This window comes from Caballeronia udeis (genome assembly GCF_001544555.2).
Lineage (GTDB): Bacteria > Pseudomonadota > Gammaproteobacteria > Burkholderiales > Burkholderiaceae > Caballeronia > Caballeronia udeis.
Genome location: NZ_FCOK02000002.1, coordinates 57,672 through 114,973, shown reverse-complemented (window position 1 = coordinate 114,973; position 57,302 = coordinate 57,672). Strand labels below are relative to the sequence as shown.

The following is a 57,302-nucleotide window of genomic DNA, read 5'->3' as shown; positions in this document are numbered from 1 at the left end:
CGTAGGCGAGCGTACCGGGGCCGAACGAACCGTTGTCGCAATCGGGCAGGGAGTCGTCCAGACTGCCGGCGGTCGCGTTGACGATGACATCATAAGGACCCGCTTCCACGCTATCCGCAGCGCCACCCGAAAAACGCACATGCGCGGCATGGGCGGCATCGGAGAAATGATCGACGAGTTGCTGCGCCTTCGACGCCGTCCGGTTCACTATCGTCAGCGCCGCCACGCCGCCATCCAGCATGGGCAGCACGACACCGCGCGCCGCACCACCCGCGCCCAGCAGCAACACGCGCGCGCCTTTCAGACCAACGCCCAGATTACCTTCGATATCACGGACCAGGCCCACCCCGTCGGTGTTGTCACCGAGCACGCCGTCAGCGTTGAACGCCAGCGTGTTCACCGCGCCCGCTGCGGCGGCGCGCGGTGTGAGCGTATTGGCGAAGGCGTGGGCGTCTAGCTTGAACGGCACGGTCACGTTCATGCCGCGACCGCCGGCTTCGGCGAACGCGCGGACATCGTTCGCGAACGCGCCGATGGTTCCCAAAACACGCCCGTATTCGATCGCCTCGCCGGTCTGCTCCGCGAAACGCGCATGAATCCACGGCGATTTGCTGTGAGCGACCGGATTGCCGATCACGGCATAGTGGTCCCGAGACCCAGTGCCCGATGTCATCGCGTGGGCTCCGTCGTGTCGGGCGTGCTTTCGCCCGCGGGTTCGTCCACGGCGGATTCGCCGTCCGGCGCAGCAGCTTCCGGCAAAGCTTCCGCCTGAGCCTCGGCTTCGCTCTCCGCGCTCAAATCTTCCGCTTCGATCAGCTCTTCTTCCATCTCGTCCTGCTGCGCCTCGGCCTCTTGCACCGACGCCGGTGCGGGGGCATCGATCACATGCAGCAAACGGCACGACGCCTCGACCGTGAGTTCGTCGATGCCCACGACGTCGAGCATCACCTTCGTCCCGCGCGCGTGCACGCCAAGGCCGGGCACATGCAACATCAACGGGATTTCATCCAGGCGCACGAGATCGTCCTTCACCACCGACGCCACCACATGCTTCTTGTTCTCCTGCTTCAACCAGCGCAAGCACCAGAAATATTCCATGCGCCGCTGATGATCGGCGTACGCGGAATACTGGTCATCGAAGCCCTGCACGACCGCGAACAAATCGGCGTCTTTCGACTTGAACGGCGCGACCAGCGCAGCCGTCACGCCATGCCGCACGCACGCGAGCAATTGCCACTGGTTGACCAGGTCCACATACCGGCGCAGCGGCGACGTGCTCCACGCGTATTGCGCAACGCCCAGCCCTTCGTGCGGCGCGGGCGTGGTCTGCATGCGCGTGCGCTTCGGGCCCGGCGCACCGAATCCGCGCTGCGACCGGTAGATCCCCGGCACGCTGTGATCGTTGAGAAACGCGCCCCACGATGAATTCGCCAAAATCGCCAGCTCGGCGACGATCAGATCGAGCGGCGATCCGCGTCGACGCGGCGCAATCGTGATGTGCTCGCCTTCCACGTAGAAATTGAAGTCGTTATTGCGCTGCACTTCGCGCCGCAAACCGTACCCCGCGCGCGCTTCCTGACGCTTTTCGAACAGCGCCTGCGCGAGCGGCCACAGCACCGCGATGTCGTCCTTGTGCGGGTATTCGCCGCTACCCGCCGCGAGCGATTCCTCGGTGACGTGCTCGTCCAGATGGTTGTGTCGAAGATTGCTCTTCACGAAAACACGCTCGGCGCGCGTTTCGGTCGCGACGATTTCCTGCGTTTCCCGATTCACGATGATGTACAGCGACAACGCCGGCCGCAATCCGCCTTCAGCCAGCGTGAACGCGTCCACGACGCTGTCCGGCAGCATGGTGATCTTGTCGCCGGGCATGTACACGGTGGACAACCGCGTGCGCGCGATTGCATCGATCATGTCGCCGCGCGCGATCCCGAGCGCCGGCGCCGCGATGTGAATACCAACGCGCACGCGGCCATCGGCGAGATGCTCGACGGAGAACGCGTCGTCGATTTCAGTGGTGGTGACGTCATCGATAGAGAACGCCTGCACGTCCGCTTCCGGCAGGTCGTCGGGGAGCGGCGGCACGGTAACCGGCGCGAAGCCCGTTCCGTGCGGGAAAAATTCCGACAGGAAACGCGCTTCGTGCAGCGCGCGCGCAGACGGAATGCCGCCCACTTCCAGCATCAGCCGCGCTTGCGAAATCCCGCGAGCGGCGGCGGCCGCTTCAAGCGCCTTATATTCGATAGAGTTCTTGTCCGGCTTCGTCAGCAAACCGATCGCCTTTCCGGCCAGCGCCTCGGGCAGCTTTCCAGCGACCAGTTCCGCTTCGTAACCCGCTTGCACCAGGGCAAGCTGCCGTTTCTTTTCCAGCCCGGCCAGCGCCATCTGCAACTGTTCCTGCGGCGCGCGCTGATATTGCCCGCGCCCCTTGCGGCGAAAATACACCGGCGATCCATGCATGCGCAGCACGAGCGCGGCGCGTTCGGTGGCGCCGAATTTATCGCCGAAATAATCCGCGCCCAGTTCCGCAAACGGAAATTCTTCCTCCGGCGCGCACTCCCACAGGAAGTCGAGATCGATCTCCTGCGCGATGGCGTCCGCCTGCTGCATCAGGTCGGCGGCGTTCGGTTTCTCGAATTCGATCAATACGTCTTTGGCACGCACCTTCGCGCGCCGCCCGCCCGGCAACTCGACCTGAAACGCGTCGTTCTGCTTGGACAGAACAGCGCCGGCCTTGAAACTACCCGATTCCTCGAAAAAAACGTTCACTCAATACTCTCGAAAGACTGTTGGTCGACGTGGCGTCCGGTCGGGTTTGCGTCCCGCACGAAGCGTCAAGTCCACAATAAAAGGATACGCTCAGGGTCGTCAGGCCGTGACAGCAGGCGGCCGGGCCTCGCAGAACGCGAGCACCTGGTCCAGGTAACTGGGAAAGTCGCTGATCGCGTGATCGCTGCCCTGGATCAGCGTGGTCCGCACGTCCGGGTAATGCGCGAGCATGGTGCGGTAGTCGAGCACTTCGTCGCCGGTGGCCGCGATCAGATAGTAGCGGTCCGGCCGGGTGATCGATGAAACGGTAAGCGCACGCAATTCGTCGATATGACGCGGTTCAACCACAATAGTGCCGCCGCCATGCCACAGCGGCTGCTCGCCGAGATAACAACTCAGGTCCTCTTGCGGTACGACCGCCGGATTCAGCAGGACCGCGCGCCAGCCGTGTTTTTCGGCAAGCCACGTTGCATAAAACCCGCCGAGCGAACTGCCGATCACCGTGATCTCGTCGTGACGGACTTGCGCCACGAGCGTTTCGGCAAGCTCAATGGCTTCTTTGGGCGACACCGGCAACGTCGGGCATTGCCATTCGCCAATCAGTCCCTGCTCTTCCAGCCGCGCGCGCATCACGCGAGCCTTGAACGATTGTGGCGATGACCGAAAGCCGTGCAGATAAAGAATCACGCCCGCTCCTTGGTGACCGGCCGCGCCGACAGGGCATCGAGCAGCTTCTGGTGCACGCCGCCGAAACCGCCGTTGCTCATCACGAGCACGTGGTCCCCCGGGCGGGCTGCGGCGGCGACCGACTTGACGAGCGCCGAGAGGTCGCTGAACGCCTGGGCCTTGTTGCCGAGCGGCGCCAGCGCCGCGTGCAGGTCCCAGCCGAGCTTGTCGCGGCCTTCGTGCGCGCCGTAGCCGAAAACCAGGTCGGCGCCGGCGAGACTGGCCGGCAATTGCGCCTTCATGGTGCCGAGTTTCATTGTGTTCGAACGCGGTTCGAGGACGGCCAGGATGCGGCTATTTGCGCCAATGCGCGTCCGCAAGCCCGCTACCGTTGTTTCGATCGCGGTGGGGTGATGCGCGAAGTCGTCGTAGACGGTCACGCCGTCCACGCTGCCCTTTACTTCCATCCGGCGTTTCACGTTCCGGAACGTGCTCAGCGATTGCGTCGCCTGCGCGGGCGGAACGCCCACTGAACGCGCCGCCGCGATCGCCGCCAGCGCATTCATTCGATTGTGCTCGCCCTGGACTTGCCAGTCGACCACACCCAGGCGCTCACCTTCCCAGTACACGGCGAACTGCTCGTCGACGGCAACACCCTCGCTCGCCGGCAGCGCTTCCCAGCCGCCTTGCACGCCGAAGCGTTCGACGCCCGACCAGCAGCCGCGTGTCAACACGCGTTCGAGCGCCGGCTCACGGCCGTTCGTCACGATCCGCCCGACGCCGGGCACAGTACGCACCAGATGATGAAATTGGGTCTCGATAGCGCCGAGATCCGGGAAGATATCCGCGTGATCGAATTCAAGGTTGTTCAGCACGGCCGTGCGCGGGCGATAGTGAACGAACTTGGAGCGTTTATCGAAGAAAGCGGTGTCGTACTCGTCGGCTTCGATCACGAAGAAACTTGAATCGGTCAGCCGTGCCGAGATGCCGAAATTCAGGGGCACGCCGCCGATCAGGAACCCTGGATTCATGCCGGCATCTTCCAGCAGCCAGGCCAGCATGGAGCTGGTGGTGGTCTTGCCGTGCGTGCCGGCAACCGCAAGCACCCATTTTCCATTCAGCACGTGTTCGCCCAGCCATTGCGGGCCGGACGTGTAGGGCAAGCCGCGATCGAGAATGGCTTCCATCAGGGGATTGCCGCGCGTCACTACATTGCCCACTACATACAAATCTGGTTCGAGCGCGATTTGCTCGACGCCGTAGCCCTCGATCAGCTCAATGCCCTGCGCTTCGAGCTGGGCGCTCATTGGCGGATAGACGCCGGCGTCGCAGCCGGTGACGCGGTGACCCGCTTCGCGGGCGAGGACCGCGAGGCCACCCATGAATGTGCCGCAGATACCGAGGATGTGAATGTGCATAAAGCGTGTGTTCGTGGCGGGAGGGCCGTTGGCACGGGGGGAATGAGTGAGGTATTCCGGCGCCCGGAGCGGTACATTGTAACCGACGGATGGGCGCGGATTTCTGCCCGCGGCCCGGGCTTCCATCCGCATGCCCGCGATCGAAAACCTATCTCCGGTATCATTCCTCCATGATTCGCAAATCACATTTCGATCCGCAGCGCGTGCGCGAGGAAATCGCCATCGCGGCGGCGCGGCTGATCGCCGAAGACGGCCTCGACTATTCCACCGCCAAGCGCAAAGCCGCCCGGCAGGTGGTCGGCGAAACGCGCATTGGCGGCGAATGGCTACCGGATAACGGCCAGATCGAGGAAGAAATCCGCGAATACCAGGCGATCTTCCAGAGCGAAAGCCAGCCCGCTGTCCTGCGCCGCATGCGCGAAGTCGCACTCGAATGGATGCAGCGGCTCCAGCCGTTCAATCCCTACCTGACCGGCGCCGTGCTGAACGGCACCGCAGGCGAACACTCGGATATCCACCTGCAATGCTTCTGCGATAACCCGAAGGAAGTCGCTATCTATCTCCTGAACGCGAATGTTCAATACGACGTCTCCGAGACGCGGCATTTTGCCGGCCGCGGTTACGTCGAAACCCTGAGCTTCCTGATGCGCCCCTCGCGCGACGAAGAACCCATGGGCATTCACGTCGCGCTCTACGACACCAACGACCTGCGCGGCGCCGTCCGCGCGGACGGCCGGGGCAAGCTTGCACGCGCAAGCGCCTCCGCCGTGCGCGCCTTGCTCGACGAGCCGCCCGCCCCGACACCGGCCCCCTCTCCATGAATTCCATGCGCATTGTTGCTGCCCTTGTAGTCGCCATCGCGGCGACCGGCGGCGGTTTCTACGCCAGCCGCCTGATGACGGGCGGCCAAACCAGCCAGGCAGCCGAAATCACGTCGAAAGCGAGCAGCAACGCCGTCGATGATCTCTGGAAAACTCAGCTGCAAAATGCTGCGGGAACCCAGCAAACGCTCGCCTCGTTCAAGGGCAAGCCGATAGTGCTGAACTTCTGGGCGTCGTGGTGCGGCCCCTGCGTGAAGGAAATGCCGACACTGGCTGCGCTTCACCGGGAATATGAGAAGAAAGGCATCACGTTCATTGGTCTCGGCGTCGATTCCGAGAAAAACGTAAACGCGTTCCTGCAAAAAGTACCCGTTGACTACCCCATCTACGTAGCGGGCTTCGGCGGCGCCGACCTCGCGCGCAGTTTCGGCAATAACGCCGGTGCGCTACCCTTCACGGTCGTTATCGACGCGAAAGGGGTAATTCGTTCGACAAAACTCGGCGAAGTCGATCCAAAAGAGCTGAAAGCGACGCTCGACGCCTTATAAGACGGCCGTTTGTTCCCGCGCAAAGCGATATCGTTCGCCGGGAGATACCGTCATTTCAAGAAACTTTGCACGACAATACGAGCAAAATGCGGGTATACGACCTCCCCGAATACCTGAACTTGGCCTCCGGCAGGTTGTAAAACTAGACAAATTTCTCTAAAGGGCGCTAAAGTGCGCCCAACTCCGCACAAACCAAAGCCACTATGTCACGACTGCTGGTGCTGCACGGCCCCAATCTTAATCTGCTAGGCACCCGCGAACCGGATGTCTACGGCCGGGTAACGCTTGCAGAGATCGATAAGGCGCTCGCTGACAAGGCACAGGCGGCCGGCGCGGAATTGTCTTCGTTCCAGAGCAATCATGAAGGCGCGATCGTGGACCGCATTCAGCAGGCGCGGACCGAACAGGTGGACTTCGTGCTGATCAATCCCGCCGCGTATACACACACGAGCGTCGCGATCCGCGACGCCCTTGCGGGCGTGGCGCTGCCGTTCATCGAGATTCATTTGTCGAATGTGCACAAGCGGGAAGCTTTCCGGCATCACTCCTATTTCTCCGATCTGGCCGAAGCCGTGATTTGCGGCGTGGGCTGGAAAGGCTATCTGTACGCGCTCGATTTCGCTCTCGAGCGTCTTGCTATGCATCCTGCTGAAAAGCCACGCGCTTGAGCCGCGATCCGCTCAAGGCAATTGAACTGCTCGCACAACGCGATGCGAAGCGTGTGTCCGCAATATCGGACAACGCTTCCGTCGGCGGCACCCAACTACCAAGTCAAGCACCGGAAAAAGCTTCCGGTCACCAAGCATTGAAAGGGGAATTTTCGATGGACCTTCGTAAACTTAAAACTCTTATCGACCTCGTCTCGGAATCCGGCATCTCGGAGCTGGAAGTCACCGAAGGCGAAGGCAAGGTTCGCATCGTCAAGAATGCCGCGCCGGTCTACATGCAAGCCCCGCAGTACATGCCGCAAGGCCCGATGCAGCAAGCGCCGCAATACGGCCCGCCGGGCGAAGCAGGCAACGCGGGCGCCGCCGGTGCGCCGGCTACGCCGGCTGCCGTGGTGCCGCAAGGTCACGTCGTGACATCGCCGATGGTCGGCTCGTTCTACCGCGCGCCGTCGCCGGGCGCCGATGCGTTCGTGCAGGTCGGCGATACGGTCAAGGAAGGCCAGACGCTATGCATCATCGAAGCCATGAAGCTGCTGAATGAAATCGAGTCGGACAAGTCGGGCGTCGTGAAGGAAATCCTGGTCGAGAACGGCCAGGCCGTCGAATACGGTCAACCGCTCTTCGTGATCGGTGATTGATCGGCGATTGATTTCCCGCGATGCCACCGGACGAAAGCGTATTCAGTTCCCATGCGCCCAGCCGGCGGCCGCAGCACCCGGGCGCTCGCCTGATTAGCCAGACTAACCGGCGAGACGCGCTGCCGATCTCCCAGGAACGCCACGGAAAGCTGTCCCGGCGTTCCATCGATGAGTCGAAACCTTGCTATGTTTGAAAAAATCCTCATTGCGAACCGTGGTGAAATTGCGCTTCGAATCCAGCGCGCGTGCCGCGAACTAGGCGTCAAGACGGTTATTGTCTACTCGGAAGCCGATAAGGAAGCCAAGTACGTGAAGTTGGCCGATGAAGCCGTGTGTATCGGACCGGCTCCGTCCAACCTCAGCTACCTCAACATGCCGGCGCTGATCAGCGCGGCCGAAGTCACCGACGCCGAGGCGATCCACCCCGGCTACGGTTTCTTGTCGGAGAACGCGGATTTTGCGGAGCGCGTCGAGCAATCCGGCTTCACGTTCATCGGACCGCGACCGGAAACCATCCGCCTGATGGGCGACAAAGTCTCCGCCAAGCAAACGATGATCAAGACGGGCGTGCCGTGCGTCCCAGGTTCGGAAGGCGCATTGCCCGACGATCCGAAGGAAATCGTGAAGATTGCCCGCACGATCGGTTACCCGGTAATCATCAAGGCAGCAGGCGGCGGCGGCGGTCGCGGCATGCGCGTGGTGCACACCGAAGCGGCGCTGGTGAACGCGGTGAACATGACCCGCGAAGAAGCCGGCCGCGCGTTCGGCAATCCGCAGGTCTACATGGAAAAATTCCTGGAGAACCCGCGGCACATCGAAATCCAGATTCTCGCCGATTCGTTCCGCAATGCGATCTGGCTCGGTGAACGCGATTGCTCCACGCAGCGCCGTCACCAGAAGGTGATTGAAGAAGCGCCGGCGCCGGGTATTGCGCGCCGGTTGATCGACCGGATTGGGGATCGTTGCGCCGACGCCTGCAAGAAGATGGGTTATCTCGGCGCGGGGACATTCGAATTCCTGTACGAGAACAACGAGTTCTATTTCATCGAAATGAACACGCGCGTGCAGGTCGAGCATCCTGTGACGGAGCTGATTACCGGCGTCGATATCGTGCAGGAACAGATTCGTATTGCAGCCGGCGAAAAACTCGCATTCCGCCAGAAGGACATTGTGTTTCGCGGTCACGCGATCGAATGCCGGATCAACGCGGAAGATCCGTTCAAGTTCACGCCGTCGCCGGGACGTCTCACGTCATGGCATTCGCCGGGTGGCCCGGGAATTCGTGTGGACTCGCATGCGTACAACGGCTATTTCGTGCCGCCGAACTACGACTCGATGATCGGCAAGCTGATCTCATACGGCGCGACTCGCGAGCAGGCGATCAACCGCATGCGTATTGCGTTGTCGGAAATGGTCGTGGAAGGCATCTCGACCAACATCCCGCTGCATCGCGAGATGATGATCGATGCGAAGTTCGTCGAAGGCGGCACGAGCATTCACTATCTCGAAAACAAGCTCGCTGCGCGCAAGGCGGCAGCTGCCGTCGCGGCAGAAGACGCGGCGCAATAACGCAACAAGCAAGGCTTCAAGATGAGCTACCGGGAATTGATCGCCGAGCTGGACCGGCAACACGCGGAAGCGTTGTCGGATGCGCTGCTGGAGTTGGGCGCGCTGTCGGTATCGGTGGAAGATGCCGACGCCGATACCCCCGACGAGCAGCCGCTATTCGGCGAGCCCGGCCTCACGCCGGACCAGAAGGCGTGGAACCGCTCGCGCGTGGTCGCGCTTCTGGCGAATGACGCCGATCCCGCCGTGCTGCTCGCGGCGGCGGCGAATGAAATCGGCTTGAAGGACACGCCGGCGTTCACGCTGCGCAATGTGGAAGATCAGGACTGGGTGCGCCTCACGCAATCCCAGTTCGATCCCATTCCTATCGGCAAGCGGATCTGGGTCGTGCCGTCGTGGCACGCAGCGCCCGATCCCGATGCGCTCGTGCTCGAACTCGATCCAGGTCTCGCGTTCGGCACCGGCAGCCATCCGACCACGCGGCTGTGCATGGAATGGCTCGAGCAATCGGTCGAGCAAGACCAATCCGTGCTCGATTACGGTTGCGGCTCCGGCATCCTCGCGATCCTGGCGAAGAAATGTGGTGCGAACCCAGTGATTGGTATCGATATCGACCCGCAAGCCGTGGAATCCGCGCGTCAAAATAGCGAGCGCAATCGCGCCGAAGTCACCTACGGCCTGCCCGCCGACCTCCCCGAAGGGCAGTTCGACATCGTGGTGGCGAACATTCTGTCGAACCCGCTGAAGCTGATGGCATCAATGCTTGCGGCGCGCGTAAAACCGGGCGGAAGCATTGCGTTGTCGGGCATTCTGGCTCGCCAGGCGGACGAAGTGGCGGCGGTCTATGCGCGTTGGATCGACATCAGCGTATGGCGTGAACACGAAGGCTGGGTGTGTCTTGCGGGTACCCGCCGCGAAAGCCTTTAGAATAGCGCCATCGTCCATCTACCGGCCTCTGGCCTTCGGCTACATATGGCGCTGGCAACCCGCTGTCCCCACTGCGAAACGGTGTTCCGTCTGGACCCGCATCTACTCGCGCCGCATGACGGCCGCGTGCGTTGCGGCCATTGCCAGGAAATCTTCGACGCCGCGCATTATCAATTCGACCGCGACGAAATCGTCATGACCGCGCTGGCCGCAACCGCACCGAATTACGGCGCGGACCCGGCGAGCCCCTGGGCGGAGAAGTCGAGCGCCGAGGTCGCGAGCGGCAAGCGTGACGCGCTGGGCATTCCGCTGCCCCCGTTCGCCTCCAATACCGCCCTCGCGCCTCAAACCGAAGCGGCGCAAACTCCGTCGGCCGGCGAGGAACCGCTCGCGGGACTCGCTGCTGCCGAAGCGCTGTCGCGCACGCGCGCAGAGAGTGAATTTCCGGGCGAAGGACGCGCTGGATCTCCGTGGCAAGCGGTTAATCGCCCTGAAGCCGAAGCACAGGCGAAAGCACCCGCCGATCCCCCCAAACGCGTCGATCCTTTCGTGCGGCGTACGGAAGGCGATTTGCTGAAGGAGTCCCGTACCGACCCCTTCATTGGCCGCACTGAAAACGAAGCGCTCAACGAGTCGCGCACTGAGCCGTTCGTCGGCCGGAGCGCACCGCGGCCGGAGCCGGAAACGCCCACGCCCCGCCGCCCCACTGATACAGCCCCCCGTTCCGAACCCGCCGCGCCGTGGGCAGCAGACCCCGCCGAGCCGCATTTCGGCAGTGCGGCTGCATCGTCCGAACCCGCTGCTGAGCCGTTCCCGGTTATCCGTGAAACGCGCGCGCCGGCCCGGTCGGGAGTGGTGTGGAAAATCATCGGCTCGCTGATTGCGCTCATGCTGCTGATCACGCTGATCGCGCAGGCCGCCTGGTGGGAACGGGAGACCGTGATGGTCTACTGGCCCGCCTCGCAACCGCTGTTCGCGCAAGCCTGCGAACAGCTTGGCTGCGTAGTGGCGCCGCCGCGGGATATCGACGGCTTGCAGATCGAGAACTCCGGTCTGCGCCAGGTGGACGGCTCGCACAAGCTTGAACTGAAACTCTCGCTGCGCAATCGCTTCGACGTGGCGATCGCGTATCCGGCGCTGGAGCTCACCCTCCTCGACGACAAGAATAACGTCGCGATCCGGCGTGTCCTGTGGCCGCAAGACTACGCGCGTCCAGGCACGGTGATCGGTGCAGGCCTGCCCGCGCGCAGTACGCAGCCAGTCATCGTTCGGCTCGATACCGGCGACGCGGTCGCGGCGAATTATCGCGTGCAGATCTTTTATCCCTGACACGCGCGTGCTTCTGCGCTTTTACGCTTAACCGTTTTCTACGCGTTTTTCTGCGTGTTCCTGTAATTAGCCGGTCGTCGTTTTCCGCGCGTGTCACCTGTCCGTCCCCGGCCAAGCGACGCGCGCATTCCCTGAACAGCAGACACTTTCTGGAGTAGACATGAGCCAAGTTACCCTCGGCGGCAACCCGATCGACGTGGCAGGCACGTTCCCGGCAGCCGGTGCAAAAGCAGCCGATTTCACCCTGGTCGGCAAGGATCTCGGCAACCTGACGCTGGCGAGCTTCGCCGGCAAGCGCAAGGTGCTGAACATCGTGCCGAGCCTCGACACGCCGACGTGCGCCACCTCCACGCGCAAGTTCAACGTTGCTGCAGCCGGACTCGACAACACCGTGGTCGTGGTTGTGTCGGGCGACCTGCCCTTCGCGGCAACGCGCTTCTGCACGACGGAAGGCATCGAGAACGTGGTGACGGCATCGACGTTCCGCGGCCATGACTTCGCGAAGGCCTATGGCGTCGATGTCACGACCGGACCGCTGACGGGCCTCACCGCGCGCGCAGTGGTGGTGATCGATGAAAACGACAAGGTGCTGTACTCGGAACTCGTTCCGGAAATCAAGAACGAGCCGAACTACGACGCAGCGCTGGCCGCGTTGAAGTAAGCGCATCGAAGAGCACAGGCCGGTTGCGGCCTGCTGCCTCTGACCGGCGGCGAGCCGCATCCCGATCCACTGCTCGCCGCACCGGACGCACACCTGAAGCCGGGACGGTTATTCAGTCAACCGTAGCGGCTTCGACCCGCAAGACCGTACGCGACATGCGCATCCGTGACGAGGTGGAACAGCCGCCGCGTGACGAATGCGCAGCGTTTCATGCGGGCATGCATGTGCTCAGGAATTCAAACCTGCGCGCACTTTTATCGACTGCTTTCATCGATTCACTTTCAGGGATTTCGCCAGTGTCTACGCTCATCTGCGGCTCGCTCGCCTACGACAACATCATGACGTTCCAGGGCCGCTTCGGCGACCACATCCTGCCGGACCAGGTGCACCAGCTGAACATCAGCTTCCTCGTCCCCACGATGCGGCGCAACTTCGGCGGCTGCGCGGGCAACATTGCCTACGCGCTGAACCTGCTCGGCGGCGACGCAAAGATCATGGCGACCCTCGGCCAGGCCGACGCCCAGCTTTATCTCGATCGCTTCGATGCGCTGGGTTTGTCGACAGAGTATGTGCGCGTGCTGCCCGACCAGCACTCGGCCCAATGCTTCATCACCACCGATCTCGGGAACAACCAGATCACCGCGTTCCACCCCGGCGCAATGATGGATTCGCACCTGAACCACGCCGGCGAAACCAAGGGCGTCACCCTGGGTATCGTGGCGCCGGACGGCGCCGACGGCATGCGCCAGCACGTCGAGGAACTGGCGGCGGCGGGCGTGCCGTTCGTCTTCGATCCGGGCCAGGGCCTGCCGATTCTCGAAGGTGTGCAACTTCGTCGCATGATTGAACTTGCTACATACGTGGCAGTCAACGACTACGAGGCAAAATTGTTGAGCAACAAGACCGGCTGGTCGATCGACGAAATGCTGAGCCGCGTGGAAGCACTCGTGATTACGCGCGGCGAACATGGCGCGCAGATCCTGCACGCTGACGGTATTGAAGAAATTCCGGCCGTGAAGGCGCAGAAGGTCGTCGATCCGACCGGTTGCGGCGACGCGTTCCGCGGTGGCTTGCTATATGGCATCGAGAACAAGCTGGGCTGGGCAAAAACAGGCCGTCTCGCCAGCCTGATGGGTGCGCTGAAAATCGAACATCAGGGGCCGCAGACGTATGCGCCTACGCGCGCCGAGATCGGCGAACGGTTCGAGCAGGCGTTTGGTTCGGCGCTCTAAGGATATTGAGCGATGCAGCGAGGAAGGTCGAAATGAGTCATTGAAGCGGCTTTGGGAAACGCTTAAGCAATGACGTGTAGCGGCAGGCTGTTGGCTTTTTCGAGCAACAGCCTGCCGTAATTTTGTGGAGTAAAAAATGAAGTTAACAAGTCGTATGGCGCTGGCAGCAGCGCTTTTTAGCTCAGTCATCGTAACGGGATGTGCCTATAACAGCAGTTCGCCCGATGTCTACACCGCGTCACAGGCCCAGCGCGAAGAAACGGTCCGCATGGGTACCGTCGACAGCGTGCGCGGCGTGAAGATCAGCACGAACAACGGCCAGCCTAGCGGGCTTGGCGCTATCGGCGGTGGGGCACTGGGAGCAGTTGCAGGCAGCGCGCTCGGCGGCGGGCGTGGCTCGATCGTGACGGGGATCATCGGCGGGATCGCGGGTGCGGTGGCAGGCAATGCTGTCGAGAACGGCGTCGCGACGCAGAACGGACTGGAGATCACCGTGCGCCTGGATAACGGCGACATGCGCGCCATCACGCAAACCGCAACCGGCGAGGTGTTCCAGGCCGGCGAGCGCGTTCGGTTGTTATCGAGCGGCGGTGTGACGCGAGTGACGCACTAGCGGATGAAGAACGTGCCGGCCTGATCGAATCGATCTTGCCGGGGCAGGAGAAAAGCGCATGTGCCTTCGGGTCCATGCGCTTTTTTTCGTCTGCTCACAGGCGCCCCCCTACTCCACCACAAGTGACAGCCGATAAAAAACCCGCTGCCGGCAATCACCGGGAGCGGGTTTGGACCGCGTAGCAATACACGGTCACAAGACACATCGCGTGTGTCGAAGTACTGCGTTACAACCTGCGCTTACGGACGGCTGCCCGTCGGGAACGGCCATGCAGCGGCCGGATTCAACGCCGTCTTGACCGTTGCAGCCGGGGCCGGCGCTGCAGGTGTCGTTGCCGTCGTTGCCGGTGCTACAGCAGCCGTCTTCTTCGCAGCGGCAGCCTTCTTGGCCGGAGCCTTTTTGGCAACCGGAGCAGGCGCTGCAGCGGGAGCAGGAGCCGCAGCCGGAGCAGCTACAGCAGCCTTCTTCGCAGCAGGGGCAGCCTTCTTGGCGGGCGCAGCCTTCTTGGCGGCCGCCTTTTTGGCAGGTGCCTTCTTAGCAGGCGCCTTTTTAGCAGCGGCCTTCTTGGCGGCAGCCTTTTTGGCGGGGGCCTTCTTGGCCGCAGCCTTCTTGGCAGGCGCCTTTTTAGCAGCAGCCTTCTTCGCAGGCGCCTTCTTGGCGGCAACCTTCTTAGCCGCTGCCTTCTTCGCAGGAGCCTTCTTGGCTGCAACCTTCTTCACGGCAACCTTCTTGGCAGCAACTTTCTTCGCCGGTGCCTTCTTGGCCGCAACCTTCTTCGCCGCGACCTTCTTCACTGCGACTTTCTTGGCAGCAACTTTCTTGGTTGCAACTTTCTTAGCTGCCGGCGCCTTCTTCGCTACCGTTGCCTTCTTGGCGGCCACTTTCTTGACAGCCGGTTTTGCTGCAGCTTTCTTTGCGACGGATTTCTTGGCTAATGCCATCATTTTCTCCTTCAGGTTTCAAGATGAGAGTCAGTTCAAACAACACCCTTCGTCAAAACCCGCTTCCCGCGTGGGCTTCTCAGGACGCACGCTGCGAAGCGGATTATTCATCGGCGTACGCTGATGGAGCTTGCTTACGCTAATGAATACGGCAAGGCGCGCGGTGCCACAAGGCACAGCGCGCCAAATTAAGTCAGCACCTGAAGAGGGTGCCGGCAATCGCTTGATCGGGCCGTCGGCGCTGCCGACGGCATATTTCGGGGGGAAGTTTGCCCGTCCCACTGAAGGGTCCGCAAAACGCCTGTCATCTTTTTGGGCTGTTAAGCCACAAGGCGCACTTTGCATCAGGCGACCGTTCTCCTAAACCTGTTGGCCGACGCGCGCGCAATCGTGATCGCACGCAATGGCGCCGGTTTGCCATTCATCCCGCATTCATCCCGTCTACTCGGCGCCCTCTGTGGGCGCCCGGTCTGCATCTAATTCGTGGCAGCAATGCGTCCATTGCCGCTGGCTGACGTTGATTCGCTGACTCGCTTACTCCCAGGTCAGCGCGCCGCCCGTCTGATACTCGATCACTCGCGTCTCGAAGAAGTTCCGTTCCTTCTTCAAGTCGATCATCTCGCTCATCCACGGGAACGGATTTTCTTCGTTCGGGAACAGCGGGTCGAGGCCGATCTGCTGGCAACGACGGTTGCAGATGAAACGCAAATAGCTCTTGAACATGGAGGCATTCAGACCGAGCACGCCACGCGGCATCGTGTCTTCTGCGTACCGGTATTCCAGTTCGACGGCTTCCTGGAAGATCTCGCGGATCTCCGCGCGAAATTCCGGCGTCCACAGTTGCGGCTCTTCCAGCTTGATCTGGTTGATCAGGTCGATGCCGAAGTTGCAGTGCATCGACTCGTCGCGCAGGATGTACTGATACTGCTCCGCCGCACCCGTCATCTTGTTCTGGCGACCCAGCGCCAGGATCTGCGTAAAGCCGACGTAGAAGAAGAGCCCTTCCATCACGCAAGCAAACACGATCAACGACTTCAGCAATTTCTGGTCCGCTTCCAGCGTCCCGGTGGTGAAGGCCGGATCGGTCAGCGTGTTGATGAACGGAATCAGGAACTCGTCCTTCGCGCGGATCGAGTCGACCTCGTGATACGCGTTGAAGATTTCGCTCTCATCCAGACCCAGCGATTCGACGATGTACTGATACGCGTGCGTGTGGATCGCTTCCTCGAACGCCTGGCGCAGCAGGAACTGCCGGCACTCGGGCGCCGTGATGTGGCGATACGTCCCGAGCACGATGTTGTTCGCGGCCAGCGAGTCGGCCGTGACGAAGAAACCGAGGTTGCGCTTCACAATCCGGCGTTCGTCGTCGGAGAGGCCGTTCGGGTCCTTCCACAGCGCGATGTCGCGCGACATGTTCACTTCCTGCGGCATCCAGTGGTTCGCACAACCCGCCAGATACTTTTCCCACGCCCACTTGTACTTGAACGGCACCAACTGATTCACGTCGGTCTTGCCGTTGATGATGCGCTTGTCGGCCACGTTCACGCGCGCCGCACTTGCCGCCGCGATGTCGCTGGCGCTCGGTGCCGCGGGAGCAACGAAGTCGCTCGCAAAAATATTCTGTGCCGCTGACGTTTGATGGGCCGTTTGAAGAACGCCATGACCGACGGCTTGCGTCGCGCTCGGAGCTGCTGCACGCGATGCCTGGCTGAAACCCGCAACCTGACCCGCCGGGTTACGCAACGTGTTGTGTTGCGAACCGTTCGAGGGAGTTACCGCAGTGGTCTCGTCATCCCAGTTGAGCATAAATTCTCACCATCAATTTAGATCGGTTTGTACCATCTTTCCATGAGCGATAAAAGAGCTTGCTCATAAAAATCCTGTTTTAGTGTTGACGCTGCTACTTGCATACAACACTTTGCGTTGAGCTCACTGCTTGAAGCTTCATGCGAAGTCTCTTTGAACGTGTTCGATGCAGTGCTTGCGTAGTGCTTCTTCACGCTCTTTCAGTGTTGCTTTTGCGTGTGCCTTGCATCGTCCGGCTCTGCTGTGAATCGTCTTGCGTGCGGTCTTGCGTGCGAAGTCAGCGTGCTAGTTAAAGCGTGTGATCGAACAACTTTCGCTGCGTGATTGCTTCGATGAAAACCTGGTGTGTCTCTCGCAAGTCTCTCGCGGGTCTCTCGTAATTGATGAGCATGACCGCGTTCAAAACCGATCAAGCCAACCTTCGGATCACCCCCTTCGACGACCCGCTTCAACCTGCTTTTCGAGTGCTTCCCGACTCCAGAAAACCGTCACCCGGCGCTCGCGATTACACGTGTCTTGCTGCGGGAAACGGATGTGTTGGCGTGTCTCGTTTCCATGTTGAAAGTGTAGCACTCGACGCTTCCGGCGCAAAGGCAAAACCACAAAATATTGGGTGTTTTGAGCTGGTGACGACTACCTATAGTACAAACGAATACGTCATGCAAGAGCGGATTTCAAGCGTAAAAATGCAGCTGCGAGGTCGCTGGACGCAGGCGTGAATCACCCGGCAGCGCCCGCTTGGCGCACGGCTTTTCAACCTCGCTTGTCGCGCAGCGGGGTGAGTAATTCGCGCAAGTTGTTGTGATCGATTTCGTGCATCAGCGCGAGCAGCCGGCCGAGTTGCCCTGCAGGAAAACCCTCACGTGCGAACCACGCGAGATAGTGGCCGGGCAGGTCCGCGATCAAGCGGTCCTTGTACTTTCCATAGGGCATTTTCTGCGTGACGAGACGCTGCAGATCTTCCGGGTCCATCGTCGTTCTCCTCGGGTTTATCGTCGCGAAGTGTCGCTCATCACGGCACTTCGCGATGTCGCTGTCATGATATCGATGCCATAATCCCAGCTTCCCGCCGCGAAGAGATCCCCTTCCGTTCTCCATGTCGCTAGCCATCAAAGCTTTCGTTGCCCCTCTCATCGTCGCCTGTGCGATGTTCATGGAAAGCGTCGATGCCAACGTCATCGTCACCGCAATCCCCGAAATGGCCAAAGCGTTCGGCCGCGATCCCGTCACGCTGAAGATCGCCGTCACCAGCTACGTGCTCGGCCTCGGGGTCTTCATCCCGATCTGCGGCTGGGTCGCCGACCGCTTCGGCGCGCGCACGATCTTCCGCCTCGCCATCGGCATCTTCGTCGCCGGCTCTCTCCTGTGCGCCGCGTCCACCTCGCTGATCCCGTTCACGCTCGCGCGTTTCGTCCAGGGCGTAGGCGGCGCGATGATGGTGCCGGTCGGGCGGATCATCATCTTCCGCTCGGTGCCCCGCTCCGAATTCATCCGCGCGATGAACTACCTCTCGCTGCCCGCCATGTTCGGCCCGGCTGTCGGGCCGCTGCTCGGCGGGTTCATCACCACCTATCTGCACTGGCGCCTGATCTTCTTCATCAACATCCCGATCGGCATCCTCGGCATCTACCTGACCAACCGCTACATCGGCAACGCGCGCGAGCCGCATCCCGGGCCGCTCGACTGGTTCGGTTTCTTTCTATCCGCGAGCGGCGGCACGTTGTTTCTGCTCGGGCTGTCGCTGATCGGCGGCGAACTGGTCTCCAATCGCACCGCGACGGGCATGGCGCTCGCCGGCGTGGCCTTCTTCATCGTGTATTTCCTGCACTCGCGACGCGTAAAACTGCCGCTTCTCGACCTGCGCTTCCTGCGCGTGCCGACGTTCCAGGCGAGCGTGGCGGGCGGCTCGCTGTTTCGCATCGGCCTGGGCGCGGTGCCGTTCCTGCTCCCGCTCGCAATGCAGGAAGGGCTCGGCATGAGCGCGTTCAAGTCCGGCTCGATTACCTGCGCGTCCGCGTTCGGCGGCATGTTCATGCGCTCACTGGCCTCGCGCGTGCTGCACCGGTACGGCTTCCGGCAGACGCTGATAGTCAACGCGGCGCTGTCGGGCATCGCGATTGCCGCCTGCGGCATGTTCTATCCGGGCACGCCGACGTGGGTCATCTGGGCCATCGTGCTGCTCGGCGGATTTTTTCCGGCGTTGCAATTCACGAGCCTCAACTCGCTGACGTATGCCGAGATCGAAAGCCGCGATGTGGGTCGCGCGACGAGTCTCGGGAGTTTTATCCAGCAGGTGTCGCTGGGACTCGGCGTGACGGTGGGTGGCATCGCGCTGCAGATTTCGCATGACCTGCAGGGACATCCGCAGATCGTCTGGTCGGATTTCTGGCCGGCCTTCGTCGTCGTCGGATTGTTTTCGTTTCTTTCGATTCCAATTACCGCGCGGCTCAGTCACAACGCGGGGCACGAGATATCGAGGGGAACGCGGGGGTGAAGCGGGTGTGCGGCTTTGCTGTGCGGCGCCGACTGCACGAACAAGGCGCAGGTTCATAGCGGAAAGAGTCGACGCTTCCAACACCTCGGCGCCTGCCTCGAATCCCGAACGCGGCTTCCTGGCTGTTCGGCCGCGACTATCGATACAAATAAAAAGGCCGGCACCGAATTCGCCTGCCCCTTCCGCCGCGGAAAGAACCAACGCTTCGTGCCGGCCTTCAATCTTCAATCTCACCGCTAGCTAACTGGCGAGAGGCCGATTGCATCGGCCTCTCGCTCACTACGCCTTACTGGCAAGCCTCGCACTCGTCGAAGCCGGCATCGCCCGGGCGCATCATGCAGACCGGACCATCGGCTTCTGTTTCGGCCGCAGCAGCAATTGCCGGGGCCGCAACTGCGGCGGCGTTGAAACCACCCGTCGACGATCCGTGCGAACCCTGCGAGCCGAAGCCGTTGCCGTTCGCGCCTGACGCTCCACCTGCACCACCCGCACCGTTCCCCGAGTTACCCGAAGGCACCGAGTTCAGCTGACCGTGAGCGACCGTCGACTTCTCGACGTGCGTGGCGGCCATCGTGCGGAGGTAATACGTGGTCTTCAGACCGCGCAGCCACGCCAGCTTGTACACCTCGTCCAGCTTCTTGCCCGACGCGCCCGCCATATAGATGTTGAGCGACTGCGCCTGGTCGATCCACTTCTGACGGCGCGATGCCGCTTCCACCACCCAGGTCGCGTCCAGTTCGAACGCGGTGGCGTAGATTGCCCGCAGATCCGCCGGAACCCGGTCGATGCGCGACAGCGTGCCGTCGAAGTACTTCAGGTCCGAGACCATCACTTCGTCCCAGAGACCGCGTTCCTTCAGGTCACGCACCAGGTAATCGTTCACGACCGTGAATTCACCCGACAGATTCGACTTCACGTACAGATTCTGGAACGTCGGCTCGATACACGCCGACACGCCGATGATGTTCGAAATGGTCGCGGTCGGTGCGATCGCGACGCAGTTCGAGTTGCGCATGCCGTAGTTGGCGATCCGCGAACGCAGCTCGGTCCAGTCCATCGACGCGCTGTCGTCCACTTCCACGTACCCGCCGCGGGCTTCGGCCAGCAGCTTCAGCGAATCCTGCGGGAGGATGCCGCGGTCCCACAGCGAACCGCGATAGCTCGAGTAACGGCCGCGCTCCTGCGCCAGTTCCGTCGATGCGTAGTAAGCGTAGTAGCAGACCGCTTCCATCGATGTATCGGCGAATTCGACCGCTTCCTTCGACGCATACGGCGTGCGCAGCAAGTGCAGGCAGTCCTGGAAGCCCATGATGCCCATGCCGACCGGACGATGCTTCAGGTTCGAATTGCGCGCCTTGGCGACGGCGTAGTAATTGATGTCGATGACGTTGTCGAGCATGCGCATGGCAACGCTGATGGTGCGCTTCAGCTTGTCGTGATCGAGTGCCAGCGTGCCGTCGGCCTGCTTTGCCATGTGCGCGACCAGGTTCACCGAGCCGAGATTACAGACGGCGATTTCGGTGTCGCTGGTGTTCAGCGTGATTTCCGTGCACAGGTTCGACGAGTGGACAACACCCACGTGCTGCTGCGGCGAACGGATGTTGCACGGATCCTTGAACGTGATCCACGGGTGACCCGTTTCGAACAGCATGCCCAGCATCTTGCGCCACAGTTGCGCGGCCGGAACCTTCTTGAACAGCTTGATCTCGCCGCGCGCGGCCTTCTCTTCATACGCAACGTAAGCTTTTTCGAACGCTGCGCCGAACAGGTCGTGCAGGTCCGGGCAGGTTGCCGGCGAGAACAGTGTCCAGTCGCCGTTTTCGTGAACGCGCTTCATGAACAGGTCGGGAATCCAGTTCGCCGTGTTCATGTCGTGCGTGCGGCGACGGTCGTCGCCCGTGTTCTTGCGCAGTTCCAGGAATTCTTCGATATCCAGATGCCACGTCTCCAGGTACGCACACACCGCGCCCTTGCGCTTGCCGCCCTGGTTCACCGCGACGGCCGTGTCATTCACGACCTTCAGGAACGGCACCACGCCTTGCGACTTGCCGTTCGTGCCCTTGATGTGCGAACCGAGCGCACGCACGCGCGTCCAGTCGTTGCCCAGGCCGCCCGCGAACTTCGACAGCAGCGCGTTTTCCTTCAGCGCTTCGTAGATGCCGTCGAGGTCGTCGGCAACCGTCGTCAGGTAGCACGACGATAATTGCGAACGGCGCGTGCCGGAGTTGAACAGCGTCGGGGTGGACGACATGAAGTCGAAGCTCGACAGCACGTTGTAGAACTCGATCGCCCGCGCTTCACGGTCGATTTCGTTCAGCGCCAGGCCCATTGCGACGCGCATGAAGAACGCTTGCGGCAGTTCTATGCGCTTGGTTTCGTTGTGCAGAAAGTAGCGGTCATACAGCGTCTGCAGGCCGAGATAGCCGAATTGCAGATCGCGGTCGGCGTCGAGTGCGGCGCCCAGGCGCTTCAAGTCGTATTGCTGGAGCTTTTCGTCGAGCAGTTCCGCTTCCACGCCCTGCTTGATGAAGAGCGGGAAATATTCAGCGTAGCGCGTGGCCATCTCGCCTTGCGAGACGTCCTCTTCCAGGATTTCGCGACGGATGGTGTGCAGCAAGATACGCGCGGTGACCTGGCTGTAAGCCGGGTCCTTTTCGATCATGGTGCGCGCGGCAAGAATGGCGGAGTCATAGACTTGCGCCATCGGCACGCCGTCGTACAGGTTCTTCACCGTTTCCGCGACGATCGGGTCTGCGTTCACTTCGCTGCCGAGATTTACGCACGCTTCGTTGATGCGCGCCTTCAACGCGTCCAGATCCAGCGGATGCGACACGCCGTTGTCGATCACATTGATGCCCAGCGCGTTCGCCCGGGTTTCCGGCGCGTGCGCGCGTTCCTGCGTGCGCTTCTCGCGATACAGCACGTACGCGCGCGCCACGTTGTGCTCGCCGCCGCGCATCAACGCGAGTTCGACCTGATCCTGGATGTCTTCAATATGGAACGTACCGCCGTTCGGACGGCTGCGAACCAGCGCCCGAACGACGCTTTGCGTCAGTTGTTCGACGAGCTCGCGCACGCGCGCCGAGCCTGCGCCCTGGCCGCCGTTCACGGCCAGAAACGCCTTCGTCACAGCGATGGAGATCTTCGACGGCTCGAACGACACCACGGTCCCGTTGCGGCGGATGACTTTGTAGTCGGCCAGTGTGGCGTCCGGTGCGAGTCCGCTGGTGCTCGGTTGACCCTGTGCGCCGATGGGACGCACGGAGGCGCCCTCGTAGGAAGTCGTGGCGTTGTCGGTGGTTTGCATGTGCAAATCTCCAGGTGTTCGATGGTGCGGAACGTCCGCGGATTGAGATGCGTGCCGTGCGTGGTGGCTGCCTGTTGCTTTGTTGCTGTTCACTACTGCTTTCACTACTTCTGCCAATCGCGCACGACGATGAAATTGAAAATGGCTAAGCCGGGACAATTGCCGGTGCCGTTCTTGCGCTCGGTCCCATGGTTTTCCCATGAGACGGTACGCTTCAAACCGACGAAGACAACCTCTCTCGCTAAGCCTGTTTGCCTCGGTCTTTCAAACTGAATGCCGACGTTTTTTACGCGACAAATCAGTTGCTTACCCGGTGTTTTCTTCTATGGCCGGACAAGCATGCGGCGCCGGCTCTATGAGCGGGGCGCCGCCTGGACAACACAACATATAGTGCGAATTACGTCTCTGAGCACCAAGTATAGTGGCATTCTGCACAGTCTCAAAAACTTTTATTTGCTGAAGAATGGCCTTCAGAGGGTTGACTTTTGCAACGCAAAAGTCGGATAAGGAAAAACGCGCCAAGGTGCGCCGAACACACGCGAACGCGCTGCAATGCAAAATGAAAGCGCTTCTGGTCCGTGGGAAGTGCTGGGCCAAGGCCGGCGGTAGATCAGAGAACGATGGCGAGACGCAGTGCGTCACCGCGGCTCAATAACTCACGCTGCAAACACTCCATCAAGCGTGAACGAGCAGCGAATCAAACGTCGCCGAGATAGGGAAAGTACTGAAGCGGGAGTTGCGTATCGCGTTGCAGTCTTGGCCATTCGAAGTACGGACCCGGATCGGTTTTACGACCCGGCGCGATATCCGAATGACCGGCTAGCGCTTCGATCGGATAGCGGCGAGTGAGAGCCTGGACGACCTCATTGAGCGACGCGTACTGCGCATCCTCGAACGCACATCGATCGCTGCCTTCCAGTTCGATACCCACCGAGAAATCGTTGCATCGCTCACGCCCGAGAAAGCTCGACATGCCCGCGTGCCATGCGCGTTCGTTGCACGACACGTACTGTTCGACGCGGCCATCGCGATGAATGACGAAATGCGACGACACCCGCATGCCGCGCAAATGGTCATAGTACGGATGAGCGTCGTGATCGAGACGGTTCTGGAAGAACTCGGCGATTGCGCTGCCGCCGAATTCATCGGGCGGCAAGCTGATGTTATGAACGACAACGAGCGTGGGCTCGATCCCCCCCGGACGCGCTTCGAAGTTGGGTGATGGCATTTGGTGCGCCGCCGTGTACCAACCGTCGGCGTCGATCAGACCGGCAACGTTCATCGAGCGTCGCGGCCGGTGGGATGAGCGGCGTAGCGCTGGGCGTGATCGGCGCAGCAGAAACGATGCCCGGCCGCAACAATCGCTTCGCTGCTAGGCGTATGCACGCCGCACTCGGCGCAACGCACGAGGGGATCGGGCAGTTGCGGCGCGGAGCCGGAAGCCGCCGGGCCATGAGACGCGCGCGTGGCCCCTGCGCCGCCGCCCGCCTGGCGGCCTGTTTGCGCGCCGGCGGCAGCTTGGGCGCGCCTGAGCTTCTTGAACAGCCACTGGCTCGCAAAGAACACAAATATCAGCAGGAGAAGTTGGCGCATGATCTTACTAATAGTAGAGGCAATAAATGCCCGTTGATTCAGACAACCCGTCAAGCCACCGCGTCAAACGACCGCACGGTGCAACAGCACTTCAAAGACGAAGCGGCTGCCCACATAAGCGAGCAGCAACGCGACGAACGAAGCGAGCACCCAGCGCAACGCGGCGCGGCCGCGCCAGCCCGACACGCGGCGAGCGGTCAGCAGCGCACCGAACATCAGCCACGACAGAATCGCGAACACGGTCTTGTGATCGAGCTTGAATGCCTTGTCGACGAGTTGTTCGTTGAACGCGACACCCGATATGAGCGTCAGCGTCAGCAGCACGAAGCCAGCCGAAATCAGGCGGAACAACAACTTTTCCAGCGTGAGCAATGGCGGCAAGGTGTCGAGCCAACTCGACACCCAGCTATTCGATGTATGCCGCGTGCTGGTTCCGCGCATGTTCTGCAGGCGCTTTTCCACCATCAACATCAGGATGGCGTGTAGCGCGGCGATCGCGAACAGCCCATATGCGATGTTCGCGATCAGGAAATGCAGCTTGAACATGGGCGCGGCGGCATACGACAGCACACGCACGCCGCCAAAAATCAGCGGCATGATTGAGGCCACGCATGCAAGCGGCAGCACGAGCAGCCTCAAGCCGTCGAGCGGGAAGAAAAAGCTTTCTATCCAGTAGATGCCCGCGCCCAGCCAGAACATGGCGGAGAGCGCGAAGGCGAAGCCGAACACCATCGCGTTTTGCGGGAAGATGGTGGTGTGCAACAAGAGGCCATGCACGAACAACGCGACGCCGAGCAACACGCGCCCCATCGCGCTCATGCCCGATGCCTTCGATGCCCGGCCGCTTCGCATGGAGTCGGCCATGCCCGTAGTGCCGGCAGTCATCCCTCCGGCCAGGCGACCGCCCGCCGGCATGCCCGCCAGCGCCGGCTCGACAGCCGTGTTGCGATGCGCGCGCCAGCCGGCTACGGCAAGTCCGCCATAGAGAAGCGCAGTGAGGGCATACAGTACAATATCCATGTTCGAAGTTTACACCAGGCCCTGAAGCCGCGACGTCTTCCCCCTCTTGCCAGGTCGTCTTGAAGCAAGAGCCGCCAGGACGCCGTACCTCATTACTGTTACCCGGCACCGGCCGCACTCTCCACACGCTCCCATGCTCGACACACTCACTACACGGATGGCGCGCGTCGTCAAGACGCTGCGCGGCGAAGCCCGGCTCACCGAGGCCAACACGCAGGAAATGCTGCGCGAAGTACGCCTGGCGCTGCTCGAGGCCGACGTCGCGTTGCCGGTTGTGCGCGAATTTATCGCGAAGGTGAAGGAAAAAGCGCTCGGCGAGGAAGTGCTTTCCAGCCTGTCGCCGGGGCAGGCGCTTGTCGGCGTCGTGCAGCGCGAACTGACCGCAATCATTGGCGGGGATTACGAGGGTAAGGCCGTCGAGCTGAATCTCGCTGTCACACCGCCGGCAATCATCCTGATGGCCGGCCTGCAAGGCGCGGGTAAAACCACCACGTCGGGCAAGCTCGCCAAGCTGCTGCGCGAGAAGCACAAGAAAAAAGTGCTGACGGTGTCCGTCGACGTGTATCGTCCGGCCGCAATTCAGCAATTGAAAACGGTGACTGAACAAGTCGGCGCGGACTTTTTCCCGTCGGAGCCGGATCAGAAACCGGCGGATATCGCACGCGCGGCGGTGGACTGGGCGAAACGCCACTTCCATGACGTGCTGATCGTCGATACGGCCGGCCGGCTCGGTATCGACGAAGCGATGATGAAGGAAATCGCCGAGCTGCACGGCATCCTGAAGCCGGCGGAAACGCTGTTCGTGGTCGACGCCATGCTCGGCCAGGACGCGGTGAATACGGCGAAGGCGTTCAGCGACGCCCTGCCGCTGACCGGCGTGGTGCTGACCAAGCTGGACGGCGACTCGCGCGGCGGCGCGGCGCTGTCAGTGCGTCACGTGACCGGCAAGCCGATCAAGTTCGTGGGTGTCGCCGAAAAACTGGATGGGCTGGAAGTTTTCCACCCGGACCGGATGGCGAACCGGATTCTCGGCATGGGCGACATTCTCGCTTTGGTCGAGGAAGCACAGAAAGGCGTGGACGGCGCGGCCGCCCAAAAACTCGCCGATAAAGTCAAGAAAGGCGGCGATTTCGACCTGAACGACTTCCGCGCACAACTTTCGCAGATGAAGAAGATGGGCGGTTTGTCGTCGCTGATGGACAAGCTGCCGGCGCAGTTCCAGCAGGCCGCGGCAGGCGCGGACATGGGCATCGCCGAAAAACAGATGCGCCGCATGGAGGGCATTATCAACTCCATGACGCTGCTCGAACGCGCGAAACCCGATCTGATCAAGGCGCAACGCAAGCGCCGCATTGCAGCGGGTGCGGGTGTTCAGGTCCAGGAAGTCAACCGCATGCTGAATCAATACGAGCAGATGCGCGGCATGATGAAAAAGCTGAAGGGCGGCAATCTGCAGAAAATGATGCGCGGCATGAAGGGCATGATGCCGGGCATGCGTTGAAGCTTTGGTTTCGGTCTGATTCAGCTTGATTCGAATGACCCGCGTTCACTGAAGAACGCGGGTTTATCATGTGGCGCTTAGCGCCTCGTTTCCCCTATTTTTAGCTCTACACCCTCGCCGCCTGCCCTTATGAATCGCGAAGAAGCACTCCACATTTTCAGCCACTCCGAAGAGATCGTTTCGGCGCAAGACGTGACCGCGTCGATCGGAAGCATGGCGAAAGCCATTGGCGCAAGCACCGGCGAAGAGTTTCCACTCGTGCTGTCTGTCATGGGCGGCGCGGCGGTGTTCACCGGCATGCTGCTGCCGCACCTCGACTTTCCGCTCGAGTTCGACTACATCCACCTGACGCGGTATCGGAACACGACCAAGGGTGGCGACAAGATGGAATGGCGTGTGGCGCCGGCCGAGTCGGTGAAGGATCGTGTCGTGCTCGTGCTCGACGACATCCTGGATGAAGGCGAAACCATGGCCGCCATCCGCGACCGCATCATGGCCATGGGTGCGAAGAAATTCCTCTCGGCCGTGCTGTGCGAGAAGCTCATCAATAAATCGAAACCCTTGCGCCCGGACTTTTGCGGCTTCGAAGTGCCTGACCGGTACGTGTTCGGCTGCGGCATGGACGCGAAGGGATACTGGCGCAACCTGCCGACGATCCGGGCGCTGACGGAAGGCGCGTGAATTGTCGTGAGCGCTTGGCGTGAGCCTGAAGGCCGCGCAATTCGCTTTGATTTCAGTTCTGCCGAAGATAGAAAAGACCGCTTTCGACGTGAGTTGAAAAACGGCCAGACTGCTGACAAACCCTAAAATCCCCTAACCAGCTTCAGGGGATTTTTTGTTTAATAGCGTCATGCTGAAGAAGCCAACATCCGCTCAGTAAATGACGACCCAAAACAAAAAACCGCCCAGCAAGCTGGGCGGTTTTTTTATCAATTCTGGTCGGGGTGAGAGGATTCGAACCTCCGGCCTCTACGTCCCGAACGTAGCGCTCTACCAGGCTAAGCTACACCCCGAATGTTCACTCTGAGACGGTTCGTTTCCTTTTCAGGACTGTCTTGCCGTCGAGTAAGAACATAATTCTAGCAGGCTCTCTTTAAAAATGGAATCCGGAAACGAAGAAATCGCATTCGCTGCCGCCTGCGCTTCCTGCCGCGCGCATTTCAGCGTGTGATCGAGCGCGCCCGACTTCGTGATGGCTTCGAAGATGGTGTCGAACTTATCAGTGCTGCCTTGCTCGATCGCCTCACGCGCAAGCGCTGCCTGTTCGGCCGAGCCGTGCTCCATCAGATAAATCAGGGGCAGCGTGGGTTTGCCTTCGCGCAGATCGTCGCCGGCGTTTTTACCCATCGACTCCGCCGTGCCTGTGTAATCGAGCCAGTCGTCCATGATCTGAAACGCCGTGCCAATGCGCCGGCCAAATTCTGCCGCCGCTGCTTCCGTCCGGGCATCCGACCCCGACAAAACCGCACCCAGTTGTGCAGCCGCTTCGAAAAGCTTGGCCGTCTTGTAGCGGATCACCTGCATGTAACGCGCTTCGTCCACATCCGGGTCGTGCATGTTGAGCAACTGCAGGACTTCGCCTTCCGAGATCACGTTGGTCGCAACCGACAGGATCTCCATCACGCGCATCTTGCCCACGCCGACCATCATTTCGAAGGAACGCGAATACAAAAAGTCGCCGACGAGCACGCTCGCCGCATTGCCGAACAGCGCATTCGCGGTTTTCCGGCCGCGCCGGAGATCGGATTCGTCGACTACGTCATCGTGCAGCAACGTGGCTGTATGAATGAACTCGACGACAGCGGCCAGTTCGTGCCGGTGCCCGGTGGTGTCACCGAGCGCGCCTGCGACCAGCAGCAGCAACGCGGGCCGGAGCCGTTTGCCGCCGGCCCCTATGATGTACTCGGAAATCTGGTTGATCAGCATCACTTCGGACGCCAGGCGCTGCCGGATGACGCGATTGACCTGCTGCATGTCCTCGGCGATGGGCTCGAGCACGTTGGCGGCGTTTGGGGAGGAAATGGCAGTGGACGACATGATCGGCAATTAGGGTAGTGCCGCGAATTATAAGGCGAATCGGCCGATAGCCGCCTCTAAAGACGCCTCGGACGAATCGCGCAGGCCGCCGCGGCAAGCCTGACGCGCGGCGTCAGGCAGAAAAATCGCGATAATGGTGCGTGCGTGGTCCGTGTACGTTGCTCTGTCCGGGCGGCAGCCGCCTCGGTTTTCGCGATGCACAAGGGTTTTGACGGAGCGCCTAACTCTCTGTATAATCACGCGTTTTCGCGCACGGTGTGCGGAAAAATGAATTCAGATGAATTAAAGAGTGAGGTTCTCAATGTACGCGGTCATAAAAACCGGTGGCAAGCAGTATAAGGTTGCTGTCGGCGAAAAATTGAAAGTAGAACAGATACCGGCAGACATTGACGCTGAAATCACGCTCGACCAGGTTCTCGCAGTAGGCGAAGGTGAATCGATTCAGTTCGGTGCACCGCTGGTCAGTGGGGCTTCCGTCATAGCTACCGTCGTGTCCCAGGGTCGTCACAAGAAGGTCACGATCTTCAAGATGCGTCGCCGGAAGCACTACCAAAAGCACGCTGGCCATCGCCAGAACTACACCGAACTGCGTATCGACGCTATCAACGCCGCGTAAGCGTCGTCGAGTCGATTAAGCTAAACGGTCAAGGAGCTATTAAATGGCACACAAAAAAGCAGGCGGGTCATCCCGCAATGGTCGCGACTCTGAATCAAAGCGCCTCGGCGTGAAGGTTTACGGCGGCCAGGCTATCAATGCAGGCGGCATCATTGTTCGCCAGCGCGGTACGCGCATGCACCCGGGCGACAACGTCGGCATGGGCAAGGATCACACCTTGTTCGCGCTGACTGACGGCCACGTCACGTTTTCGACGAAGGGCGCAGCAAAGAAGCATCTGGTCAACGTCGTCCCGGCTGCCTAAGGTTCATCAAGGCACGGGCTTCAGGACCGGAAAGGGCCCCGCGAAGTTCGCGGGGCTTTTTTTATTGGGCGGCTTTTATTGGCCGTGTCCAAGCGGTGGCATATATCGAATGGCCTAGTGGCTGGCATCGGCTGGTCGCGGCAGAATAGTGTGTCGACTGGAGTTGGCGCTTCAGCGCCCTACTCCAGTCCCATGCAGAGCGGTCGACTGGAGTTGGCGCTGTCGACCAGAGTTTGCGCTTTAGCGCTTACTCCGGTCCCATGCGCCTTACTCCAGTCCCATGCAAAGTGAAACACGGGACGGAGCAACTCATGAAGTTCATTGACGAAGCGAGAATTGAAGTCATCGCCGGCGACGGAGGGGATGGCAGCGCGTCGATGCGGCGCGAGAAGTTCGTCCCCTTCGGCGGACCGGACGGCGGCGACGGCGGCCGGGGCGGCAGCGTGTACGCGGTCGCGGACCGCAACATCAACACGCTGATCGACTACCGGTACGCGAAGAAACACCAGGCGCGCAACGGCGAAAACGGCCGCGGCGCCGACTGCTACGGCAAGGGCGGCGACGACATCATCTTGCGCATGCCGGTCGGTACAATCATCGCGGACACGGAAACGGGCGAGTTGATCGCTGACCTGACCGAGCACAACCAGAGCGTGCTGATTGCGCACGGCGGAGCGGGCGGCCTTGGCAACCTGCACTTCAAGTCGAGTACGAACCGCGCGCCGCGCCAGAAGACGGAAGGCAAGCCAGGCGACCGGCGCATGCTGCGCCTCGAACTGAAAGTGCTCGCCGACGTCGGTCTGCTCGGCATGCCGAACGCGGGTAAATCCACGTTCATCACGGCGGTGTCGAATGCGCGGCCGAAAATTGCCGACTATCCATTCACCACGCTAGCGCCGAATCTCGGCGTGGTGCGCGTGGGACCGGAAAAGAGCTTCGTCATTGCCGACATTCCGGGCTTGATCGAAGGCGCGGCGGAAGGTGCGGGTCTGGGTCACCGGTTCCTGCGGCACTTGCAGCGCACGGGCGTGCTATTGCACCTTGTTGATCTGGCCCCGTTCGACGATGCAGTCGATCCCATTGTAGAGGCGCGCGCGATCGTCAACGAATTGCGCAAGTATGACGAAGCGTTGTATGAAAAGCCGCGCTGGCTCGTGCTGAACAAGCTCGACATGGTGCCGGAAGATGAGCGCAAATCGCGCGTGGCGGACTTCATCAAGCGTTACGAATGGGAGGGTCCGGTGTTCGAAATTTCGGCGCTGACGGGTCAGGGCTGCGAAAGCCTGACGTACGCCATTTTTGACTACATCTCGAAGAATTCGGATGCGTCGCGGGCGGCAGAAGCCGAAGATCTCGCCGCGGATGTCCGTTTCCGCGACGAACCCACCGCCGTGGCGCCGCAGCCGGCGCCGGAGATTGACGAAGACGAAGCGTAAAAGTTTGGCCCGTGGTTATCGAGGCAAATCCGAGGAGAAATGCGTCAGATGCGTTCCGTCATAGCCGCTTCGAAGCGACTCGTAGTGAAAGTGGGATCGAGCCTGGTAACCAACGACGGGCGTGGGCTCGACCACGCGGCCATCGCTCGTTGGGCCGCGCAGATTGCAGCGTTGCGCGGGCAAGGCAAGGAAGTCGTACTGGTCAGTTCCGGTGCGATTGCCGAGGGTATTCATCGGCTGGGCTGGACGAAGCGGCCGCGCGAAATTGACGAATTACAGGCCGCTGCGGCCGTTGGCCAGATGGGTTTGGCGCAGGTCTACGAAAGCAGTTTCGGCAAGCACGGCATGCGTACGGCGCAGATTCTCCTCACGCACGCCGATCTCGCCGACCGCGAACGCTACCTGAACGCGCGCTCAACGCTGCTCACCTTGCTGCGCCTGGGTTGCGTGCCGATCATCAATGAAAACGACACCGTCATTACCGACGAAATCAAGTTCGGCGACAACGACACGCTCGGCGCGCTGGTAGCGAATCTCATAGAAGGCGACGCGCTGATCATCCTCACCGACCAGCGCGGTCTGTTTACCGCGGATCCCCGTCACGACCCTACGGCCACGCTGGTTGAGCAGGCTGATGCGGGCACGCCGGAACTCGAAGCCATGGCGGGCGGCGCGGGTTCCAGCCTGGGGCGCGGCGGCATGCTGACCAAGATTCTCGCGGCGAAACGCGCGGCGCATAGCGGTGCGAATACGGTGATCGCGAGTGGGCGGGAGTCGGACGTCCTGACACGGCTGGCATCGGGCGAGATGATTGGTACGCAACTGATGGCGCGCACGGCTCGTATGGCCGCCCGCAAGCAATGGATGGCCGATCATTTGCAGGTGCGCGGGCACGTGGTTATCGACAACGGCGCGGTCGAAAAGCTCACCGAGGGCGGTAAAAGCCTGTTGCCGATCGGCGTGGTCGATGTTCACGGCGCGTTCGCGCGTGGCGAAGTGATCGCGTGCATGAATCCCGGCGGGCAGGAGGTGGCGCGCGGCATCACGAACTACAGCAGCTCCGAAGCGCGATTGATTCAGCGCCGGCCGAGCGGTGAAATTGAAACGGTGCTGGGGTATATGCTCGAACCCGAGTTGATCCATCGGGACAATCTGGTGCTGGCGTAAGCTACGCCGGGCGTGTCAAAACGAAAAAGCCGCCAAATTGGCGGCTTTTTCGCTTCTTTCCGGTCATATGCGTGAAAATATTGAAAAAATTCACTTTTTGAGCGCATCTGTTGACCAATATCTTCCGATAACCACAGCCTGCCGTGCGCGAGATCACCTGGCGCCAGAAACCCGGCCGCAACGCAACAAGGCTGCGCAAAAAAGCCTGCTGACCGTCAGGCGCAGCAGACTTTGCCAGGGGGCCGTTCGACTTAGTGATAGTTCGAAACCGCGGTCCGCTTCATCTGGATGTTCGACAAAATCTGCTTGGCCGACCCCGTCGGCAACTTGTTTGCGCAGAAATAATCCTGATACAGCGCTGCGCGATAGGCGTTCAAATTACCGTTTTCGATGCGTTGAAAATCGTTTTCGACCGTGCGGTCCCAGCCGTTCTGGTCCTCATTAATGCTCGCGTACAGGCGCCAGTTGTAGTTGTCGCAGCGAATGCCTTCGTAATTGACGTTGCGCGCGCCGGCCGGGCTTTTCACGACGACCGTGTAGCGGATGACACCGTCGGTCCCCACGCTGAGCGAGTTTTTATCGATGAAAAAAGATAGCGGCGTATTTTCCGACACCGTGAACGGCAGGAGATTCGCCTCCTGCGGCAGCGGAGGCAAGGCGTCGACCTTGTTTTCGGTCCAGTTCGGCTTGCGGTCCATGAGGTAGACGAACGCGCTGTCGTCCTTGTTGGTCGGCTTGGCGCTGCCGCAACCGGCGAGCACGGCAAGGGCTGCCGCAGATGCCGCGAACAATGCAATGGCTTTCAATTCTTGATTTCCCGAGGTTGATGCAGAAGCGACTGCAAATCGATCGTGCCGCGTGAAACGCGCGGCGATTGTCCCACCAGGGAACACGCCGGCATGTCATAACACGCAAGCCCAGCCTTCGACGCTGCACGAAAAAAAGCGGCGCGCGTTGCCGCACCGCCGCTTCGAATGACACACGTCCTAATCCCGCGAAGGACGTTGTGCGTAGATGTGCAGCTCTTCGGTCACCGAACATTCTGCCTGAATGACACTACCGTTAGCAGAAACGGCCGCGTCTTCCATAGTCATGCCCTGAATCACGCGCGGATACCGGTTGGCATGATGCGCCATACGTTCCGCGCGCTCAGCACGCACGACTGCGCGCCTCAGAAAGCGAGAAAGTTCCGTGAGCGCAAGCTGATATACATCCCGCTTGAACTCGATCACCGCGTCGAGCGGGACCCAATATTCGTTCCACCGCCAGGCATCGAATTCCGGATGATCAGTCGCACGCAAACAAATGTCACAGTCGCGGCCTACCATGCGCAACAAAAACCAGATCTGTTTCTGTCCGCGATAATGTCCGCGCACCTCGCGCTTGATGAACTTGTCCGGCACCTCATAACGCAGCCAGTCGCGGGTTCGACCCACGACCTTCACGTGCTCCGGAAGCAAGCCGGTTTCTTCGTGTAACTCCCGATACATCGCTTGCACGGGGGTCTCACCATATTTGATGCCCCCTTGCGGAAACTGCCAGGAATGTTCACGTAGCCGCTTGCCCCAAAACACTTCGTTGTGCGCGTTCAAGAGGATGATGCCGACGTTCGGGCGAAAGCCTTCACGATCCAGCATACAACCACCTTCGAATCCTTTAAAATTGCTTTGATTATAAACAGATAACGGGCCTGGCGCACCGGCACGAACCCGAATCGGGGTTCGTTTCGCTTGGGTGCCGGGGCGGGCGGCGAACGCCTTACCGCATCGCTGTCCCGTCGTTCACTCGTTCCGCACGTTCTGCATGTCCGCAGGTTTGGGCCGAAAACCCATTCAATCGACGCGCTCCCGCATTGGAAAATTTTTGAATGAAAGCATCCCGTTTCTTTATTGGCACCCTGAAGGAAGCTCCCACCGACGCGGAAATCGTCAGCCACCAACTCATGATGCGTGCGGGCATGATTCGCCGTGTGGCGGGCGGTATCTATAGTTATCTGCCTATCGGCCTGCGCTCCATCCGCAAGGTGGAGGCAATCGTGCGTGAAGAAATGAACCGGGCCGGCGCACTCGAATTGTTGATGCCCGCCGTGCAGCCGGCCGAACTCTGGCAGGAATCGGCGCGCTGGGAACAGTACGGCCCCGAACTGCTGCGCATCAAGGATCGTCATGACCGCGATTTCGTGATTGGACCGACGCACGAAGAAGTGGTGACCGACATCGCGCGGCGTGAGATCAAGAGTTATCGGCAGTTACCGGTCAATTTCTACCAGATCCAGACCAAGTTCCGCGATGAAATCCGCCCGCGTTTCGGCGTGATGCGCGGGCGCGAGTTCATCATGAAGGACGCGTATTCCTTCGACCGCGATCAGGCGGGCCTCGCCGAGTCGTACAAGAAAATGTTCGATGCCTATGTGCGTGTGTTCACCCGCATCGGCCTGGAATTCCGTGCGGTCGCGGCCGATAACGGCTCGATCGGCGGCAGCGGCTCGCATGAATTTCACGTGATTGCCGACACCGGCGAAGACGCAATCGCGTATTGCCCGACCTCGGATTACGCGGCAAACGTGGAAGCCGCAGACGCGCTGCCGCTGAACGCCACGCGTCCGGCGCCTGCGGAGGAGATGAAGAAGACGGCCACGCCGGGTAAGGCGAAATGCGAGGCTGTCGCTGAACTGCTGGACATTCCGCTGCAACGGACGATCAAGTCGATCATCCTCGCGACGGAAAACGAAGGCGCCGAGCCGACCATCTGGCTATTGATGCTGCGCGGCGACCATTCGCTGAACGACATCAAGGCGAACAAGCAGCCGGGTCTGGCGGGTTATCGCTTTGCTACCGAAGCTGAAATCATAGATACCTTCGGCACGCCGCCCGGCTATCTCGGCCCGATCAACACGAAGAAGCCGATCAAGGTGATCGCTGACCGTACGGTCGCGAACATGAGCGACTTCGTGGTCGGCGCAAACGAAGTGGACTATCACATCACCGGCGTGAACTGGGGCCGCGACCTGCCGGAACCGGTCGTGGCGGACATCCGTAACGTGCTGGCGGGTGACCCGTCGCCGGACGGCAAGGGCACGCTGGAAATTTGCCGCGGCATTGAAGTGGGCCACGTGTTCCAGCTTGGCACCAAGTATTCGGATGCCATGGGCGCGTCGTTCCTCGATGAAAACGGCAAGCCTGCACCCATGCAGATGGGCTGCTACGGGATCGGTATCACGCGGATCCTGGGCGCGGCGATTGAACAGAATTTCGACGCCAAGGGCATTATCTGGCCGGAATCGATTGCACCGTTCGAAGTCGTCTTGTGCCCGATGGGTTATGACCGCAGCGACGCGGTTCGCGAACAAGCCGACAAGCTCTACGCGGCGCTGCAGGCAGCGGGTATTGACGTGGTCCTGGACGATCGTGGCGAGCGCCCGGGCGTGATGTTCGCGGATTGGGAACTGATCGGCGTGCCGCATCGGCTGGTGATTGGTGACCGTGGGCTAAAGGAAGGCAAGCTCGAGTACCAGGCGCGACGCGACGCCGAAGCCTCGTTGCTGCCGCTGGACGACGCGGCGAACGTGGTGATCGAGAAGGTGCGCGCCGCACTGGCCCGTGGAGTGGCTCAGTAACGTGCAGTACAACTTCCTCTCGGCGACGGTGCTGCTTATTCTGATCACCGACCCGCTTGGCAATATCCCGATCTTCATCAATGCGTTGCGTGGTGTAGCGAAGGAACGCCGGCGGGTCGTGATCTTGCGCGAAGTAGCCATCGCCTTCGGGATTTTGCTGTTGTTCATGCTGGTCGGCGACCGCTTTCTTCGCGCGATGAGCCTGACGGATTTGTCGTTGCGGCTAGGTGGCGGGATCGTGCTGTTCCTGATCGCGCTGCGGATGATCTTTCCGCATCCCGACGGCCCTATGGGCGGTGATTCACGCGGTGGCGAACCGCTGATCGTGCCGTTGGCAATTCCCGCGCTCGCCGGTCCGTCGGCGCTGGCGACGGTGATGCTGCTGACATCGCAAGCGCCCGGGCAGATGTGGGAATGGATCGGAGCACTAACCGTCACCATGATGGTCTGCGCGGTCGTGCTAGTGCTGGCCGAGAAGATCCAGCATTGGCTCGGCGAGCGGGCGGTCACGGCGTTCGAACGGCTGATGGGGTTAGTGCTGGTCGCGATATCGGTGGAAATGATACTGACCGGAATACGGACCTTCGTGCATCAGTTGGCCACAAGCGGCTGAATGTGATGCCTTTGCGTTGAACGTCTGGCGTAGTGGGGGCGGCACTGAGTCTGCCCCCTGCCACTCGAAATACCATCATCAAGCGCGACGAAAACGGCGCGTAGGACTGCGGATGGAAATCGAGGGGCGAGAGCAATTGTGAACTGCGAACGCATGTCTGCCACGTGCTTATTAGCGAGGCGGAATGCATGAAAATATGTGATCCGTGTCACTGTCCGCCAAGCTGCGGGTGGACATACTCATAAGCCTCTCAGTTCTGGCGAGTCCTCGGATAAGCCAGAGGCTTTGCGCCGACTCGACGAGTCGGCTTTTTTTAGAGCCTGTTGCATCATCCGGCTGCCGCTCATCCGGCGGCTAGTCTCTCTAACGCAATGCGATCGCGAACGCGGGTCTGCCGGCCTTCTTTCATGATTACGCCACGATGTTCCAGAGATTTCAGCACGCGAGAAACGGTTTCCCGACTGACTTTCGCCATTGCCCCGATAGTCGCGTGTGTTGGAAGATCGGCCAGGGGCGAATCATCTATTTCAGTGTTTTTGATTGCCGACATGATGACCCCGGCTATTCGGGTGTCCGCGCGGGGCAGTCCCTTCTCCGCGTGATGTTGGAGATAATCCTGGATCTCTTGAGCCATAGACCGGCTCAATGCGCGCAACACCTCGGGCTCATCGAACAACTGCCGGGCATTGGCTCGGCTTAGAAGGGCCACCGTGCTCTTCTTGACCGCTGCGACACTTCCCAGAATGGGTAGGTCGCAAAGAATCGCTGGTCCTCCTACCGATTGCCCCGGATTGACCGCGTGTATCGGAACTTCGATTCCGTTTTCGGAAAGAGCGGAGAAGCGTAACTGTCCCGATAACACCAGGATGAGCGGCGATCCTGGATCGCCCTGATGGCAGATGTAAGTGCCGGACCTAAATTCGGTGATACGAGCCAGCTCAATTCCCCGGTTGACAACATCGTCGCTAGCTCCGGAAAACAGTGTTTGATTTTTCATGATCGTCTGTTTTTATCCGCACTCATTCACTAGCTGTGTCCGCAGCTAGTGGTGCTCTTGCCAGCGAACCCGACGCGGTCGTATTCGCTGTTTGTATACCAACTGACGTTGCGCAATTCACTTGTATTACGAATTGCACGGTCACCCAGTGGGTAGAGTCCCTGCTTGCACAGCACGAGCATTTGCCCGTCCTGGCCGTCGTCCTTTTGCATCTGTGTCCTACAATCCCGCCGCAATCCCTTTCTTTGCCAAGTGTCCATGCCGCCCTTGTCTTGTTCCGTCGAGACCGCCCGCCTCGAATTGGCACAAGATGCAGCAACCGCTAAGTTCATATTTTAAAAAGTAAATATTTACTTAAATATTACTCACACCAACCAACGAGAAATTTTTGTAATATTTGAATGTTTTTGTAAGGATATGTTAGATATTGTAAAATCTATTAAGCGTACGCCTATACCGTGCGTCTCACAAAGCAGAAATAGTCTGCGTGTTGCCTCACGAAACTGAAACAGTCTGCATGCGAAGAAACGCTTGGGGCTTGGTGAGCCTTCGTGCTAGCGGATCCTGCTCCCGCCGTGGCGCGTGTTGTATGGCGTCGGGGATAAGGCGTCCGCTGGTCACAGACGAATTCGCCGGCAATCCAGCGCCCGACATCGACGCCCAACGCACGGTATTCAGGTATGTATTTGACAGACTGCTTTCGGAGAGGCCGGAAGAGTGCGTAAGCATCGACGCATGTTGCCGGCTTTCATCAAGGGCGTCCACGCACGTCTCCCCGAAGCGCGGATTACCTTCCATAAGCTCAACGTCGTCGCTCACGCCACGACCCGTCGCTGTCGGCTAGTGTGGCCGCCCATCATCGCAACGAAGCCGGCTTGGGCCATAGCCACGGCAACCGGAAACGTTTTCTTCGGCATGAGTCGCCATTCGCTCAGACGGGTGCGCACTTGAGCAATGACCGTTTTCACCGAACACCAAACCAGCTTTCCCTTGATTTCTCCGGTGCGCTTGTTCACCCGCGAGCCCATTGTGAACCGCTTACGCACGCGCTCGAACAGCGCCACGCCGTTAGTCGGTTAAATATCCTTACCATAACCATTCATCGACGTGACGGTCAGCCGTCCGATACTGCGACGAGCCGCGTCTATACCCCGCTTACAGCACACAGCGAGTCGACCGAGCGCTTGAATAAAGCCCTCCACGTTGCCGCGCTGACCTGCGTCTCCCCCACCCAATGCGGCCTTCATTGTCGGCCCCTCGAGCCAGCACCCATAAATTTCTGAGGCCCGCGTGCTCCGGCGCATTCGGCAGCCGGCCCAGTTCGCCCCACATCGCCGGGCATTTTGCGACGCCAAACAGGGCTGCCCGACATGCCGGGACACTCGAGTCACAACCTGGAACAAGGCCAATCAAGCAGGGTTGCGTAAGCACTACCTTCGACGTACCTATGCATCTATGATGCTGGACTGCGGGTAGATATTGTCGACGTGCAGCGTGTCGACGTGCAGCGTCCACTGGGACATACCCAGCTCAAAACCACGGCCATCTACCCAAAAGCTTCTCGGCCTTTACTCATTCACCTAACCTGATGTCCGACCCACGCACTCAACAGCCCAACAACCCCCTCGGTTTTATCCAGGCGTTTCGCGGCGTGGCCGCCCTGATGGTCGTGCTTTATCACGGCAGCCGCTTCATCAGCCCGTACGGCACGGGGGTCGGCGATCTGCTGTTCGGTGCAGCGGGTTCAATGGGCGTGGTGTTGTTCTTCATTGTGAGCGGCTTCATCATGGTCCACACGACCGCGCGCTCGGACGGTTCAGCGCGATACGTCGTGCAATTCCTGATCAAACGGTTTTCCCGGGTCTGGCCCGTCTACGCGGTCGCGTCGGTAACGTTCGTTTTTGTGGTGCTCAATGGCACCGAATTTCTGCGCGGTCACGGTCACATCCGGCAACTGATCTGTACCCTGCTCTTCGTACCTACCGGCGACGGCGTTTCGCCGGATTTCGGCTTCCCCGTGCCATCTGTCGGATGGACGCTGAACTATGAAATGTACTTCTACACAGTGTTCGCCCTGTCAATGCTGTTCGGACGGGCACGATGGCTCGTTCTCGCTACATGGCTGTGCGTAACGCTGCTCCTGGTGCCTTATTTGCATGGCAACGTCACACTCGATACTTACACTGACTACGGGTTCCGCCATGCGTACCTGAAGCTGATGACATCGCCGATCGTCTGGCAGTTTGCGGCGGGCGTCATGATCGGGCTGATCTATCGCTCGCCTATCGCGATCCGTGACAAAGCAGCCCTGAATCTGCTGATGTTCGTATCGGTGTCGTTCGTCGCCTGGCAATATATGTCCCGCTTCCGGCTCGGACACGGCGTCGCCGAGTGGGGTTTGTCGCTGATTCCGGCAATGCTCGTCTTCGTGCTCGCCAGCAAACGGTTAGCCCTGCTCACGCCTGTCGCGCTGACGTACCTGGGCGATATATCGTTTTCTTTGTACCTGTGGCACCCGCTGGTGCAGGAAGGGCTTCCCATACCCTTTTCCAGCATGGGACACGGCGATCTGACCAACGGCTTTTCATTCCTGTTCCTGACGACGGCAGTATCCATTGTCGTTGCAGTAATGTCTCACCGACTGCTTGAGCGAGGGTTGGCCGAGCAGGTGAAGAAACTGTTGTTGCGCTATTTGTCTGACACTTGTTTCGCCAAACGTGTGCGCTTCAGCACAACTCGCCCATCCCGCATGCGATAAATTACGTTGCAATGGCGAGGCAATTAGCCACGCGCCATTCCCTAATTCATCGTGAAGCTATATGGCAGCCGGGTCCAACCCAAACAGAAAGACCACGCGGCGTAAAAGGCCTGACTCGAAGCTATGGATTGCGGAGTGGACCATAGAGCCGACGATGCTGCCGGATCACGTTCACGTGTCCTTCGGCTTGAGCAAGCAGTGCGCCGACGGCACGGACCGATCAACCACGCGGCGTTTCCTCTTGCATCGCAACCGTGCGAGCCAGTTGATTATCGAATTGCAAGACGCGCTGGCAGATTCCACCTCAATTGAAGGTCTCGAAGAACATATCGCGTCAGCACCGCGAAAGGTGACGCAGCAGCCGGCGTCGAACGCTGTTCGCACCGATACGGAAGAAGACATAGAAGCTGTGTCCAATCACTTCGCACTGGGCATATACGGACTGGTCGGCAACTAACCGCCCTCCTTCTGCTATTCAGGGCACGCAAGCCGCTGCGCGTCCTGCGTGCCCTGATTAACCGCCGCTTTAATGAAAGCCGGTCGGCGACGTGCTGTCGCTCATGGCAGTCGCCACCTGCGCAGGTGGGACAAACCACTTCGCCATATCGTATAGATCGTCGGCGGTCAAAGAGCCCACTGCGTGCCTCAATTGCAGATCGGCTATCAGATACTGATAGCGCGCACGCGCCAGATCGCGCTTCGATTGGAACAATTGCTGCTCAGCAGTCAGCACGTCGAGGTTGGTGCGTACACCTGCCTGAACGCTCTTCTTGGTGGCCGCAATCAACAACGTCGCCGACGCCGATGCCCGTTGCAATGCGTCAATTCTGGCGAGACTGCTGACGCACAGGTTGTACTGCTTTCTGACGTCCAGCAGTACCTTGTTCGTCTTGTCTTCCAGTTCGTACTGCGCACGTTCGTAGTTCGCGCCCGCCTGGTCCGTACTCGCTTTCACAAGGCCGCCAGAATACAAAGGAATAGTGATTTCAATGCCGATCGATTTCGTCAGATAACGTTGCCCGATGGTGTCGAGCGAATCCGACTGGTTCCTGCCGAGACTGGCGACCACGTCAACGCGCGGCAGAAAACCAGCGCGCGCGATTTCCCGCTGTTGCCGTGCCGCCTCAACCGAGTGACGTCCCGCGATCAGCTCGGCGTTGCCGTCGAGCGCCATGTCGCGCCACTGGTCGAAGCTCGCGGGCGCCGGCATGACGGCCCGATAGGCGTCGCTTAGCCGGTCCAGTCCATCAACGTCGAGTGAGGCGGGCAACCCCGTAACAGCCTCCAGCGCATGCGCGGCGTTATCGAGATTGTCACGCGCATCTTCAAGATCTGCCTCGGCGAGCGCGGCCTTCGAGCGTGTTTCCAGAATGTCCGTGCGTGTGCCCTGCCCATTGGCGAACATCGACTCGTTGCCGCGCAACTGTTCGTCGAAAGCTGTCTTTTGTGCTGAAGCCAGTGCGACCTGATCCAACGCAAAGATCGTGTCCGTGTAAGCGCTCAGCACGCGCACAAGCAGATCCTCACTGTTGTCCGTGAAGGTCGCATCGCTCGCCAGCGCCTGCGCCTTGCCGTAGCGATATCGCGCCAGACCTTCATAGTTCAGGAGCGGCTGACGCAACGAAACACCCTCGGTATAGGCCCGATATTGCTGGGTCAACCCGCCTGGACCGCCATCTGGTTGTCCAACAAGTGAAGTGCGCGTCCAGTCACGATAGTTCGCGTAATTCGCCGACACGGACGGCAACAGATACGAGCGGCCAATCGCGCGATTCGCCTCGCCGGCATCGCGCTCCTTCTTGGCGGCTGCATACACCGGATCACGACTGAGCGCCGCTTCATAGGCATCTGCCAGTCCGAACGCGTGAGCTGGAGTAACCACGCAGGAGCCTATGACGACTGACATCGCGGCGCAGATTGCGCGCAGGCGGATCCTGCCAGTCATCGGCACACAGTCAATAGCCCTTCCTACCGCATTGCGCGCATGCTTCTCTCTTGATACTCGCACGTCAATCCTCCGAGAACGCGCTATGAGCACGATCGAAGATTGGTTTCAGGAGATAGCTGAGCATTGAGCGTTCGCCCGACTTGACGAAGATTTCGACTGGCATGCCCGGTTTGACGTTGAGATGTTCCAGAAGCTTCATGCCCTTCGGCGCGACCTGGACGCGCACCCGATAGTACGGCGCACCCGTACGTTCATTGACCAGTCGATCCGCGGAGACAAACGACAGCGTCCCCGGGATTCGCGGCGTCTTGTTCTGGTTGTACGCGGTAAACATCATGTCTACGGGCATGCCGTCTTGTACCTTGTCCACCAACTCAACCGGTAGTTCGCCTTCTACCTCCAGCGGCGCGCCGCTAGGCACCACCTCCATCAGCTTCGCGCCGGCTCCGACAACCCCACCGTTCGTAAAGACATTCACGCCCACTACCGTGCCGTCGACCGGCGACCGGACTTCAGCGTTTGCAACTTCGAATTCCAATCCGTTCAGGCGACTTTGCAATGCATCGGTATCGCGCTGCACTTCGGTGAGTTGCGTGCGCACATCTTTCAAGTAGTCTTCCTGCTGCTGTGCCTGGCGCAAGCGCGATTCAGCGATCTGGCTGCTCAACTGCCCTGCAATTCCAACCTGGTTGGAAATTTCCCCGTTAAGCCGCGCGTCTTCCCGCTCAAGATCCTGCAATTTCGCACGCGGCATATAACCTTCGCCCGCAAGCGCCCGCATACCCGTGAGTTGTTCATCAAGCGTCTTCTGCTCCGAGCGCTTGTCGATCTGCGAGTCTTTGGTGCTCGCCAACTGCGCGCCATACCCAATGCTCGCCTGACGCAGCGCTTCCAGTGACGCCTGCAGCGCGCGCCGCCGCGAAATAAGCAACTGCTCCTGCAGATTGACGTCGTCCTCGACCCGCTGGTCGTGAGCCGCAATAGGCTTCATGAGTTCGGGAGGAAACGTGATGGTCTTGGCGTTCGTCGCCTCGGCAATCAGGCGCGCCTTCACGGCAAGCTCTGTCAGGTACTGCGCGCGAGTCGATTCTTCCTGCGAGCGTGCCTGCACTGAATTCATCCGGACAAGCACTTGGCCGGCCTTGACCTGGTCGCCATCGTTCACCAGGATCTCCTGGATAATGCCGCCGGTCGGATCCTGAATCTGCTTGCGGCTGCCCGTCACAACGACCGTCCCTTGCAACGGTACGCCTTTGCTAAGCGGTGCAAACGCGGCCCAGAGCAGCGAGCCGACCACACCGACCAGAACAATGATCCAGCCGATTCTGACGAAACGGGATTCGTTGGTATCGAGTACCGGGGGCAGTGCAGTGCCGAATATCTCGACTGCAGGCACACCCGCCTTGTGGCTTGTGGAATTGCGCATAAAAGCTCTTCGAGTCAGGTCGTTGTTTCTAGAGGCTCTGAGGCCGAATCTTGCGAGGGGTTGGCTGGTGCGGTGCCTGCTGGTTGTGCCTGTGCCGGGGCGGTCGACAGCGCCGCGAGTACTTGTGCCGTGGGCCCGAAGAGTCTCACTTGCCCTTCAACCAGCAACAGCAGCTTCGTGGTCGCCGAGAGGATGCTGCTCCTGTGGGTGATCACCACCACGGTCTTGCCCGCAGCGCGCAGGCAGTTGATCGCGTGGGTTAACGCGGCTTCGCCGGTTTCGTCGAGGTTGGAGTTAGGCTCGTCCAGGACGATCAGCGACGGGCTGCCATACAGTGCGCGCGCAAGGCCAATGCGCTGCTTCTGGCCGCCAGAAAGCCCGGCGCCGCGGTCGCCCACAAGCGTGTCGTAACCCTGCGGTAAACGCAGGATCATTTCGTGAACCCCGGCGAGCGTCGCGGCTTCAATGACCTGCTGTGAATCGATCTGGCCGAAGCGCGCAATGTTCTCTGCGATGGAACCGCCGAACAGTTCGATGTCCTGAGGCAAATAGCCGATGAACGGACCCAACTGGTCCCTGTCCCACTGGTAAATGTCTGCCCCGTCAAGCCGCACCTTGCCGATTGCGGCCGGCCACACGCCCACCATCACCCGGGCAAGCGTCGACTTGCCCGAAGCGCTGGGACCGATCACGCCAACCACGTCTCCCTGTTCGATGGCGAATGTCAGGCCGTTCAACACCGGCACGCGCCCGCCTGGGGGAGCTGCGCTCACCGCCTCCAGTGCAAGCCGGCCAGTTGGCGGCGGAAGGCTCATACCGATACGGCGAGCAGGATTGGCGTCGAGCAAATCCACGAGCCGGTCATAGGCGCTCCGTGCACCGCTCCACTGCCGCCATACAGAAATGACGAGTTCGAGAGGACTCAGCGCACGGCCCATGAGAATGGAACCAGCGATCATCATTCCTGGGGAGACCTTGCCGTCGATGGCGAGTAACGCGCCCACGCCGAGTACAAGCGACTGCAGCGCGACCCGCACGAACTTGGTGACGTTACCGACCATTGCCGCTTTTTCGCTTGCTTCTGCCTGCCGCGCAAGAAAGCCCGAATTGAGCACCGACCAGCGTGCCATCAGATTCGGCAGCATTCCCATTGCTTCGATTACCTCAGCATTTCGCAGATTGCTGGTGGCGAGCGTGGTTGATCGAATCGAGAGCGTGGTCGCTTCTGCGAGAGGCCGCCGCGAGACGCGTTCGTTGAGGATGGCGAGTGCGAGAAGCACAACTGAACCGGCGAGAGCAAAAAGGCCGAGCCACACGTTAAACAGGAATATGACAAACAGGTACACAGGGAACCAGGGAGCATCAAAGAATGCGAACAACGCATTGCCCGTCACGAACTGGCGAATCGTCGTCAAGTCGTTAAGAGACTGGCCGGCGTTGCTCCCTTGCTGCTTGAGATTGGTTTCGAATGCGGCCGTGTAGACCCGCGCATTCAAATGCATATCGAGCTTTGCGCCAATCCGAATGACGATAAAGCTGCGCACATATTCAAGCGCCGCGGACAAGCCGCACATGCCTAACATCATCAACGTCAGCATGGCGAGCGTAATGCCGTTACGGCTTGGCAGCACCCGGTCATAGACCTGGAGCATGTAAAGCGATGGCACGAGCATGAGGAGGTTGATAAGCAGGCTGAAGACAGCGATCGTGCGGAACACACGTCTGTACCCCAATAAAGCCTGAACTATCTCGTTCGATGGTAGTTTGGATTTCTTGTTCATCGCGTTCCAGTGCCTGAGTCGCCCGGAGGTGCATGCAACCCATTTCGCATGACCTGCTCTCCGTTCTTTCGAGTTGCCGGCGATGCCGCCACCGGTGACGGCGCAATTCTGATCGAACGACGGACCTTAAAATGTGACGACCGTCACAACCATTCGAACAAACACACTAGATACTTCGGGGCTTCTGCGGACACCCCAATTCCTTTAATCAATGATCGAGAAACACATCATTGGACCCCACGAGATTGCTTTGGGAAGCCGAGCACTGCTCACGCCACTCGCTGGCCTCGGGCAGTACGCGGCGCATCTCGCGCGGGCGTTTGTCGATCGCAGCCATCAGGTCCGGCTGTTTTATGGCACGCATTGGTCGTCGTCGATCGCGGCGGGCAAATTTGAACAAGGTGAATCATGACGAGCGCGGTACTCAACTCACTGATTGCGCGTGTGAAGGCAGATTCTGCTGCGCACGAGCCGCGCAAGAACTACGACGAAGCGCCGCCTGCTCCCGTTGCACATCATTTGCTGCTGGCCACCACGCCCATGCTGTCATCTGCTTCCGCTCACCCGGGCACTGCAGATATAGGGCTGTTTCTCGAAGACCACGGCGATGAATTCGTCAAGACGTCTTACCGCTTTCTGCTCGGTCGCGAGCCGGACGCAAAAGGGGTCGCGATCTACGTTGGGCAGATATCGCGCGGTGCGACCCGTCTGGGCATCGCTGCAAAAATCCGTCTGTCCAAAGAAGGGCGGCGCGTCGGCGTACGCGTACGCGGCCTCGGCTTGCCGATGATGCTCATCGCAGCCGACAGCGTCCTGCGTCGAAGCGGACTCGGTGTGCTGACGTCGATCGCGCTGCGACGTCTGGAGGCACGCGCGGTACGCCGTGCCGCTCCGTTTGTGCGGCATCGGGCCGTTGAACGGATGCTCGCAGCGTGGCATCCCCCTCTCGAACGCATCGCCGGCATGGTTCCGCGTCATGAGCACGAGCTTGCGGTGTTATCCCAGCACTTAAGCGATCTTCAGGAGATCGTAACGCCGGTGCCACCCGTACCGCCTGAAGTCATCGACTCTTACTATCTCGCATTCGAAGACGCCAATCGTGGCTCACAGGAAAGCGTGATGGCCAAGCTTGCCGTCTACGACAACTGGTTCGCCTCGCTGATGAAGGCACGTGTGCAGTCGTTGTACGCTGTCGTCGACATTGGCTGCGGCCGCGGCGAATGGCTTTCGTATGTGACGCGGAAGGGTTTTGACGCCGTGGGCGTTGATATGAACAGTGTGATGGTCAACGTTTGCCTGCAGCGCGGTTTCGACGCGCAATGCACCGACGCACTGTCGTTCCTGCGTAGCTTGCCGACAGGTTCCGTTACCGCGGTCACAGGCTTTCACGTCATTGAACACGTACCGTTCGACTACTTGTTTGCGCTCGTCGCCGAAAGCTATCGAGTGCTTGCTGAAGGCGGCGCGGTGTTGTTCGAAACACCGAACCCGGAGAACGTGCTGGTCGGTAGCCACACGTTCTATCACGACTTCACGCACCGTCATCCGATCACCCCGACGGCGATCTCGTTCCTGCTCAAGCATCAGGGTTTCAAGGACATTGACATCATTCGCAGCAGTCCGTACCCGGACGAAGCCAAGGTTCCCGGCAACGATCCGCTCACCGAGCGCGTCAACGGGCACCTCTGCGGTCCGCAGGATTTTGCGGTGACGGGTTTTAAAAATCGCACAGAGGAATCACGCACTTGAAGATCCTCGTCACGGCCAACCTCGTGCCGTTTATCGAAGGGGGCGCTGAACTCCACATTGCAGGCGTCGTGCGCGCGTTGCAGGATGCGGGTCACAACGTCCAGCTTCTGCGCCTGCCGTTCCGCTTTTCTCCTGAAGCCGACATCACGCGCGCGATGGCGCACGCGAGTTCGTTGGATCTGGTGCAGCCAAACGGCATCTCCATCGATCAGATCATCAGCTTGCAATTTCCAGGCTACGGGATTGCTCATCCGGATCACCGCGTCTGGGTGATGCATCAGCACCGGGCTGTGTACGAGCTATACGATGCCGCTAAAGCGCCGCCCGCGCTTACTGAGCTACGTAAGCAAGTGATTGCGTTTGATCGCGCGGCGCTTTCGCGCGCCAACATGGTCTTCGCAAATTCGCAGCGCGTGGCCGAGCGGCTGCGGCTCTTCAACGGCATTGAGTCGACACCGCTCTATCACCCCCCCGCGGGCGTCGAGACTTTTCGCTGCGCGCCCGCATTGCCCTACGTGTTCTTCCCGAGCCGGCTCGAAACATTGAAACGGCAGCATCTGCTCATTGAGGCGGCGCGCCTTATGCGCTCCAAGCTCAAGATCATCCTGGCGGGCGATGGCGGCCAGCGCGACGCACTCAGTGCGCTCGTTGACCGCTACGGCGTACGCGAGCGGGTGGCGTTTATCGGACACATCAGCGAAGAAGAAAAGCGCGCCTTCTATGCGAACGCGCTCGCCGTCGTGTTTCCCCCTTTCGACGAAGATTACGGCTACATCACGCTTGAAGCGATGCTCTCATCCAAGGCGGTCTTGACCTGCACCGATTCGGGCGGCCCGCTCGAATTCGTTCGCCATGAAGACACCGGCTGGATTGAAGAGCCCGACGCCCTTGCGCTTGCCACCCGCCTCGATTGGATCGCCGCACATCCGAAAGAAGTCGCCGACGCCGGCTTGCGAGGGCGCGAGGCATACCTTCGCGCAGATATCTCGTGGAGCCGCGTCGCCGACGCGCTAGTCCAACGTCTCAACTAGCCAGATCATGAAAATTGCGATTGTTGCACCGAGCCCCGTTCCGTTCGTTCTTGGCGGAGCGGAAAACCTGTGGCAGGGATTGCTGGAAGCGCTTAATTCGCGCCCCGGCGTTCAGGCGGATCTTCTGAAGCTGCCGAGCCGCGAGCGGAACATGGGCGAACTGCTCGATACTTATCGCCGCTTCGCCGATCTGGATCTAAGCCATTTCGATCTCGTCATCAGCACAAAGTATCCCGCGTGGGCCATCCGTCACCCGAATCACGTGGTTTATCTGCAGCACACGCTGCGCGGTCTTTACGACGTCTACCCTGCGGATCTGCCGACCGGGTTCGATAGCAATGCATTGCGCTCGCTTGGCGTGCCGACACATATAGTGAAGGCACTTGCCGACTATCGTGCGGCAGATGTCGAGTTCGATGAGGTGCTCAATGCGATCGACGCCGCATTCCGGAAGTCGTCAGATTCACCGCAGTGGGCGTTTCCCGGCCCGTTGAGCCGCGCGGTAATCCGTTTGCTCGATGCAGTCGCGATGCGTGCGGACAAAGTCGCGCATTACGCCGCGATCTCAGACGTTGTCGCCGCCCGCGAGGGATACTTTCCAGTCGGTGCGAAAGTCGCCGTCCATCATCATCCGACTCATCTCAAGGGACTCACATCGGGTCCGCAAGAGACGATCTTCAGCGCCAGCCGCCTTGACCCGGCCAAACGGATCAACCTGATCATCGAGGCGTATATTCGAAGCGGTGTGAATGTGCCGCTTCACATCGCAGGCAGCGGTTCCGACGAGGCACGGCTGCGTGAGGTCGCAGGAACTCATCCCGGAATCCGGTTTCTAGGCCGGATCCCCGACGCCGAGCTGGCGCAGGAATATGCGCGCGCGATATGCGTGCCCTTCGTGCCGCGCGATGAGGATTACGGTTTGATCACACTTGAAGCGATGCTCGCCTCCAAGCCGGTGATCACGACCACGGACTCAGGCGGTCCGACCGAGTTGATCGAGAATGGCCGCACCGGGTTCATTGTCGAACCGGAACCCGCGTCACTGGCCCGTGCGATGCATCGCTTGTGCGATGACCGGGTTGCTGCGCGCGAAATGGGTCTGGCCGCACAGGTACGCGCGTCGAGCCTGCGGTGGGACACGCTATGCGATGCGCTTCTGGCCGGGGGACGTCCAGTGCAGGCGGGTGGCCCCACAGTCATCACCAAGCGGGCCAAACCCCTGCTCGGCGTGCTGAACACATTCCCGATTGCGCCGGCCGTCAGTGGCGGCAAGCTGCGGCTCCTTGGACTGTATTCGCGCGTGGCTGAACAGTTCAAGGTCCAATTTGTGAACCTTGCGCCTTCGCATCTGCCGCGGCAAGTGCGTGAACTGAGTGCCGATTTCTGCGAAGAACTCGCGCCCAAATCATCCACCTTCGACAAACACGAGCAACGGCTGCAGGAATCGCTTGGTGCGTCCGTCGAGGACCTGACAGCCGCGATCCATCCCACGAGCGCGCCGCAGTGGCTTGAAGCAATCGATGCAATGGCCCGCCGTGCCGACCTTATCGTGTGTTCGCATCCGTACGCCCTGCCAGCGTTGCGCACGGTCTCGAAGGTGGCGTTCGTCTACGAGGCGCATAACGTCGAGGCCGACCTGAAAGCGGATATCTTCGGCACGCACCGATGGGCCGTCGATCGCGTTTCGATGATCGAATCGCTGGCTGTGCGGGACGCGGTGCTTGTAGCTGCCTGCTCGGCACAGGACCGCGAACGCCTGCGCAAGCTGTATCAGCGCCAGGACGGGGGCGCAGATCTCATCGTCGTGCCCAATGGGATTGATCTTTCGGCTACGCCGTTGCGCAACTTCGCGCGCTCGGCACAACGGCGCACGACGCTTGGCGTGAATCGCCCTCTCGCCCTGTTCATGGGCAGCGCGCATGGACCCAATATTGATGCGGCCCGTGTTGTCATGGAGGCGTCCGCGCAATTGCCCCACGTCGATTTCCTGATGCTCGGTTCAGTCTGCAGCGTCGTGGAATCGTGGGACCGCCCGGCCAATGTCGGTCTGGCCGGTGTTGTAAGCGACGCGGAAAAGGCGAGTTGGCTGGAATTGTGCGATGTCGGCCTGAACCCGATGATCTCGGGCTCGGGCACCAACCTCAAGCTGATCGAATATGCTGCAGCCGGCGTGCCGATTGTCAGCACCGAGTTCGGCGTTCGAGGCGCCGGCTTCGCTCCCGGCCGCGAATATGTATCGGCGGCGAAAGACTCGTTCGCTACCGGAATCAAAACGGCACTCGGCACCGCGCGGCCGAAAAGCGACGGGATCGTTCGAAAGGCACGACAATGGGTTGAAGCCGATGCAGACTGGACTGCAATTGCGGCGACTTATGCAGGCGCGCTCAAGCAGGTTCTTGCATGACCGAATGGCCTGCTCGACGAACCCGGTGAATCGAGCGCGCCAGATGATCCTTAGAGAAACAGATGGAAAGGCATCAGCCCTTCGGGCTGCCCGACCACGGCCAGTTGGACCACGGCCCCTGAATCTGCTACGTGGCTGCTCCCCTGGTGCGCGAGATCGCGCAGCAGGTGATCGAGTGAATCATATGACTGGTTGAGAAAGCCGTGCGCCTCAAGGCATGTTGAGTGGTCGTCGGCGCCGCCCTTTTCAAAGATATTCTGTGGAATCGGATGTGTCATTGAAAAAACCTTGTAAGCGGATGACAAATTCTACCGCGAGATGACGCACAAGTTAATATTTCCACGTTATACCGGCTGATCCACTGCGTGTCGTGTAAGAAAACAGTGAGATCGAATCGTCGACGCGCTGTGTAGAGACTAGCGCATACAGGGACCATGACCGATTAAGCGGATATACGTAGCGCAGTGATGCCGCCTGTACCGATTGCCGCCGTTTTATATCGCCGAAGAAGAGCGGATCGTAGGGCGCCGTGTCGTTGAGTGTGCGCTGCTGCAGGATGGCTTCGAGCTGGCCGTAGCGCGTCATGTCATAGTCGATCGTGAAGGACGCAGTGTAGCCGTGGCGCGCACCGCCCGGCCGGCCGGAGTGTGGCTCATCCCATGCCGGCCCCGCAAATAGCAGGACCGTTGTACGTTCGCCAATGCGGGCATTGAAGCCAATCCGCAGTTCGGCGCGAAGCGAATCGTAAAGCGCGTTGCCCGGATACCAGGCATCGTTCAGCGTAAGGTCGACTCCCGCCCGGGACAGCGAATTGCCGACGGCAACAGGGGGGCCCCAATAGCCGGCCCGCCAGTTCACGTCGCGTTGATACACATGCGTGCCGAGCCACAACGTATCGGCTAACAATTGATTGTCGATCTCACCTCGCCCGACCGACACACTGTGGGCAACACCGAACGTCGCCGTGCGCTGATCGAACGCATGCATGCTGCGGTACTGGCGAGTGGCGAGCGCGGCCAGAAGCGTGACGTTCGGCAGCATCGCAATCGGCAACTCGCCTGCTATCGCCGACTCGATATAGCTGTCGCCATGCGCGAGACTGTCCGGCGCGAGCTCCAACGACGTGAACGGCGCGCCGGGCGCAAAGCTCACGAACGGATTGGATGTGCCGAAATTCGCATTCGAAGTTGCACCTATCCCGACACTCATGGAAAGTTTCGGTCGTGAACCGGCCGGCGCGCAGCTGTCCGTTTTGTAGAAGCCAATCAGCTTTTCGATCGCGGGCGGCACCGTGTAGCTTTTCTCAAGGTGCGACAGCGTCGCAAGCGACAAGTCGCGTTCCCCAAGCTGACAGTACAGGATCGCGACGTCGAGAAGCGCGCCTGCACGACGCGGATCCCGCTTGACCAGCTCGTTGAGCAACTCGATCGCTTGCTCCTTGTTACCCGCGTCGGTCTCGACCTGGGCCTGCGCCTGCAGATCGTCGTCAATAGTCTCCTGCAACTCGGCCCCGGAGCTTTGTGCATGCGCGCGCAGCGCGGAAAAACACAGGGCGGCGACACATCTGACGAGAAACCGGCGCGAGCGGCGGCTAGTGCGCTGCATCCGTCCCAACCTCTTCCAGCACGTACAGCAGCTCAGGCGTTATGCGCCCGCGCAGCGTGGCGTTGCCGAACGTGCGCAGTGCGTGACGATTCACAAGCCGCCCGGTCTCCTGGCCGATCAGCAAATCGGTTTTGACAACTTTCGCGTAATCCTGCAGCCGGGACGCCACGTTGACCGCGTCGCCAATAGCGGTGTAGGACTGTCGGAACGTCGAACCGAGCTCACCGACCACAGCGCCGCCGCTGTTCACGCCAATACGCACGCGTATTGTCTGGCCGCCCATGACCGGATCAACGCAGCGGTTGAGGGCATCGACTTCGTGGAGCATCGCCCGTGCGCAATCCAGCGCGCGATCGGCATGGTCCAGTTGCTCGAGCGGCGCGCCCCAGAACGCCATGAGCGAATCGCCGATGTACTTGTCGAGCGTGCCATCCGTGTCGTACACGCATTGCGTAAGCCGCGTCAAAATCACGTCGGTCATCGTGGCCAGTTGCTCTGGTGGCACCTGTTCAGCAAGCCGCGTATATCCCTCGATATCGACGAAAAGAACCGAGATTTGCCGGCGTTCGGGCGTGAAGGCCTTAAGCCCGCGACGCCGGACGATCTCGCGCAGCACGGTGGGCGGCAAATAGAGGCTGAAGCGCCGTTCAAACGACCTGATTTCCGCCTGCGAAGAGATCCACTCAATGGGCGCCTGGATCAGCATATAAACAGCGGCGGGCACAAGCGGCAAAGCGGCCAGACCGGCTGCTACCGCACGCGTTGAAAAAACAAATGCGAGCCAGATTGACGTGGTCACCAGCAAGACCGTCAACGCAACCGGCGCCCGCTGCCGCCTGAACAACAGCGCGAATATGATGATCGAGCAAGCCGTCCAGAGCATCGACAGGCCTCTGCCCGACGTAATGAATGCGCCCCGAGCTTCGCTGTCGAGCAGATACGAAAGCAGCTCTGCGTGAACGACCACCGCGGGTAACCATGGCTCGATCGGCGAGGCCACATGGTCCGTCAGTCCAATGGATGACGAGCCGATCAGAACGCGGCGATTCGTCAGCAGCGCGGGCGGAGCAGTGCCCGCCAGCACGTCAAGAGCCGATATAACGTCGAACGATCGCATCCCTAGTTGAAATGGGATATTCATCAGGCCGCGCCTGTTGGTCGGCAACGACTCGATAGAAACCGGGAGTGGGCGCTCAGCACCGCGGCAGGTCATCAACTGCCATGCGAACATCGGATAGGTGAGGCCGCCAAACTGAATCAGAGGCGCAATCGAACGCACAACACCGTCCGGGTCGGCATGCGGGGTTACGTGTCCTGCGCAGACATCGGAATCATCAAAGAAATTAGCGACGAAGCCGCTCGCAACGGGCGCGCGCGACGCGTTTGCCTTTTCTGTGCGCCCACTGTTGATATGCCCGGTATGAGGCGCATCTGGATCGCCCGAGAGATCGAACGCCTGCGCGAATACCAGCGGATAACGATGCCCGAGCGCAAGCAGTGCACTGTCGCCTTCGGCGTCTCCCCTTTCGGGAAGCAGGATGTCGAGACCAACTACCTTCGCGTGGTACTGCTCGAAGAGATTGCGCGCGATCTGCGCGATCACGGCGCGTGGCCAGGGCCACGGTCCGATCGCGTCGAGCGAACGTTCATCAATGTCGATCAGCGCGATACGTCGGTCGTGCCTGTCGGAGAGCAGGTAGGATTGCCGCCAGTCGTCAAGCGCGAATCCGACCCGCCGATACGGTTCGGGCGACCACAGTCCGGTTCCCAGCAACCACGCTATCAAGGAGATCAGCGCAAACAAAGTCAAGCGCATCAAGTCAAGTTTCGATAGGCGCAAGACGTTCCCTAACGCCCCCACAGAGTGGCTCCGACCGCGGTGGTTTTTCCGTCGATTCCCTGGGTGAAAACGTAACCCGCCTGCGTCGCGGTCTTTCCTGCGACCGCTCCAAGAATCGCGGCGGGGGACGTGTAGTCACTGAACAGCTTGCCGTCGGTCGAGACGCCACCTTGTCCCGAGACAAGATGTGTCGATCCGTTTGCCGTCAGGTCGAGTTGCGTGGAGAACGATCGGGCGCCGAAGTCGATAGACAGCACCCCATTGGTTATTGCAGCCGCAGTCGCGGTACCCGCCGTCGAGTCCACAATATAGGCTTCGTAGCTCTGCAAGCCGAAATTGAAACTGCCGCTCGTCGGCATGACCATCGCTTGCTGCGGTGTCCGCGTCATCGCGAACGGCAGAATAGTGCCGACCTGTTCGCCGCCTTTCTCGATCAACGCAGCGAGTGTAGTGTCTGCGGGCAAAGAAGCGATCGGCGCGAAACGCCCCCAGAAAATCTGCTGCGCCTCCGGCTGTGGGGGAGCAACAACCGGCGGTGGCACCACCACCGGTGGCGGTACTACCGGCACCACTACCACCGGCGGCGCAACCGGCACCACGGGTGCAGGCGGCGTAACGGGCGGCGCCGGCTGTGCAGGTTGGGCAGGGGCGACTGTCGGGAAGGTCAATTGGCCTGGCGTGACCCCCGGTTCTTCGGAGGTCATCGTTGTCACCGCGCGCGCGTCGGTATCTTCGCTCCTGAGTGGCGGGGCTGCATGATCGGGCACCAACTGCGAGAGTTTCGCGTCCACTGTGACCGGACGTGCGCCGTTGCGATCGACCTCTACGAACGTTTTATGTCCATCGGCAAACAGCTGCGCTGCGGCCGGACCCTCACATGGACCGATGCCCGATGCAGAGCAATCAACACCGAGAGGCGTCATCACAATGCCGCCGCTGCGCACCGTTGCGCGCGTCACGTTGGCGTCAGTGAAAACGGAAAAGTCGGTGCCACGAACACCCAGCGCAGCGACGGGTGTGTTCATTCGATACCGCCCACGAGCGGCCCGCGCGCCGTCACCGGATATTTCGCGCACGACGCCCTTATGCAGCATCAGCCGGATCAGCGTGTTCTGCGGCGCAGCCGGATCGTATTCGTAGCGTTCGAAGCTTAGCGACGACTCGGGACGCACGCTGATAAAGCCGTTATCCACTGTCGCAATATAGACATATCCATCGGCGCCGGTTTCGATCGTACTGCCCTGCACGATCGCCGTCCCGCGCGCAAGTGGCACATGTTGTCCTGCATCCGTAACGAATGCATGACCCACCACGACCACGGTATTGCCGATCACCGGCGCTTGAACCTGCGTGCTTTGCGCGCACGCGTTACCCCACACGAACGCTAGCGTTAGCGTTAGCATTAGCGCTGAAAACCCCCGGGTAACGCCTTTTAGCATTTATTGTGATCCGCTAATACTTGCTTTGCTCTTTTCCGAGCATTAGGTCACAGATCATAAATACATTCCGCAACAAAGATGTGATGGTCGTCACAAGCTCCACTACGCAACCCGTTTATCGTGGCGCGGTTTCATACCTCCGAGCGGCCGCCACCAGATGCTGACAGATGAAGTAGAGAACAGCAGCGATACGATGAAGGCGATCGATCTGCTGAGGCGACAAAAGCTGCTCCGAAACGTGACCGACGAGGTCATCAAAGAGACTAGCCGGCATATCCGCTACCGACGCTTCGGAAAACGAGACTTTGTTGTCCATAAAGGTGATGCGGGTTCTTCGTTACTGATGCTGATGTCGGGCAAACTGCAAGTCATTGCGCTGTCGGAAGACGGGCGCGAAGTCGGACTCAATTTTGTTGAGCCGGGTGACTACTTCGGTGAGCTGTCGATTATCGACGGGGGGCCTCGCTCGGCGTCGATCATCGCGACCACCGAGTCGGTAGTCGGCTTTTTGCCCAAGCAACAGGCGCAAGCGTTGTTCTACCAAAATCCGGCGGTGGTAGAGGCGCTCCTGCAGCGACTTTGCCGAACGATCCGGCAAGCATCGAACTATCGCTCGATGCTCGGGCTTTCTCGCGCTTATGCACGTGTCTATTCCGTGCTCGAAGCGTCGATAAAAAAGTCCGCCGGCGACCTCCTGACCATCGAGAACCTACCGAATCAGCAGGCCATCGCAATCATGGCCAACGTGAGCCGCGAGACCGTGTCGCGGGCGATCCGATCACTTATAGACGGTCAGGTGGTCGAGCGCGATTACAGGCGGTTGATCGTCCGCGACGCCGAGACGCTCAAACGACTGGCGAAAGGTGAAGCGGAGCTGCAACTCCGAAAAAAAGTGATGGGTGTCGATGATCAAATCGTCAGCAAATTCAAATGAAGCGCACGTCTGTGCATTGGGTATCGGCCAGCAATCAGTGAGATAACCGCCCCATTAAAGGCTCTGCTTAGCAACGCTCGATGTGCGGACACCATTTCTGCCGCACCTGCTTTCCCGATAGCATTGGCGGAGCGGAACAATCTGGTCCGGGGCCGAGCCGGGCATCGAGAAATGCGTGTTGACGCTCACCACTCAGCGTGACGCAGAACCACGGCACCGCAACGCCGTCCATGCCGATCTGTTCCCTGGCATTCCTCCGTGGCTTCTGCTCGCGCGGTTGCCGCTTCAACCGGCGCTGATCGCATGTATCTTGTGGATCACCCGAAAGCGCTGAACAAGCGCGGCTACAATGCCAGTTACGCCACGACATCCTGCATCGCAACCCGCCATGTTCCCTCTGAAATATCTGAGCGCGTACCCGCAAACGCTTCAGGATAAAGTCCGCAAACTTATCGCCGATGACCAGTTGGGCGTGTATCTCGCCGACCGGTACCCACAGCGCCATGCCGTGCAATCGGACCGCGCGCTGTATCAATACACCGCGGATCTGAAGCAGGAGTTTCTGCGCGTGGCGCCTGCCATCGATAAGGTCATGTACGACGCCAAGCTCGACGTGCTGCGTCATGCGCTCGGCCTGCACACCGCCATATCGCGCGTGCAGGGCGGCAAGCTCAAGGCGAAGAAGGAGATTCGCGTGGCGTCGCTGTTCAAGGAGGCGCCGCCGGAATTCTTGCGCATGATCGTCGTGCATGAACTCGCGCATTTGAAGGAAAGCGACCACAACAAGGCGTTTTACCGGCTATGCGAATTCATGCAGCCGGGCTATCACCAGGTTGAATTCGATCTGCGCGTGTACCTGACGCAGCGCGAGCTGACACGCGATTCACCCATCAAGTAGTTTCGTCAATCCGCAGCTGCGTGAGCGAGTGTTTCGCTGGCCGCACTTCGCATCGGCCTGATCAGCAAGAGCAGCGGTACCACCAGTAAGGTCGCCACGAACATCAGCTTGAAGTCGTTCAGGTACGCAATCATCTGCGCCTGCTGATTGATCGATTGATCCATCAGCGCGAGACTGACCTGCGA

53 protein-coding genes and 1 tRNA gene (2 of these 54 cut by a window edge) are annotated in these 57,302 nt (G+C 60.3%); 28 read left to right on the top strand and 26 right to left on the bottom strand.

The features are described from left to right. The 4 genes from aroE to mpl all read right to left on the bottom strand — a co-directional run. Positions 1-673: the 5' portion of a shikimate dehydrogenase gene (aroE, locus tag AWB69_RS02045; protein WP_062081579.1), read on the bottom strand. Its footprint begins 188 nt before the window's first position; 673 of the gene's 861 nt are visible here — the first part of the coding sequence; its start codon is at positions 671-673; its stop codon lies off the left edge, out of view. Continuing rightward, the gene (locus AWB69_RS02040; RefSeq protein WP_062081577.1) at positions 670-2,769 is read right to left on the bottom strand and encodes a ribonuclease catalytic domain-containing protein; all 2,100 of its coding nucleotides are present in this window, start codon (positions 2,767-2,769) and stop codon (positions 670-672) included. Before AWB69_RS02040 ends, aroE begins: the two co-directional genes overlap by 4 nt. Before the next feature lie 99 nt (positions 2,770-2,868). Beyond that, the gene (locus AWB69_RS02035) at positions 2,869-3,456 is read right to left on the bottom strand and encodes a YqiA/YcfP family alpha/beta fold hydrolase (protein WP_062081575.1); all 588 of its coding nucleotides are present in this window, start codon (positions 3,454-3,456) and stop codon (positions 2,869-2,871) included. Then, positions 3,453-4,853: a UDP-N-acetylmuramate:L-alanyl-gamma-D-glutamyl-meso-diaminopimelate ligase gene (gene mpl, locus AWB69_RS02030; protein WP_062081572.1), complete on the bottom strand. Its 1,401-nt coding sequence runs from the start codon at positions 4,851-4,853 to the stop codon at positions 3,453-3,455. Before mpl ends, AWB69_RS02035 begins: the two co-directional genes overlap by 4 nt. A 170-nt stretch (positions 4,854-5,023) precedes the next feature. Here mpl and AWB69_RS02025 point away from each other — a divergent pair, with 170 nt between their 5' ends. The 10 genes from AWB69_RS02025 to AWB69_RS01980 all read left to right on the top strand — a co-directional run bounded on the left by AWB69_RS02025 (position 5,024) and on the right by AWB69_RS01980 (position 13,856). Beyond that, on the top strand, positions 5,024-5,674 hold the full coding sequence (locus tag AWB69_RS02025) for a hypothetical protein (protein ID WP_062081570.1): 651 nt from the start codon (positions 5,024-5,026) through the stop codon (positions 5,672-5,674). Further along, positions 5,671-6,222: a TlpA family protein disulfide reductase gene (locus AWB69_RS02020; RefSeq protein WP_062081568.1), complete on the top strand. Its 552-nt coding sequence runs from the start codon at positions 5,671-5,673 to the stop codon at positions 6,220-6,222. The genes AWB69_RS02025 and AWB69_RS02020 overlap by 4 nt, the downstream gene beginning before the upstream one ends. A 203-nt stretch (positions 6,223-6,425) precedes the next feature. Continuing rightward, on the top strand, positions 6,426-6,890 hold the full coding sequence (gene aroQ, locus AWB69_RS02015; protein ID WP_062081566.1) for a type II 3-dehydroquinate dehydratase: 465 nt from the start codon (positions 6,426-6,428) through the stop codon (positions 6,888-6,890). Positions 6,891-7,045: 155 nt separating this feature from the next. After that, a complete protein-coding gene (accB, locus tag AWB69_RS02010; protein WP_062081949.1) occupies positions 7,046-7,528 on the top strand; it encodes an acetyl-CoA carboxylase biotin carboxyl carrier protein in 483 nt (160 codons plus the stop codon). 186 nt (positions 7,529-7,714) lie between these two features. Then, positions 7,715-9,097 (top strand): acetyl-CoA carboxylase biotin carboxylase subunit, encoded by a 1,383-nt coding sequence (gene accC / locus AWB69_RS02005; RefSeq protein ID WP_062081563.1) that lies wholly within the window; start codon positions 7,715-7,717, stop codon positions 9,095-9,097. Positions 9,098-9,118: 21 nt separating this feature from the next. Continuing rightward, a complete protein-coding gene (gene prmA / locus AWB69_RS02000) occupies positions 9,119-10,021 on the top strand; it encodes a 50S ribosomal protein L11 methyltransferase (protein WP_062081561.1) in 903 nt (300 codons plus the stop codon). 45 nt (positions 10,022-10,066) lie between these two features. Further along, entirely contained in the window at positions 10,067-11,350 is a 1,284-nt protein-coding gene (locus AWB69_RS01995) for a zinc-ribbon and DUF3426 domain-containing protein (protein ID WP_062081558.1), read from the top strand. Between the two features lie 160 nt (positions 11,351-11,510). Next, a complete protein-coding gene (gene tpx / locus AWB69_RS01990; protein ID WP_062081556.1) occupies positions 11,511-12,011 on the top strand; it encodes a thiol peroxidase in 501 nt (166 codons plus the stop codon). Positions 12,012-12,307: 296 nt separating this feature from the next. Next, complete coding sequence (locus tag AWB69_RS01985; RefSeq protein WP_062081947.1) at positions 12,308-13,243, top strand: carbohydrate kinase family protein; 936 nt, start codon at positions 12,308-12,310, stop codon at positions 13,241-13,243. Between the two features lie 136 nt (positions 13,244-13,379). Continuing rightward, positions 13,380-13,856, top strand: coding sequence for an outer membrane lipoprotein (locus AWB69_RS01980; RefSeq protein WP_062081554.1), 477 nt, complete (start codon positions 13,380-13,382; stop codon positions 13,854-13,856). Positions 13,857-14,095: 239 nt separating this feature from the next. Here the strand turns inward: AWB69_RS01980 and AWB69_RS01975 are convergent, their stop codons facing one another. From AWB69_RS01975 to AWB69_RS01970, 3 genes are all read right to left on the bottom strand, one after another. Then, entirely contained in the window at positions 14,096-14,797 is a 702-nt protein-coding gene (locus AWB69_RS01975; RefSeq protein WP_062081552.1) for a histone H1-like repetitive region-containing protein, read from the bottom strand. A gap of 30 nt (positions 14,798-14,827) precedes the next feature. After that, positions 14,828-15,142: a hypothetical protein gene (locus AWB69_RS49150; protein WP_075643847.1), complete on the bottom strand. Its 315-nt coding sequence runs from the start codon at positions 15,140-15,142 to the stop codon at positions 14,828-14,830. Between the two features lie 189 nt (positions 15,143-15,331). Beyond that, complete coding sequence (locus AWB69_RS01970; RefSeq protein WP_062081550.1) at positions 15,332-16,603, bottom strand: ribonucleotide-diphosphate reductase subunit beta; 1,272 nt, start codon at positions 16,601-16,603, stop codon at positions 15,332-15,334. A 389-nt stretch (positions 16,604-16,992) separates the two neighbouring features. Here AWB69_RS01970 and AWB69_RS47445 point away from each other — a divergent pair, with 389 nt between their 5' ends. Next, on the top strand, positions 16,993-17,322 hold the full coding sequence (locus tag AWB69_RS47445) for a hypothetical protein (RefSeq protein WP_156528704.1): 330 nt from the start codon (positions 16,993-16,995) through the stop codon (positions 17,320-17,322). A 34-nt stretch (positions 17,323-17,356) separates the two neighbouring features. Here the strand turns inward: AWB69_RS47445 and AWB69_RS01965 are convergent, their stop codons facing one another. Further along, a complete protein-coding gene (locus AWB69_RS01965) occupies positions 17,357-17,575 on the bottom strand; it encodes a DUF3820 family protein (protein ID WP_062081548.1) in 219 nt (72 codons plus the stop codon). 124 nt (positions 17,576-17,699) lie between these two features. On the opposite strand from AWB69_RS01965, the gene AWB69_RS01960 reads away from it, so the two are divergent. Continuing rightward, a complete protein-coding gene (locus AWB69_RS01960; protein ID WP_062081545.1) occupies positions 17,700-19,097 on the top strand; it encodes an MFS transporter in 1,398 nt (465 codons plus the stop codon). 286 nt (positions 19,098-19,383) lie between these two features. Here AWB69_RS01960 and AWB69_RS01955 read toward each other — a convergent pair whose 3' ends face one another. The 4 genes from AWB69_RS01955 to AWB69_RS01935 form a co-directional block, all read right to left on the bottom strand. Then, positions 19,384-22,404, bottom strand: a complete 3,021-nt coding sequence (locus AWB69_RS01955; RefSeq protein ID WP_062081543.1) for a ribonucleoside-diphosphate reductase subunit alpha — start codon at positions 22,402-22,404, stop codon at positions 19,384-19,386. A gap of 697 nt (positions 22,405-23,101) precedes the next feature. Further along, positions 23,102-23,686 (bottom strand): 1,6-anhydro-N-acetylmuramyl-L-alanine amidase AmpD, encoded by a 585-nt coding sequence (gene ampD, locus AWB69_RS01945; protein ID WP_062081538.1) that lies wholly within the window; start codon positions 23,684-23,686, stop codon positions 23,102-23,104. Then, entirely contained in the window at positions 23,683-23,997 is a 315-nt protein-coding gene (locus tag AWB69_RS01940; protein ID WP_062081536.1) for a PP0621 family protein, read from the bottom strand. The genes ampD and AWB69_RS01940 overlap by 4 nt, the downstream gene beginning before the upstream one ends. 63 nt (positions 23,998-24,060) lie before the next feature. Beyond that, a complete protein-coding gene (locus AWB69_RS01935) occupies positions 24,061-25,017 on the bottom strand; it encodes a cytochrome C assembly family protein (protein ID WP_062081534.1) in 957 nt (318 codons plus the stop codon). Between the two features lie 133 nt (positions 25,018-25,150). On the opposite strand from AWB69_RS01935, the gene ffh reads away from it, so the two are divergent. Further along, entirely contained in the window at positions 25,151-26,518 is a 1,368-nt protein-coding gene (gene ffh / locus AWB69_RS01930; RefSeq protein WP_062081532.1) for a signal recognition particle protein, read from the top strand. A 129-nt stretch (positions 26,519-26,647) separates the two neighbouring features. Next, positions 26,648-27,199 carry a hypoxanthine-guanine phosphoribosyltransferase gene (locus tag AWB69_RS01925; protein ID WP_062081531.1) on the top strand — a complete coding sequence of 184 codons (552 nt, stop codon included), beginning with the start codon at positions 26,648-26,650 and terminating at the stop codon, positions 27,197-27,199. A 255-nt stretch (positions 27,200-27,454) separates the two neighbouring features. On the opposite strand, the gene AWB69_RS01920 is transcribed toward AWB69_RS01925, so the two are convergent. Then, a tRNA-Pro gene (locus tag AWB69_RS01920) sits at positions 27,455-27,531 on the bottom strand. 31 nt (positions 27,532-27,562) lie between these two features. Further along, positions 27,563-28,555 (bottom strand): polyprenyl synthetase family protein, encoded by a 993-nt coding sequence (locus AWB69_RS01915; RefSeq protein WP_062081529.1) that lies wholly within the window; start codon positions 28,553-28,555, stop codon positions 27,563-27,565. Positions 28,556-28,856: 301 nt separating this feature from the next. On the opposite strand from AWB69_RS01915, the gene rplU reads away from it, so the two are divergent. From rplU to proB, 4 genes are all read left to right on the top strand, one after another. Beyond that, positions 28,857-29,171, top strand: coding sequence for a 50S ribosomal protein L21 (gene rplU / locus AWB69_RS01910; RefSeq protein ID WP_031360733.1), 315 nt, complete (start codon positions 28,857-28,859; stop codon positions 29,169-29,171). A 43-nt stretch (positions 29,172-29,214) separates the two neighbouring features. Next, positions 29,215-29,475, top strand: a complete 261-nt coding sequence (rpmA, locus tag AWB69_RS01905) for a 50S ribosomal protein L27 (RefSeq protein WP_031360734.1) — start codon at positions 29,215-29,217, stop codon at positions 29,473-29,475. A gap of 311 nt (positions 29,476-29,786) precedes the next feature. Next, the gene (gene cgtA / locus AWB69_RS01900; RefSeq protein WP_062081527.1) at positions 29,787-30,911 is read left to right on the top strand and encodes an Obg family GTPase CgtA; all 1,125 of its coding nucleotides are present in this window, start codon (positions 29,787-29,789) and stop codon (positions 30,909-30,911) included. A gap of 48 nt (positions 30,912-30,959) precedes the next feature. After that, positions 30,960-32,078 (top strand): glutamate 5-kinase, encoded by a 1,119-nt coding sequence (gene proB, locus AWB69_RS01895; RefSeq protein ID WP_062081944.1) that lies wholly within the window; start codon positions 30,960-30,962, stop codon positions 32,076-32,078. A 251-nt stretch (positions 32,079-32,329) separates the two neighbouring features. On the opposite strand, the gene AWB69_RS01885 is transcribed toward proB, so the two are convergent. Then, a complete protein-coding gene (locus tag AWB69_RS01885; protein WP_062081522.1) occupies positions 32,330-32,884 on the bottom strand; it encodes a CNP1-like family protein in 555 nt (184 codons plus the stop codon). 180 nt (positions 32,885-33,064) lie between these two features. Then, positions 33,065-33,715, bottom strand: a complete 651-nt coding sequence (locus AWB69_RS01880) for an RNA pyrophosphohydrolase (protein ID WP_062081520.1) — start codon at positions 33,713-33,715, stop codon at positions 33,065-33,067. Between the two features lie 230 nt (positions 33,716-33,945). On the opposite strand from AWB69_RS01880, the gene AWB69_RS01875 reads away from it, so the two are divergent. Together AWB69_RS01875 and AWB69_RS01870 are read left to right on the top strand one after the other, a co-directional pair. Beyond that, complete coding sequence (locus AWB69_RS01875; protein WP_062081517.1) at positions 33,946-35,694, top strand: proline--tRNA ligase; 1,749 nt, start codon at positions 33,946-33,948, stop codon at positions 35,692-35,694. Position 35,695: 1 nt separating this feature from the next. Next, a complete protein-coding gene (locus AWB69_RS01870; protein WP_062081515.1) occupies positions 35,696-36,307 on the top strand; it encodes a MarC family protein in 612 nt (203 codons plus the stop codon). A 343-nt stretch (positions 36,308-36,650) separates the two neighbouring features. On the opposite strand, the gene AWB69_RS01865 is transcribed toward AWB69_RS01870, so the two are convergent. Both AWB69_RS01865 and AWB69_RS01855 read right to left on the bottom strand, forming a co-directional pair. Then, positions 36,651-37,304: a Crp/Fnr family transcriptional regulator gene (locus tag AWB69_RS01865; protein WP_062081513.1), complete on the bottom strand. Its 654-nt coding sequence runs from the start codon at positions 37,302-37,304 to the stop codon at positions 36,651-36,653. 815 nt (positions 37,305-38,119) lie between these two features. Next, the gene (locus tag AWB69_RS01855; RefSeq protein WP_062081508.1) at positions 38,120-38,368 is read right to left on the bottom strand and encodes a hypothetical protein; all 249 of its coding nucleotides are present in this window, start codon (positions 38,366-38,368) and stop codon (positions 38,120-38,122) included. 524 nt (positions 38,369-38,892) lie between these two features. On the opposite strand from AWB69_RS01855, the gene AWB69_RS01850 reads away from it, so the two are divergent. Beyond that, positions 38,893-40,062, top strand: coding sequence for an acyltransferase family protein (locus AWB69_RS01850; protein ID WP_082913229.1), 1,170 nt, complete (start codon positions 38,893-38,895; stop codon positions 40,060-40,062). A gap of 154 nt (positions 40,063-40,216) precedes the next feature. Continuing rightward, complete coding sequence (locus AWB69_RS01845) at positions 40,217-40,519, top strand: hypothetical protein (RefSeq protein WP_062081506.1); 303 nt, start codon at positions 40,217-40,219, stop codon at positions 40,517-40,519. 69 nt (positions 40,520-40,588) lie between these two features. Here AWB69_RS01845 and AWB69_RS01840 read toward each other — a convergent pair whose 3' ends face one another. The 3 genes from AWB69_RS01840 to AWB69_RS01830 all read right to left on the bottom strand — a co-directional run bounded on the left by AWB69_RS01840 (position 40,589) and on the right by AWB69_RS01830 (position 45,217). Then, a complete protein-coding gene (locus tag AWB69_RS01840) occupies positions 40,589-41,944 on the bottom strand; it encodes a TolC family outer membrane protein (protein ID WP_231936952.1) in 1,356 nt (451 codons plus the stop codon). A gap of 127 nt (positions 41,945-42,071) precedes the next feature. Further along, a complete protein-coding gene (locus tag AWB69_RS01835; RefSeq protein WP_062081504.1) occupies positions 42,072-43,436 on the bottom strand; it encodes an HlyD family type I secretion periplasmic adaptor subunit in 1,365 nt (454 codons plus the stop codon). Positions 43,437-43,450: 14 nt separating this feature from the next. Then, positions 43,451-45,217: a type I secretion system permease/ATPase gene (locus AWB69_RS01830; protein WP_062081502.1), complete on the bottom strand. Its 1,767-nt coding sequence runs from the start codon at positions 45,215-45,217 to the stop codon at positions 43,451-43,453. A 250-nt stretch (positions 45,218-45,467) separates the two neighbouring features. Between AWB69_RS01830 and AWB69_RS01825 the strand changes: the two genes are divergently transcribed. Genes AWB69_RS01825 through AWB69_RS01810 form a run of 4 tightly spaced genes read left to right on the top strand, consistent with a single transcriptional unit; the run spans position 45,468 to position 50,401 of the window. Then, positions 45,468-45,629 (top strand): hypothetical protein, encoded by a 162-nt coding sequence (locus AWB69_RS01825; protein WP_197500151.1) that lies wholly within the window; start codon positions 45,468-45,470, stop codon positions 45,627-45,629. Next, complete coding sequence (locus AWB69_RS01820) at positions 45,626-46,966, top strand: methyltransferase domain-containing protein (RefSeq protein ID WP_062081498.1); 1,341 nt, start codon at positions 45,626-45,628, stop codon at positions 46,964-46,966. The genes AWB69_RS01825 and AWB69_RS01820 overlap by 4 nt, the downstream gene beginning before the upstream one ends. Beyond that, positions 46,963-47,997, top strand: coding sequence for a glycosyltransferase family 4 protein (locus tag AWB69_RS01815; RefSeq protein WP_062081496.1), 1,035 nt, complete (start codon positions 46,963-46,965; stop codon positions 47,995-47,997). Before AWB69_RS01820 ends, AWB69_RS01815 begins: the two co-directional genes overlap by 4 nt. 7 nt (positions 47,998-48,004) lie before the next feature. Beyond that, positions 48,005-50,401, top strand: a complete 2,397-nt coding sequence (locus AWB69_RS01810) for a glycosyltransferase family 4 protein (protein ID WP_062081493.1) — start codon at positions 48,005-48,007, stop codon at positions 50,399-50,401. 50 nt (positions 50,402-50,451) lie between these two features. Here the strand turns inward: AWB69_RS01810 and AWB69_RS01805 are convergent, their stop codons facing one another. The 4 genes from AWB69_RS01805 to AWB69_RS01790 are packed head-to-tail and all read right to left on the bottom strand — an operon-like array spanning position 50,452 to position 55,249. Beyond that, positions 50,452-50,679, bottom strand: coding sequence for a hypothetical protein (locus tag AWB69_RS01805; protein WP_062081491.1), 228 nt, complete (start codon positions 50,677-50,679; stop codon positions 50,452-50,454). A 52-nt stretch (positions 50,680-50,731) separates the two neighbouring features. Next, a complete protein-coding gene (locus AWB69_RS01800) occupies positions 50,732-52,006 on the bottom strand; it encodes a tetratricopeptide repeat protein (protein WP_062081489.1) in 1,275 nt (424 codons plus the stop codon). After that, positions 51,993-53,822 carry a CHASE2 domain-containing protein gene (locus tag AWB69_RS01795; protein ID WP_062081487.1) on the bottom strand — a complete coding sequence of 610 codons (1,830 nt, stop codon included), beginning with the start codon at positions 53,820-53,822 and terminating at the stop codon, positions 51,993-51,995. Before AWB69_RS01795 ends, AWB69_RS01800 begins: the two co-directional genes overlap by 14 nt. A gap of 32 nt (positions 53,823-53,854) precedes the next feature. Next, positions 53,855-55,249, bottom strand: a complete 1,395-nt coding sequence (locus tag AWB69_RS01790) for a FecR family protein (protein WP_156528703.1) — start codon at positions 55,247-55,249, stop codon at positions 53,855-53,857. 193 nt (positions 55,250-55,442) lie between these two features. Between AWB69_RS01790 and AWB69_RS01785 the strand changes: the two genes are divergently transcribed. Both AWB69_RS01785 and AWB69_RS01780 read left to right on the top strand, forming a co-directional pair. Continuing rightward, positions 55,443-56,219 (top strand): Crp/Fnr family transcriptional regulator, encoded by a 777-nt coding sequence (locus AWB69_RS01785; RefSeq protein WP_062081483.1) that lies wholly within the window; start codon positions 55,443-55,445, stop codon positions 56,217-56,219. A 388-nt stretch (positions 56,220-56,607) separates the two neighbouring features. Continuing rightward, positions 56,608-57,117, top strand: coding sequence for a M48 metallopeptidase family protein (locus AWB69_RS01780; RefSeq protein WP_062081482.1), 510 nt, complete (start codon positions 56,608-56,610; stop codon positions 57,115-57,117). Positions 57,118-57,122: 5 nt separating this feature from the next. Here the strand turns inward: AWB69_RS01780 and AWB69_RS01775 are convergent, their stop codons facing one another. Continuing rightward, on the bottom strand, positions 57,123-57,302 hold the end of the coding sequence (locus AWB69_RS01775) for a DHA2 family efflux MFS transporter permease subunit (RefSeq protein ID WP_062081480.1). 1,362 nt of this gene lie beyond the right edge of the window; 180 of the gene's 1,542 nt are visible here — the last part of the coding sequence; its start codon lies off the right edge, out of view; the stop codon is at positions 57,123-57,125.

Coding starts and splice junctions, on each gene's coding strand:
- AWB69_RS01830 (WP_062081502.1), bottom strand. CDS start 45,217: ATGAACAAGAAATCCAAACTACCATCGAACGAGATAGTTCAGGCTTTA.
- AWB69_RS01980 (WP_062081554.1), top strand. CDS start 13,380: ATGAAGTTAACAAGTCGTATGGCGCTGGCAGCAGCGCTTTTTAGCTCA.
- AWB69_RS49150 (WP_075643847.1), bottom strand. CDS start 15,142: ATGCAAAGTGCGCCTTGTGGCTTAACAGCCCAAAAAGATGACAGGCGT.
- AWB69_RS01795 (WP_062081487.1), bottom strand. CDS start 53,822: ATGCGCTTGACTTTGTTTGCGCTGATCTCCTTGATAGCGTGGTTGCTG.
- AWB69_RS01995 (WP_062081558.1), top strand. CDS start 10,067: ATGGCGCTGGCAACCCGCTGTCCCCACTGCGAAACGGTGTTCCGTCTG.
- AWB69_RS01865 (WP_062081513.1), bottom strand. CDS start 37,304: ATGAAAAATCAAACACTGTTTTCCGGAGCTAGCGACGATGTTGTCAAC.
- ffh (WP_062081532.1), top strand. CDS start 25,151: ATGCTCGACACACTCACTACACGGATGGCGCGCGTCGTCAAGACGCTG.
- accB (WP_062081949.1), top strand. CDS start 7,046: ATGGACCTTCGTAAACTTAAAACTCTTATCGACCTCGTCTCGGAATCC.
- AWB69_RS01915 (WP_062081529.1), bottom strand. CDS start 28,555: ATGTCGTCCACTGCCATTTCCTCCCCAAACGCCGCCAACGTGCTCGAG.
- AWB69_RS01970 (WP_062081550.1), bottom strand. CDS start 16,603: ATGCTCAACTGGGATGACGAGACCACTGCGGTAACTCCCTCGAACGGT.
- AWB69_RS01880 (WP_062081520.1), bottom strand. CDS start 33,715: ATGCTGGATCGTGAAGGCTTTCGCCCGAACGTCGGCATCATCCTCTTG.
- AWB69_RS01820 (WP_062081498.1), top strand. CDS start 45,626: ATGACGAGCGCGGTACTCAACTCACTGATTGCGCGTGTGAAGGCAGAT.
- AWB69_RS01780 (WP_062081482.1), top strand. CDS start 56,608: ATGTTCCCTCTGAAATATCTGAGCGCGTACCCGCAAACGCTTCAGGAT.
- AWB69_RS01965 (WP_062081548.1), bottom strand. CDS start 17,575: ATGGACCCGGAAGATCTGCAGCGTCTCGTCACGCAGAAAATGCCCTAT.
- AWB69_RS02025 (WP_062081570.1), top strand. CDS start 5,024: ATGATTCGCAAATCACATTTCGATCCGCAGCGCGTGCGCGAGGAAATC.
- proB (WP_062081944.1), top strand. CDS start 30,960: ATGCGTTCCGTCATAGCCGCTTCGAAGCGACTCGTAGTGAAAGTGGGA.
- AWB69_RS01935 (WP_062081534.1), bottom strand. CDS start 25,017: ATGGATATTGTACTGTATGCCCTCACTGCGCTTCTCTATGGCGGACTT.
- AWB69_RS01800 (WP_062081489.1), bottom strand. CDS start 52,006: ATGCAGCGCACTAGCCGCCGCTCGCGCCGGTTTCTCGTCAGATGTGTC.
- AWB69_RS01835 (WP_062081504.1), bottom strand. CDS start 43,436: ATGCGCAATTCCACAAGCCACAAGGCGGGTGTGCCTGCAGTCGAGATA.
- AWB69_RS47445 (WP_156528704.1), top strand. CDS start 16,993: ATGACCGCGTTCAAAACCGATCAAGCCAACCTTCGGATCACCCCCTTC.
- AWB69_RS01875 (WP_062081517.1), top strand. CDS start 33,946: ATGAAAGCATCCCGTTTCTTTATTGGCACCCTGAAGGAAGCTCCCACC.
- cgtA (WP_062081527.1), top strand. CDS start 29,787: ATGAAGTTCATTGACGAAGCGAGAATTGAAGTCATCGCCGGCGACGGA.
- AWB69_RS01850 (WP_082913229.1), top strand. CDS start 38,893: ATGTCCGACCCACGCACTCAACAGCCCAACAACCCCCTCGGTTTTATC.
- aroQ (WP_062081566.1), top strand. CDS start 6,426: ATGTCACGACTGCTGGTGCTGCACGGCCCCAATCTTAATCTGCTAGGC.
- rpmA (WP_031360734.1), top strand. CDS start 29,215: ATGGCACACAAAAAAGCAGGCGGGTCATCCCGCAATGGTCGCGACTCT.
- AWB69_RS01790 (WP_156528703.1), bottom strand. CDS start 55,249: ATGCTAACGCTAACGCTAGCGTTCGTGTGGGGTAACGCGTGCGCGCAA.
- prmA (WP_062081561.1), top strand. CDS start 9,119: ATGAGCTACCGGGAATTGATCGCCGAGCTGGACCGGCAACACGCGGAA.
- accC (WP_062081563.1), top strand. CDS start 7,715: ATGTTTGAAAAAATCCTCATTGCGAACCGTGGTGAAATTGCGCTTCGA.
- AWB69_RS01810 (WP_062081493.1), top strand. CDS start 48,005: ATGAAAATTGCGATTGTTGCACCGAGCCCCGTTCCGTTCGTTCTTGGC.
- tpx (WP_062081556.1), top strand. CDS start 11,511: ATGAGCCAAGTTACCCTCGGCGGCAACCCGATCGACGTGGCAGGCACG.
- AWB69_RS01925 (WP_062081531.1), top strand. CDS start 26,648: ATGAATCGCGAAGAAGCACTCCACATTTTCAGCCACTCCGAAGAGATC.
- AWB69_RS01785 (WP_062081483.1), top strand. CDS start 55,443: ATGCTGACAGATGAAGTAGAGAACAGCAGCGATACGATGAAGGCGATC.
- AWB69_RS01805 (WP_062081491.1), bottom strand. CDS start 50,679: ATGACACATCCGATTCCACAGAATATCTTTGAAAAGGGCGGCGCCGAC.
- AWB69_RS01845 (WP_062081506.1), top strand. CDS start 40,217: ATGCTGCCGGATCACGTTCACGTGTCCTTCGGCTTGAGCAAGCAGTGC.
- AWB69_RS02020 (WP_062081568.1), top strand. CDS start 5,671: ATGAATTCCATGCGCATTGTTGCTGCCCTTGTAGTCGCCATCGCGGCG.
- rplU (WP_031360733.1), top strand. CDS start 28,857: ATGTACGCGGTCATAAAAACCGGTGGCAAGCAGTATAAGGTTGCTGTC.
- AWB69_RS01960 (WP_062081545.1), top strand. CDS start 17,700: ATGTCGCTAGCCATCAAAGCTTTCGTTGCCCCTCTCATCGTCGCCTGT.
- ampD (WP_062081538.1), bottom strand. CDS start 23,686: ATGAACGTTGCCGGTCTGATCGACGCCGACGGTTGGTACACGGCGGCG.
- AWB69_RS01940 (WP_062081536.1), bottom strand. CDS start 23,997: ATGCGCCAACTTCTCCTGCTGATATTTGTGTTCTTTGCGAGCCAGTGG.
- AWB69_RS01955 (WP_062081543.1), bottom strand. CDS start 22,404: ATGCAAACCACCGACAACGCCACGACTTCCTACGAGGGCGCCTCCGTG.
- AWB69_RS01975 (WP_062081552.1), bottom strand. CDS start 14,797: ATGGCATTAGCCAAGAAATCCGTCGCAAAGAAAGCTGCAGCAAAACCG.
- mpl (WP_062081572.1), bottom strand. CDS start 4,853: ATGCACATTCACATCCTCGGTATCTGCGGCACATTCATGGGTGGCCTC.